Source organism: Pseudoalteromonas sp. NEC-BIFX-2020_015 (assembly GCF_012952265.1).
GTDB classification, from domain to species: Bacteria; Pseudomonadota; Gammaproteobacteria; order Enterobacterales; family Alteromonadaceae; genus Pseudoalteromonas; species Pseudoalteromonas neustonica.
Genome location: NZ_JABCJL010000008.1, coordinates 115,343 through 173,013 on the forward strand (window position 1 = coordinate 115,343; position 57,671 = coordinate 173,013).

General features: G+C 39.0%; 55 protein-coding genes, 1 tRNA gene, 1 other RNA gene and 1 pseudogene (1 of these 58 cut by a window edge). 35 read left to right on the plus strand and 23 right to left on the minus strand.

Going from position 1 to position 57,671, the window contains the following annotated elements; genetic code table 11:
• Positions 1 to 29 precede the first annotated feature (29 nt).
• Positions 30 to 470: a type II toxin-antitoxin system RatA family toxin gene (locus HH219_RS08150; protein WP_054203267.1), complete on the plus strand. Its 441-nt coding sequence runs from the start codon at positions 30 to 32 to the stop codon at positions 468 to 470.
• Positions 467 to 796, plus strand: a complete 330-nt coding sequence (locus tag HH219_RS08155) for an RnfH family protein (RefSeq protein WP_054453904.1) — start codon at positions 467 to 469, stop codon at positions 794 to 796. Before HH219_RS08150 ends, HH219_RS08155 begins: the two co-directional genes overlap by 4 nt.
• A gap of 62 nt (positions 797 to 858) precedes the next feature.
• On the opposite strand, the gene bamE is transcribed toward HH219_RS08155, so the two are convergent.
• Complete coding sequence (gene bamE, locus HH219_RS08160) at positions 859 to 1,218, minus strand: outer membrane protein assembly factor BamE (RefSeq protein WP_054203265.1); 360 nt, start codon at positions 1,216 to 1,218, stop codon at positions 859 to 861.
• A 119-nt stretch (positions 1,219 to 1,337) separates the two neighbouring features.
• On the opposite strand from bamE, the gene HH219_RS08165 reads away from it, so the two are divergent.
• On the plus strand, positions 1,338 to 1,679 hold the full coding sequence (locus HH219_RS08165; protein WP_169327123.1) for a GIY-YIG nuclease family protein: 342 nt from the start codon (positions 1,338 to 1,340) through the stop codon (positions 1,677 to 1,679).
• Here HH219_RS08165 and HH219_RS08170 read toward each other — a convergent pair.
• The 4 genes from HH219_RS08170 to ilvC form a co-directional block, all read right to left on the minus strand.
• Positions 1,648 to 2,511 (minus strand): M20/M25/M40 family metallo-hydrolase, encoded by an 864-nt coding sequence (locus HH219_RS08170; RefSeq protein ID WP_249118477.1) that lies wholly within the window; start codon positions 2,509 to 2,511, stop codon positions 1,648 to 1,650. The two genes, HH219_RS08165 and HH219_RS08170, sit on opposite strands and share 32 nt — an antisense overlap.
• 28 nt (positions 2,512 to 2,539) lie before the next feature.
• Complete coding sequence (locus HH219_RS08175; protein ID WP_169327124.1) at positions 2,540 to 3,733, minus strand: tetratricopeptide repeat protein; 1,194 nt, start codon at positions 3,731 to 3,733, stop codon at positions 2,540 to 2,542.
• A gap of 79 nt (positions 3,734 to 3,812) precedes the next feature.
• Positions 3,813 to 5,726, minus strand: a complete 1,914-nt coding sequence (locus HH219_RS08180; RefSeq protein WP_169327125.1) for a methyl-accepting chemotaxis protein — start codon at positions 5,724 to 5,726, stop codon at positions 3,813 to 3,815.
• Between the two features lie 180 nt (positions 5,727 to 5,906).
• On the minus strand, positions 5,907 to 7,379 hold the full coding sequence (gene ilvC / locus HH219_RS08185; protein ID WP_169327126.1) for a ketol-acid reductoisomerase: 1,473 nt from the start codon (positions 7,377 to 7,379) through the stop codon (positions 5,907 to 5,909).
• A gap of 159 nt (positions 7,380 to 7,538) precedes the next feature.
• On the opposite strand from ilvC, the gene ilvY reads away from it, so the two are divergent.
• The 5 genes from ilvY to HH219_RS08210 all read left to right on the plus strand — a co-directional run bounded on the left by ilvY (position 7,539) and on the right by HH219_RS08210 (position 11,774).
• Positions 7,539 to 8,441, plus strand: a complete 903-nt coding sequence (gene ilvY / locus HH219_RS08190; protein WP_169327127.1) for an HTH-type transcriptional activator IlvY — start codon at positions 7,539 to 7,541, stop codon at positions 8,439 to 8,441.
• Positions 8,442 to 8,570: 129 nt separating this feature from the next.
• Entirely contained in the window at positions 8,571 to 9,425 is an 855-nt protein-coding gene (locus HH219_RS08195; protein ID WP_169327128.1) for a MipA/OmpV family protein, read from the plus strand.
• A gap of 1 nt (position 9,426) precedes the next feature.
• A complete protein-coding gene (locus tag HH219_RS08200) occupies positions 9,427 to 9,813 on the plus strand; it encodes a DUF3019 domain-containing protein (RefSeq protein WP_054203259.1) in 387 nt (128 codons plus the stop codon).
• A gap of 14 nt (positions 9,814 to 9,827) precedes the next feature.
• Complete coding sequence (locus tag HH219_RS08205; RefSeq protein ID WP_054203258.1) at positions 9,828 to 10,520, plus strand: response regulator; 693 nt, start codon at positions 9,828 to 9,830, stop codon at positions 10,518 to 10,520.
• Positions 10,521 to 10,526: 6 nt separating this feature from the next.
• Positions 10,527 to 11,774 carry an ATP-binding protein gene (locus HH219_RS08210; protein ID WP_169327129.1) on the plus strand — a complete coding sequence of 416 codons (1,248 nt, stop codon included), beginning with the start codon at positions 10,527 to 10,529 and terminating at the stop codon, positions 11,772 to 11,774.
• Positions 11,775 to 12,059: 285 nt separating this feature from the next.
• On the opposite strand, the gene HH219_RS08215 is transcribed toward HH219_RS08210, so the two are convergent.
• The 3 genes from HH219_RS08215 to HH219_RS08225 form a co-directional block, all read right to left on the minus strand.
• Entirely contained in the window at positions 12,060 to 12,290 is a 231-nt protein-coding gene (locus HH219_RS08215; protein ID WP_054203256.1) for a DUF3820 family protein, read from the minus strand.
• Between the two features lie 114 nt (positions 12,291 to 12,404).
• Positions 12,405 to 12,686: a hypothetical protein gene (locus HH219_RS08220; protein ID WP_054203255.1), complete on the minus strand. Its 282-nt coding sequence runs from the start codon at positions 12,684 to 12,686 to the stop codon at positions 12,405 to 12,407.
• Between the two features lie 285 nt (positions 12,687 to 12,971).
• A complete protein-coding gene (locus HH219_RS08225) occupies positions 12,972 to 14,543 on the minus strand; it encodes a cation:proton antiporter family protein (protein WP_169327130.1) in 1,572 nt (523 codons plus the stop codon).
• A 261-nt stretch (positions 14,544 to 14,804) separates the two neighbouring features.
• On the opposite strand from HH219_RS08225, the gene HH219_RS08230 reads away from it, so the two are divergent.
• Both HH219_RS08230 and HH219_RS08235 read left to right on the plus strand, forming a co-directional pair.
• Positions 14,805 to 15,548, plus strand: coding sequence for a sporulation protein (locus tag HH219_RS08230; protein WP_054203254.1), 744 nt, complete (start codon positions 14,805 to 14,807; stop codon positions 15,546 to 15,548).
• 330 nt (positions 15,549 to 15,878) lie between these two features.
• The gene (locus tag HH219_RS08235) at positions 15,879 to 16,331 is read left to right on the plus strand and encodes a GNAT family N-acetyltransferase (RefSeq protein WP_169327131.1); all 453 of its coding nucleotides are present in this window, start codon (positions 15,879 to 15,881) and stop codon (positions 16,329 to 16,331) included.
• Positions 16,332 to 16,354: 23 nt separating this feature from the next.
• Here HH219_RS08235 and HH219_RS08240 read toward each other — a convergent pair whose 3' ends face one another.
• The 6 genes from HH219_RS08240 to HH219_RS08265 all read right to left on the minus strand — a co-directional run bounded on the left by HH219_RS08240 (position 16,355) and on the right by HH219_RS08265 (position 22,278).
• Entirely contained in the window at positions 16,355 to 17,707 is a 1,353-nt protein-coding gene (locus HH219_RS08240; protein WP_169327132.1) for a sodium-dependent transporter, read from the minus strand.
• A gap of 216 nt (positions 17,708 to 17,923) precedes the next feature.
• Positions 17,924 to 19,216: an ATP-binding protein gene (locus HH219_RS08245; protein ID WP_169327133.1), complete on the minus strand. Its 1,293-nt coding sequence runs from the start codon at positions 19,214 to 19,216 to the stop codon at positions 17,924 to 17,926.
• A gap of 36 nt (positions 19,217 to 19,252) precedes the next feature.
• Positions 19,253 to 19,957, minus strand: a complete 705-nt coding sequence (locus HH219_RS08250) for a response regulator transcription factor (RefSeq protein WP_054203250.1) — start codon at positions 19,955 to 19,957, stop codon at positions 19,253 to 19,255.
• Between the two features lie 12 nt (positions 19,958 to 19,969).
• Positions 19,970 to 20,362: a DUF3019 domain-containing protein gene (locus HH219_RS08255; protein WP_082355640.1), complete on the minus strand. Its 393-nt coding sequence runs from the start codon at positions 20,360 to 20,362 to the stop codon at positions 19,970 to 19,972.
• Positions 20,352 to 21,176 (minus strand): MipA/OmpV family protein, encoded by an 825-nt coding sequence (locus HH219_RS08260; protein ID WP_054203472.1) that lies wholly within the window; start codon positions 21,174 to 21,176, stop codon positions 20,352 to 20,354. The genes HH219_RS08255 and HH219_RS08260 overlap by 11 nt, the downstream gene beginning before the upstream one ends.
• Before the next feature lie 298 nt (positions 21,177 to 21,474).
• Positions 21,475 to 22,278, minus strand: a complete 804-nt coding sequence (locus HH219_RS08265; protein ID WP_054453944.1) for a hypothetical protein — start codon at positions 22,276 to 22,278, stop codon at positions 21,475 to 21,477.
• 115 nt (positions 22,279 to 22,393) lie between these two features.
• Between HH219_RS08265 and HH219_RS08270 the strand changes: the two genes are divergently transcribed.
• Together HH219_RS08270 and HH219_RS08275 are read left to right on the plus strand one after the other, a co-directional pair.
• A complete protein-coding gene (locus HH219_RS08270) occupies positions 22,394 to 23,557 on the plus strand; it encodes a serine hydrolase domain-containing protein (protein WP_054453909.1) in 1,164 nt (387 codons plus the stop codon).
• Between the two features lie 9 nt (positions 23,558 to 23,566).
• Entirely contained in the window at positions 23,567 to 24,043 is a 477-nt protein-coding gene (locus HH219_RS08275; RefSeq protein ID WP_054203248.1) for a histidine phosphatase family protein, read from the plus strand.
• Between the two features lie 93 nt (positions 24,044 to 24,136).
• On the opposite strand, the gene yhbY is transcribed toward HH219_RS08275, so the two are convergent.
• Positions 24,137 to 24,433 carry a ribosome assembly RNA-binding protein YhbY gene (gene yhbY, locus HH219_RS08280; protein ID WP_054203247.1) on the minus strand — a complete coding sequence of 99 codons (297 nt, stop codon included), beginning with the start codon at positions 24,431 to 24,433 and terminating at the stop codon, positions 24,137 to 24,139.
• Between the two features lie 88 nt (positions 24,434 to 24,521).
• Here yhbY and rlmE point away from each other — a divergent pair, with 88 nt between their 5' ends.
• From rlmE to HH219_RS08320, 8 genes are all read left to right on the plus strand, one after another.
• On the plus strand, positions 24,522 to 25,151 hold the full coding sequence (gene rlmE / locus HH219_RS08285) for a 23S rRNA (uridine(2552)-2'-O)-methyltransferase RlmE (protein WP_054203246.1): 630 nt from the start codon (positions 24,522 to 24,524) through the stop codon (positions 25,149 to 25,151).
• A gap of 66 nt (positions 25,152 to 25,217) precedes the next feature.
• Positions 25,218 to 27,161: an ATP-dependent zinc metalloprotease FtsH gene (ftsH, locus tag HH219_RS08290; protein WP_054203245.1), complete on the plus strand. Its 1,944-nt coding sequence runs from the start codon at positions 25,218 to 25,220 to the stop codon at positions 27,159 to 27,161.
• Positions 27,162 to 27,263: 102 nt separating this feature from the next.
• Positions 27,264 to 28,130, plus strand: coding sequence for a dihydropteroate synthase (gene folP, locus HH219_RS08295; RefSeq protein ID WP_169327134.1), 867 nt, complete (start codon positions 27,264 to 27,266; stop codon positions 28,128 to 28,130).
• Positions 28,120 to 29,469 carry a phosphoglucosamine mutase gene (gene glmM, locus HH219_RS08300; protein ID WP_054203243.1) on the plus strand — a complete coding sequence of 450 codons (1,350 nt, stop codon included), beginning with the start codon at positions 28,120 to 28,122 and terminating at the stop codon, positions 29,467 to 29,469. The genes folP and glmM overlap by 11 nt, the downstream gene beginning before the upstream one ends.
• A 72-nt stretch (positions 29,470 to 29,541) precedes the next feature.
• Positions 29,542 to 30,291 (plus strand): triose-phosphate isomerase, encoded by a 750-nt coding sequence (tpiA, locus tag HH219_RS08305; protein ID WP_054203242.1) that lies wholly within the window; start codon positions 29,542 to 29,544, stop codon positions 30,289 to 30,291.
• A gap of 1 nt (position 30,292) precedes the next feature.
• Positions 30,293 to 30,634 (plus strand): preprotein translocase subunit SecG, encoded by a 342-nt coding sequence (secG, locus tag HH219_RS08310; RefSeq protein ID WP_054203241.1) that lies wholly within the window; start codon positions 30,293 to 30,295, stop codon positions 30,632 to 30,634.
• Positions 30,635 to 30,725: 91 nt separating this feature from the next.
• A tRNA-Leu gene (locus HH219_RS08315) sits at positions 30,726 to 30,810 on the plus strand.
• Between the two features lie 888 nt (positions 30,811 to 31,698).
• Positions 31,699 to 33,324, plus strand: a complete 1,626-nt coding sequence (locus HH219_RS08320) for a methyl-accepting chemotaxis protein (RefSeq protein ID WP_054203240.1) — start codon at positions 31,699 to 31,701, stop codon at positions 33,322 to 33,324.
• A gap of 224 nt (positions 33,325 to 33,548) precedes the next feature.
• On the opposite strand, the gene HH219_RS08325 is transcribed toward HH219_RS08320, so the two are convergent.
• Positions 33,549 to 34,706 carry a chorismate mutase gene (locus HH219_RS08325; RefSeq protein ID WP_054203239.1) on the minus strand — a complete coding sequence of 386 codons (1,158 nt, stop codon included), beginning with the start codon at positions 34,704 to 34,706 and terminating at the stop codon, positions 33,549 to 33,551.
• A 371-nt stretch (positions 34,707 to 35,077) separates the two neighbouring features.
• On the opposite strand from HH219_RS08325, the gene HH219_RS08330 reads away from it, so the two are divergent.
• Complete coding sequence (locus HH219_RS08330) at positions 35,078 to 38,077, plus strand: EAL domain-containing protein (protein ID WP_169327135.1); 3,000 nt, start codon at positions 35,078 to 35,080, stop codon at positions 38,075 to 38,077.
• Positions 38,078 to 38,355: 278 nt separating this feature from the next.
• Here HH219_RS08330 and HH219_RS08335 read toward each other — a convergent pair whose 3' ends face one another.
• A complete protein-coding gene (locus HH219_RS08335; protein ID WP_169327136.1) occupies positions 38,356 to 39,561 on the minus strand; it encodes an aromatic amino acid transport family protein in 1,206 nt (401 codons plus the stop codon).
• Positions 39,562 to 40,248: 687 nt separating this feature from the next.
• Here HH219_RS08335 and HH219_RS08340 point away from each other — a divergent pair.
• Complete coding sequence (locus HH219_RS08340) at positions 40,249 to 41,151, plus strand: DMT family transporter (protein WP_054203237.1); 903 nt, start codon at positions 40,249 to 40,251, stop codon at positions 41,149 to 41,151.
• Positions 41,152 to 41,253: 102 nt separating this feature from the next.
• Here the strand turns inward: HH219_RS08340 and HH219_RS08345 are convergent, their stop codons facing one another.
• Entirely contained in the window at positions 41,254 to 42,132 is an 879-nt protein-coding gene (locus HH219_RS08345) for an OmpA family protein (RefSeq protein ID WP_169327137.1), read from the minus strand.
• A 206-nt stretch (positions 42,133 to 42,338) separates the two neighbouring features.
• On the opposite strand from HH219_RS08345, the gene rnt reads away from it, so the two are divergent.
• On the plus strand, positions 42,339 to 43,001 hold the full coding sequence (gene rnt / locus HH219_RS08350; RefSeq protein ID WP_054203468.1) for a ribonuclease T: 663 nt from the start codon (positions 42,339 to 42,341) through the stop codon (positions 42,999 to 43,001).
• 22 nt (positions 43,002 to 43,023) lie between these two features.
• Here the strand turns inward: rnt and HH219_RS08355 are convergent, their stop codons facing one another.
• Entirely contained in the window at positions 43,024 to 44,649 is a 1,626-nt protein-coding gene (locus HH219_RS08355; RefSeq protein WP_169327138.1) for a FapA family protein, read from the minus strand.
• Positions 44,650 to 44,932: 283 nt separating this feature from the next.
• Here HH219_RS08355 and ssrA point away from each other — a divergent pair.
• The 3 genes and pseudogenes from ssrA to HH219_RS08370 form a co-directional block, all read left to right on the plus strand.
• Positions 44,933 to 45,289, plus strand: a transfer-messenger RNA (tmRNA) gene (gene ssrA / locus HH219_RS08360).
• 389 nt (positions 45,290 to 45,678) lie between these two features.
• The gene (locus tag HH219_RS08365) at positions 45,679 to 46,467 is read left to right on the plus strand and encodes a Fic family protein (RefSeq protein WP_211842063.1); all 789 of its coding nucleotides are present in this window, start codon (positions 45,679 to 45,681) and stop codon (positions 46,465 to 46,467) included.
• A 47-nt stretch (positions 46,468 to 46,514) separates the two neighbouring features.
• A pseudogene (locus tag HH219_RS08370) lies at positions 46,515 to 46,700 on the plus strand (tyrosine-type recombinase/integrase); the annotation flags it as partial.
• A 702-nt stretch (positions 46,701 to 47,402) separates the two neighbouring features.
• Here the strand turns inward: HH219_RS08370 and HH219_RS08375 are convergent.
• The 4 genes from HH219_RS08375 to HH219_RS08390 all read right to left on the minus strand — a co-directional run bounded on the left by HH219_RS08375 (position 47,403) and on the right by HH219_RS08390 (position 50,960).
• Positions 47,403 to 47,789: an MmcQ/YjbR family DNA-binding protein gene (locus HH219_RS08375; RefSeq protein ID WP_054205182.1), complete on the minus strand. Its 387-nt coding sequence runs from the start codon at positions 47,787 to 47,789 to the stop codon at positions 47,403 to 47,405.
• Positions 47,790 to 48,330: 541 nt separating this feature from the next.
• A complete protein-coding gene (locus HH219_RS08380) occupies positions 48,331 to 49,128 on the minus strand; it encodes a hypothetical protein (RefSeq protein ID WP_169327139.1) in 798 nt (265 codons plus the stop codon).
• A 15-nt stretch (positions 49,129 to 49,143) separates the two neighbouring features.
• Positions 49,144 to 49,692, minus strand: a complete 549-nt coding sequence (locus HH219_RS08385; protein ID WP_169327140.1) for a hypothetical protein — start codon at positions 49,690 to 49,692, stop codon at positions 49,144 to 49,146.
• On the minus strand, positions 49,689 to 50,960 hold the full coding sequence (locus HH219_RS08390; protein WP_064435682.1) for a hypothetical protein: 1,272 nt from the start codon (positions 50,958 to 50,960) through the stop codon (positions 49,689 to 49,691). The genes HH219_RS08385 and HH219_RS08390 overlap by 4 nt, the downstream gene beginning before the upstream one ends.
• 137 nt (positions 50,961 to 51,097) lie before the next feature.
• On the opposite strand from HH219_RS08390, the gene HH219_RS08395 reads away from it, so the two are divergent.
• The 9 genes from HH219_RS08395 to HH219_RS08435 form a co-directional block, all read left to right on the plus strand.
• A complete protein-coding gene (locus tag HH219_RS08395; protein WP_169327141.1) occupies positions 51,098 to 52,156 on the plus strand; it encodes a phytanoyl-CoA dioxygenase family protein in 1,059 nt (352 codons plus the stop codon).
• Between the two features lie 489 nt (positions 52,157 to 52,645).
• Positions 52,646 to 53,305, plus strand: a complete 660-nt coding sequence (locus HH219_RS08400) for an aspartyl/asparaginyl beta-hydroxylase domain-containing protein (RefSeq protein WP_169327142.1) — start codon at positions 52,646 to 52,648, stop codon at positions 53,303 to 53,305.
• 20 nt (positions 53,306 to 53,325) lie between these two features.
• Positions 53,326 to 53,835, plus strand: coding sequence for an N-acetyltransferase (locus HH219_RS08405; protein ID WP_169327143.1), 510 nt, complete (start codon positions 53,326 to 53,328; stop codon positions 53,833 to 53,835).
• A gap of 29 nt (positions 53,836 to 53,864) precedes the next feature.
• Positions 53,865 to 54,146: a hypothetical protein gene (locus HH219_RS08410; RefSeq protein WP_169327144.1), complete on the plus strand. Its 282-nt coding sequence runs from the start codon at positions 53,865 to 53,867 to the stop codon at positions 54,144 to 54,146.
• Positions 54,147 to 54,210: 64 nt separating this feature from the next.
• Positions 54,211 to 54,759, plus strand: a complete 549-nt coding sequence (locus HH219_RS08415; protein WP_169327145.1) for a tail fiber protein — start codon at positions 54,211 to 54,213, stop codon at positions 54,757 to 54,759.
• A gap of 12 nt (positions 54,760 to 54,771) precedes the next feature.
• Positions 54,772 to 55,302, plus strand: coding sequence for a tail fiber protein (locus tag HH219_RS08420; RefSeq protein WP_169327146.1), 531 nt, complete (start codon positions 54,772 to 54,774; stop codon positions 55,300 to 55,302).
• 13 nt (positions 55,303 to 55,315) lie between these two features.
• Positions 55,316 to 55,852 carry a tail fiber protein gene (locus tag HH219_RS08425; protein WP_169327147.1) on the plus strand — a complete coding sequence of 179 codons (537 nt, stop codon included), beginning with the start codon at positions 55,316 to 55,318 and terminating at the stop codon, positions 55,850 to 55,852.
• A 122-nt stretch (positions 55,853 to 55,974) separates the two neighbouring features.
• Positions 55,975 to 57,222 (plus strand): S8/S53 family peptidase, encoded by a 1,248-nt coding sequence (locus HH219_RS08430; protein ID WP_169327148.1) that lies wholly within the window; start codon positions 55,975 to 55,977, stop codon positions 57,220 to 57,222.
• A protein-coding gene (locus HH219_RS08435) for a TIGR03032 family protein (protein WP_249118478.1) crosses the window boundary here: on the plus strand, positions 57,212 to 57,671 show its 5' end (the start). 689 nt of this gene lie beyond the right edge of the window; 460 of the gene's 1,149 nt are visible here — the first part of the coding sequence; the start codon lies at positions 57,212 to 57,214; its stop codon lies beyond the right edge, outside the window. The genes HH219_RS08430 and HH219_RS08435 overlap by 11 nt, the downstream gene beginning before the upstream one ends.

Sequence of the window (57,671 nt, forward strand, 5' to 3'; positions counted from 1 at the left end):
AAAATTCGCCCACACAGTTGGGAGTGAGTATGCCACAAATAGAAAAAAGTGCGCTAGTAATGTATAGCAGCAAAGAGATGTTTGATTTAGTCAATGATGTGGATGCCTATCCTGAGTTTTTACCGCATTGCTCTGATGCAAAAATTATTGCACAACAAGACAATACAATGACTGCAAGTTTAGAGATATCTAAAGCAGGTATAAAAAAATGGTTTACCACTGAAAACACGTTTACAGATGAAAATACAGTGACTTTACGTTTAGTCGATGGGCCATTTAAAGCTTTGCAGGGGCGTTGGCACTTTCAGGTATTAGATGATACCGCATGTAAGGTTCAGCTTCAGTTGGAGTTTGAATTTGCGAGTAAGCTAATTGAACTTGCATTCGGCCGGGTATTTAATGATGTGGCGAAAAATATGGTCAATGCATTTACTCAGCGTGCTAAACAGGTATATGGACCAAGATTATGATTACAGTTGATGTTGTTTTTGCGCTACCGACCAGCGCAATAAGTTTACAAGTTGAAGTGCCAGTAGGAACAACCGCTGAGCAAGCAGTCATAAAGTCAGGAATTATTGCAAAATGCCCTGAAATAGATGCTACAGCACTCACTCTAGGTGTCTGGAATCGTACCTGCAAATTAACGCAAGTACTAGAGGATGGCGATAGGGTTGAAATTTATCGACCGCTAATTGCAGATCCAAAAGACGCAAGACGTAAACGGGCTGAAAAAGCCAAAGATGAAGGTCGGGCTAATAAAGTGACGGGGGGACGCCCGCTAGATAGAACACAGTAGTGCGAAACTAAAAAGGTTAGCGTGTACTAACCTTTTTTAAATTTGCGAGTGGCAATTAAGTATTATTGCTCAAGTGGTGTATTAAACTCTTCAGGTTGCTCATAATCTCCACTTATCGATGTTAGCTTTTCATTATTAAATTTAACAGTAAGTAGTTTTCGTTGTTCACTGTCACGACCTAGGTTAAAGGTGTAAGAGTAATGCCATGTATTTTTATCAAAGGCATCTTTTGCAACAGGTTGGCCTAAAACATATACAACTTGCTCACGAGTCATGTTTATTCGAAGTTTATCAACATCAGTTTGCTCTAAAAAGTTACCTTGAGGGATATTGATACGATAAACCCAACTTGAACAACCTGCTGTTGCGCTTAGTGTAAGGGCAACGATAAACCAAAGAGAAAAAGTTTTTAACGACTGCATTGTTTGTTTGGATCCTTATTTTTTATAGACTGCATGATACCGATTAGTCACCTAAGGTAAAACCCTTTTGAGTAATTGTTTGTTACTTAATTCTTAGTATCTATGCTTGGAGCGCAATTTTGACCACAGAGTCCGATAAAAGTTTAACTATTCTTAAAGATAATGCTATAGCGAATAGCTCTATTTGGTCCCTTTATATCGTGCAAACACGTTTTGGGCATTGGTATACGGGCATATCTACAGATGTAAGTAAGCGCTTTGCAAGCCATCAAGCGGGAAAAGGCGCTAAAAACCTAAGAGGAAAAGGGCCGCTTACACTTATTTATCAGCAAGAGATCGGGGATCGCAGTGCCGCAACTAAATTAGAAATTAAAGTCAAAAAGTTATCTAAACAGCAAAAACAGCGTTTTATGCAAGTTGGCCATTTGCCTACAGCTGCGAGAAATCGAACTGGCGAATGAACCGTTCAATATATATTACGCTTTTTACATACAAAGCCTGATCAATATTTGCAAACGTATCAGTCTTTTTGTGATGATGAGGATCGTCCCCCATACCAAAGTAAACATAGGGTATACCGGCTTTTGCGAAGGAGTAATGATCGCTGGCTTTTCGCCAATCTATTTTATCGACTCTAAGCAGGCGGTTCATGTGCTTTGAGCTACTACTTACACGTACTCTGAGGTCATTCGATGAAATAGTCGCTAGTTGCGACTCAATCGTTTTTTTAAGTTTAGGCAGAGTAAATGCATATAAGGTTTTACTACGGGCACTCACAGCAAGCATATCCAAATTTATATTAAAAAGTACAGTGTCAGTCGGAAGTTGGCTTACAAAATACTTACTGCCGTGTAAACCGTTCTCTTCGGCGTCAGTAGCAACAAATATAATGTTAAACGCTGGCGTGTTTATTTTTAGCCGTTTAGCTAAATACAAAAGTGCACTCACACCACTGGCATTATCATTTGCGCCGGGGTAAAACTGTGTTCCTTTTTTTCCAAGATGATCATAATGGGCAGTAATGACAACCGTGAGGGACGTGCTATTTTGAGAGGTAAGAGTAGCGATAACATTATTGCCCGTACCACGCGAAAAAAAACTACTTTGGTAACTAAACGTTTGCAACTCACTTGAATATCCTAATAACTCAAATCTCTCTTTGAGATAAAGCGCACTTAACTCAGCGCCTGAGGTACTTGTTTTTCGACCATTAAATGCCGCAGAGCTTAAGTGCCTTAAATCATCAAGTAACTGTTGAGATGATGCGCTATTTACATCGCAAGGGAACAGCAAGACCGCAAGTAATATAAATATATGAGCTTTAATGATTATTCACCTTCGCTGTCATGTTGTTTAGAGCACGAAGTTTACCTTGATAGCGTTGTTTATCATGATCAAAATCTGCATATTTTCTAGCAAGGCCTAGTTGTTTATAAGCTTGCTTAAAATCACCTAGTTGGTAATAAGTACGGGCAAGGCCAAAATAGCTGTCATGAATTTTGTTATCTAAACGCTTAGCGGATAGAAAGTGCTTGATAGCATCTTGATAATTTTTAATATGATATGCAGTATTACCTAAAGACACATGATAATAAGGATTACTTTGGCGCTTTATATTAAGACGTGACAAGATCGTTTGCGCCTCAGCTTGGCGACCTGTGATTTGGTATAACAGTGCTAAATTACCTAGGGCAGTATTATTATTACTATCTAGGGAGAAGGCATAATTATAGGCAACCTCGGCATTATCATATTGTTTATTGAGTCTAAAGAGCACGGCTAAATTCCCCCACGAGCCAGAATGTTGGGTATCTGCTTTTATAGCCGCAATATAGTAGCTATAGGCAATATCATAACGCTGATTGAGCATTGCTGCTGCACCTTTATTGTTATAAAACATCGCAGTAATTCGAGCTTTAGTAATAGGGGTTGTTTTAAACTTTTCACCGCGAGAGTTTGGATCAAAATCAATAATTAATGAGTTCGCTAAATTGTAAACGTAGTGAATACTGGCTTCTTTATTGCGAGGTTGTGAAACCGCAAGATTAATGTGCCCAGTGAGTAAGTTGTAACCTTTATTTAATGACCAGTACTCAGGGATGTGAACTTGTTGAAACTGCCCATACATGCCTAAATACTCAGCCATACTAAAAGCTAAAATCGATAGCGATAAGCAATTTGCATTTAAGTCGCGAAAAGTGTGTTCTGCAATAAGGGTTGCGCCTGATTGGTATGAAAGTGAATCATCGCCGTTATCTAATAAAAACGTCAAGAGCTTACGTGTTGATTGTAAATTTCTTTTGTGTGGTGGAAACTGTATATCTAGCTGCTGCATCATGTCATCACTGAGTCTAAATATCTCATCGGGTGTTTCTACATCAGACAGAGTAAATGTTTGGTTTTTAAATATTTCATTTGGAGGAGAGGGGACATCGTTAGGAATACTTTGACAGGCAGTTAATAGTAAAGTAGCGAAGAAAGTGGCTGCAAAATATAAGTGATTAGAAATAGTCATACTACACCCCAACTAATAAACAACTTAATTAAGCTTAGTCTATTTTGTAGTTGGGGCTATGGATAAATTATAAACTATGTCAGTGTTTTTCGAACGTGGCGACAAGTCTATCCAAAATTTGCGCGCTATTTGCCAGATCTTTGATTGCCTGTTCAGTGGTTATTTGTTCATGCATTGCTTTATCGCTGATCTCACTGATTTGTTCGATATTACGTCCGACATCAGCAACCACATTACTTTGCTCTTCAGTCGCAGTGGCGATGAGTGTTGCCATATCGTTTATTTCATTGGCTGTATTAGTGATTGTGGTGAGTAACAATACCGAGCTTTGCATGGCTTCAACGCTATCTTGTGCTTTATGTTTAGACTGAGCAATATTGTTAACAACACTTGTTGAAGTTTGTGTCAATTCCTCAATCATACCTTGTATTTCGGTTGTTGATTGTGATGTACGATTTGCTAATGCTCTGACTTCATCGGCGACAACAGCAAAACCTCTGCCGTGTTCGCCTGCTCGTGCTGATTCAATCGCGGCATTAAGAGCCAGTAAGTTTGTCTGTTCAGAAATCCCTCGAATTGAGTCAACAATACTGGCGATTGCAACGGTTTTTTGTGATAACACATTAACTTGAGTAATAATGAGGTCAATATCATTAGCTAAAGCCGATATCATTACTTGGCTTTGCGCAACTTGCTGGTGGCTTTGCTGTGTATTTGCTTTACTATCTTCGGTCAATTTAGCGGCCATTGCTGCGCTACTTGCAATTTCTTGAACTGTCGCGCCCATTTGGTTAATTGCTGCTGCAACTGAGATAGTCTGATCTTTTTGATTATCTAATGCCAGCGAGTTACGTTGCGCTTGATCGAAAACATGTTGTGAGCTTTGGCGTATATCGTGACTTTCACTGGCAACGTTGGCTATTGCAGTTTCTATTTTAGTAATAAAAAGATTAAAGCCATTGGTTAAATCAGTTAATTCTGGCTGCGACGATTCAGGTAAGCGATAAGCAAGATTAGCGTCTCCAGAGCCTAAGCGAGTAAATAGCTCTGCCATGTTTGAAAGTGGGGAAGAGAGTGAACGAGCAAGGAGGTAACTAAATACGCTCGCTAGTAATCCAATAATGACCGAAAATGTAATTATTTGCCACTTAAGCTTATCAATACTGGCAAACACTTCGTTTTTGGGGACTTGGGCAATAACATATAGTTCAGTGTTTTTGATTGGGCTTGCTGCAAGGAGTATATTTTCACCTTGAAAGCTAATTTCTTGAATTGAGAATGGCAGATTGTTCAATAGTTGTGTAGAAATATTACCTTGATAAAGTTTATCGAGTGTTTCTTTCGCGACTTTACTTGCATCTTTATGTAATTGAATAAGGCCACTTTTATCAGCTACAAAAACAAAGCCAGATTTTTCAATTTTAAATTTTTGCAGTAGAGTTTGCATATCATCAATGCTTTTAGCTAAGCCAGCCAAACCAGTGCCATTGACTTGTTGATGATTAACAAACATTTTCACATCATTTGATGATTCTTGGAAAATACTAATAGAGTAGGGCTGCTTAGACTGTTTAAAAGCAAAAAACCAACCATCTTGTTGCTGTGTTAACTCTCTTAAAAAACCATCTTGATTCCAGTATTGCGCTGTTTCTCTGTTTGCCCAAGACGCGGTGGCTAAATCGTATTGTTTCACTAAACGGTTTAATTCTTTGAGTAACAGGCGATCATTCGTATCTGTAGATTGTGACCAATCAAGTATAAATTCATTACTTGAAAGCTGCTCTGCGGCACTAATTAATTCATTAATATCATGAGAGATATAATTATTAATGGCTTGTAATTTACTTGGTAATTCAGATTCGATCATTCGGTGTTCTATTATATTTTTCGCACTGTATATCGACGTTGCACCAATAAATGCCGCAACAACGAAAGTAATAGAAATACCGAGCAAGGTAATTTTTTTGGTAATTGATAAATGGTTTAGTGTCATCAATGAGTCTTAATTTACAACTAATATAAGGCTTTATTCTAGCACACCCTTTGATCATGGCTAATAGTTGCTTTAAATGAAATAAGTAGTGGTGGGGAAGTGTTTTTTATAAAGGAAAAAGCCCACAAACATAAGTATGTGGGCTTGGTTTCTAACAAGCGAAACGTTTATTGTCCAGGGTTAAACAATTTTTTTCATTGCTGACATGTAGCCACGTAATCGTGTGCCAACAATCTCAACAGGGTGCTCACGCAATGTTTTATTTATTTCAATCAGTGTTTGGTTATCAACATGGTTACTTTGCTCACCTAAACCTTTACCAATAACATCAGTGTTGATATTTTTCATAAAGTTTTGAAGTAGTGGCAAACACGCATGGTTATATAAATAACAACCGTATTCAGCTGTATCAGAAATAGTGCGATTCATTTCAAATAACTTTTTACGTGCAATAGTATTTGCGATTAATGGCGTCTCATGTAATGACTCATAGTACGCTGATTCTGCAATGATGCCCGCTGCAGTCATGGTTTCAAATGCAAGTTCAACACCCGCTTTAACCATCGCAACCATTAAGATACCGTTATCGAAAAACTCTTGCTCAGTGATTTCAATATCACCGGCAGGGGTTTTTTCAAAATTAGTTTCGGCGGTTTCTGCGCGCCATTTTAGTAGATTAGCGTCATCATTAGCCCAATCTTCCATCATCACGCGTGAAAAAGTACCGTCGATGATATCGTCTTGGTGTTTATTATAAAGCGGGCGCATAATGACTTTTAGCTCTTCACTCAATTCAAACGCTTTTACTTTTGCTGGGTTTGATAGACGGTCAAGCATGTTAGTAACGCCGCCGTATTTGAGTGCCTCGGTTACGACTTCCCAGCCGTATTGGATAAGTTTAGATGCGTAACCCGGCTCAATATCGTTTTCAATCATTTTATTAAAACATAAGATTGAACCCGTTTGCAACATGCCGCATAGGATCGTTTGCTCACCCATTAAGTCTGATTTTACTTCAGCGATAAATGATGATTTTAAAACGCCTGCACGATGGCCACCAGTACCCGCAGCATAAGCTTTAGCTTGTGCTAAACCATGACCTTGAGGGTCATTTTCAGGGTGTACAGCAATCAATGTTGGGACACCAAAACCACGTTTATACTCTTCACGTACTTCAGAACCAGGGCATTTAGGCGCAACCATAATAACGGTAATGTCGTCACGTACTTGCATGCCTTCTTCAACAATATTGAAACCATGTGAGTAAGCAAGGGTTGAGCCTTGTTTCATCATTGGCATGATAGCGCTAACTACAGCTGTATGCTGCTTATCTGGTGTTAAATTTAAAACAACGTCAGCGGTTGGGATTAGCTCTTCGTAAGTGCCAACAGTAAAGCCGTTTTCAGATGCGTTTAAAAATGATTGGCGACGTTCGCTAATTGCTGAATCACGTAATGTGTATGATACATCTAATCCAGAATCACGTAAGTTAAGACCTTGATTTAAACCTTGAGCACCACAACCAACAATTACTAGCTTTTTACCTTTAAGTGCATCAACACCATCGACAAATTCAGCTGGGTCCATAAATTCGCATTGTGCAAGCTGAGCTAGCTGCTCACGTAAAGGAAGAGTATTAAAATAATTCGCCATTGTTAGTATCCTATATTCATATTTGTTAGATGCAGGCGTTTATTGCCGTGCTTAAAACCACCATAATGAAACTTTCACCTTGCGTAAAATGATATATTTGAATTAAAGTATTTCAAAAAATGAAACGTGAAATGTGTACATCACTTACATGGAGAGAATATGGATCATAAACGGTTACATTACTTTTTAGCGCTTGCTAAAACCTTGCACTTTGCACGCGCTAGTGAGTTATGCCATATCAGTGCGCCTACATTAAGTCGTAATATTAAACAGTTAGAGGATGAAGTTGGGGTTGAGCTATTTATACGTGATAATCGCAGTGTTAAATTAACACGTGAAGGGGAGTCATTTATTGATTACGCAAATGCGACCTTAGCAAACTGGCAACGCTTTCGAACGAATGTACGAAATCCAGAGCAGACCATCTACGGTAAAGTCAGCATCTATTGCTCAGTAACTGCGTCGTATAGCTTTTTACACCAAATATTAGAGCAGTTACGGTTACAGCATCAACATATTGAAATAAAGTTAAACACGGGCGATCCTGCCGTTGCTATTAACCGAGTGTTAGATGGACAAGAGGCGATGGCTATTGCTGCTAAACCCGATAAATTGCCACCGCAAATAGCGTTTGCAAGTATAGGTTACTCATCTTTGGTTTTTATTGCCCCGCGCATTCCATCTTTGATTACCCAAAAGCTGTCTTTGTCTAGCGATAAAATAGCGTGGTCTGAATTAGAATTTATTGTTCCTGAGCAGGGTTTTACTCGCCAAAGGCTTGAGCAATGGTGGCGTAAACATGGTATTAATGCAAAGATTTATGCTCAGGTCGCGGGGCATGAGGCTATGGTATCAATGGTTAGTTTAGGACTTGGTATTGCGATGGTGCCAAAAATTGTATTGGATAACAGCCCGTTAAAAGACCGTGTACAGGTGATCAGTGATCAAAACGAAGCGCCAGCAGGGTTTGAGATTGGTTTAGCTGTATTACGAAAAGGGTTATCCGATGCTGCATTAAATGCACTGTGGGAGATTGCTCAAACTCTTGAAAATGTGAATTAGCTCGCTTGTTTCTACCCAAAATAAGTCCATATGTATCAAAAGTGTGAATGATTGTAATCAGCTAGGGATTAGTTTTTAATACCTTGCTATTATGGCCAGAATAAAGCATTTTTTGGCTTATAAACTGACATGAAGCTGATAGTTAAAACTTTTGCGTTAATATGTATCTATTGCCAACTTTCAGTAGCATCAGCGACTGAACAGCAGAGCGGGTATGATAAAAATATTGTAACGCAGCAATGGCATATTAGCCTTAACACAGGGTTAGGGGTTATCACTAATCCATTGCACTGCGGTGATAATTTACCTGTAGTATTAATCCCAGAAGTTGCCTTTTACGGTGAAAAATTCTTTTTCGATAATGGCAGATTAGGTTACACCCTTGAGGAAAGCTCTCGGCATATTTTTAATTTAATAACAGAGCTTAACCCCGAAACTCGTTTTTTTGTGAAATGGCACCCTACCAATGTCTTTGCATTAGCCTCAAAAAACTCAGTTGTATTTGAACAAAACCAATTAGAGAATCAGCAACCACGAGTGAAAATTACAGATCTTGATAAACGCAAGTGGGCGTTAGATGCAGGCTTGAGTTATCACTATGTTAAAGATAAGCATGTTTTTTCACTACAGGTATTAACTGATATCACGGGGGTTTATGATGGAAATAGAGCCGCAGTTCAGTGGCAAATGCATGAGACTATCGGCCGTTTAAAGCTAAAGCCGAGTTTAGGCGTTTGGTATAAATCAGCAAGCTTAAATACGTACTTTTATGGTGTAAGTGAACAAGAGCATAACTCAGCTTCGATAGAGGTAGGTCGTAGTTGGCAACCTTATGCTAAAATTGATGGCCGTTGGCCTTTAGGCAATAATAATTCATTGCGCTTTCATGTTGCGTATTATGATTATTCGGCTCTACATGAGAGTCCATTGTTTGAAAAAAAATATTCCATTACCGCCTTTATAGGATTTAATCATATTTTTTAATATGAAGTATTTTTCGTTTTCTTTGTACATCGTGATTTTTGCATTATGGTCTGAGTTAGCTTTTGCAAAACAAGACATTTTAACATTGTCACCAAAAGTCTGTGTGGTTTCCGAACAACAAGAATATTGCGATCTTGAGCTTAAGCTAACGCTAAATATGCCAAAGAAAATGGATGTATGTTTATATCAAGAAAGTAGTAAATTGCAATGTTGGCAACAAGTTAAAATAGCTAAATTAGATCATAAAGCCCGTGTTCAGGTAGCAACTATATACTCTTTGATCGACCCTCATACGGATGAACTATTAGCTACAGCACGTATCGAAGTACAGAGCACTCGTGCTAAAACCACTCGACGTAGATTACGTTCCCCGTGGAGTTTTTTTTAATTCTGGAGCTGCAAATGGCAAAGATTTTACTTGTTGAAGATGACTTAGGTTTACAACAATTAACACGAGATTATCTGGAAAATAATGGCCTTGAAGTTGCGGTACTCGATCGTGGCGATGAAGTATTTAGTTTTCTTGAGAATAACCCGATAGACTTAATTATTTTGGATGTGATGCTGCCAGGTAAAGATGGCTTTAGTGTTTGCCGTCAAGTACGTGATAAATTTAGTTTACCGATTTTGATGTTGACCGCAAAGGGTGAAGATTTCGATCAAGTATTAGGTTTAGAGCTCGGTGCGGATGACTATGTAATCAAACCTGCAGAGCCTAGAGTATTACTTGCGCGTATAAATGCGTTATTGCGCCGTGGCCAGGCCGTAGTTAAAGCCCCTGAAGAGCTACAATTTGGTGATTTAAGCATAGATAAAACTAGTCGTATTGTACGTTTAAAGAATAATGAAATCACACTCACTTCACATGAATTTGAGCTACTTTGGCTATTAGCCTCTAATGCTGGAGAAGTGCTTAGTCGTGAACATGTACATCAGCATATGATTGGTCGTCAGTATGACGGATTAGATCGTACAGTTGACGTAAGAGTGTCACGCATCCGTAAAAAATTAGGCGACAACAGTGATAAACCATACCGTATTAAAACCGTATGGGGACAAGGCTACCTATTCGTTTCAGATGCGTGGGGAATGTAATCGTTAATGGGGAAGTTATTTGTAAGTTTATATGCGTATATAATAGTTTCCTTATTTTTAGTGAGTGGGGTGATAGAGCAATTATGGCCTTATGAAGAAACACAGCAACAAGTGTCTCTTGATAAAGAGTTTGGCGAGTCACTTTGGTTATTAACTCAGACTCCAGAAGGCATTACCAATTTAGCGTCACGTTTTAATACCCACATCGTCGATAAAAAAGATTTAATGCTTCCCAAACCACAAGCTATTGAGCTTGCGCAGCACCACCATATTTATTTATTCGATGAAGAGCAGCGCGCAGTGTGGTACATAGAGCTCGAAAATGAGCAGTTACTGCAAGTAGGGCCTATTAGTGTATCCGCACCTGCTTTTCCATCAGTATGGCCTTACCTATTATTATTGTGCGTTGTAGGGATCCCCGTTGGGCTATGGAGTTTTTTATTATGGCGAGACTTTGCTAAATTACGGATGGCATGTGAAGCGGTCGGCGGGTCACAAGATTTTGAATTGAATGCAACGTCCAAATCATTTTTTTTGCCAATTACAGATACTTTACGTGCTATGCAACAACGCATTCAACACCTGTTGGCGGCTCAACAAGAACTTACTTCCTCAGTATCTCATGAGTTTAGAACGCCATTAGCACGTTTGAAATTTGCCTTAGCAATGCTCGAAGATAAAGTGACTGATGAAAAAGCATTTGATTACATTGATACAATGCAGCTCGATATCTTAGAGTTAGAGTCATTAGTGAAAGAAATGCTCGATTATGCGCGTCTAGATACTCAACAGCCAAATATAAGCGTTCAACAATGCGACCTAGTCCAGCTAATAAATAGTGTTGTTACCAAACTTGATTTTGCCACAAATATTAAAGTTGACGTACAGCTACCAACGACATGCGCTTATGGTTGTGATAGTCATTTTATTGCACGCACTGTCCAAAACTTAATAGGTAATGCTTTAAAACACGGACAGTCTCAAGTACTGGTTCGCTTAGTTGAAGAGACTGAGTTCGTTATTTTAAGCGTTGAAGACGATGGTGCTGGAATTGAGCAAGCGCAGTGGGAAACGGTATTTAAACCATTTACACGATTAGATAAAAGTCGCGATAAAAAAACAGGGGGATTTGGATTGGGTCTCGCTATTGTCGCTAAGATAGTTTCATGGCATCAAGGTAGATATGAAATATCACACTCCTCATTAGGCGGTGCTAAATTGACGATTTACCTACCTAGACGTGCAACAAATTGAACATCACTGATTTAAGTTAGAGATTTACTAATCGGCTGATTTAAGAATATATAAATTCATTTAACTCCTCAGCCTGAGTTTTTCAGGAGTAATAGCTTAGTTTTCGCCTCAAGAGCCGTTACAAAGAGAGTTATTATCCTCAACGTCGGTTATGTAATCCTAACTAATTTTGCACAAAAAAAAGCACCTTAGGCGGTGCTTTATCTTTAAAACCAAAAATCAACAAATAGCAAAGTAATAGACCTGCAATGAAACGTTAAGTTCAATATTCAATAATTTATTTCTCTATAAGGGGTCGTTTTTGTTTTTTATTAATAGAGGCATAAGGAGCTGCTCTAAACCATTTAGCTTCACTTCATACATCATTGCAAGTTGAGCCCCGAGGGTTCCATCAGGAAAGCCTTGTTGTTTAAACCAGACTAAATAAGGTTCAGGTAAAAGTAGTAGTGGTCTGCCTGCATATTTTCCGAAGGGCATTTTTGTGTTGATCGCTATTTTAAGCTGCTCAGAATCCATGGTTAACTTTTATTGAGTCGTTTTAACTAAAGTGTATTACAAAAAAGAGGAGGAAAATAGGCCATGACGGGCAAGAAATAGCCTATTTAATGAGGGAGTAGGCCCTCAGGGTTTTTAATGAATTTGGTGTTGTGGCTTTTTAGAAAATCCAAGCTTTTTAAGGCTACTTAACAATGATGGATCATCTATGCGATTAGGCGTCTCACTGTCACGCAAAAAATGATCACTTGGTACTTGATAGGCATCTAGCATCTTTTGGAAGAGTATGGTACGAATTGTCACCGCTGTCATTCCATTTCTCTGTAGTTCATCTAGACGATTTTGAAGTTCCATTAAACGTGGACTTTTGACATCATCAGCTACGGCTTGAAATTGTGAGGGAAACTTATTTTTCATCTAGAAACCTTATTAATAACGAAATAAAAAAAGCAAATTGAATACGTATGCAAACACATAAAAAAGCTTTTTATGTTAAAAATAGATACTTACGAATTAGTCAACGAATGCAGTTTACTCTGTTTTGATGAGTAAATGCCAATCTGCATGTAAAGCTTTGTAAATAAACTTGACCGATATTTGATGAGGTTTTTATTGAGACTTTGGCCATCTAGAAGTAAGTTAATGATATATAAATAAAAATAGTTCTCAGTACCTAAAGTGGTACTAAGAACCTAATTTATATTAAGAAAATAATTTTTGTTTCACATGTTCAGCAAAACCGCTACCGGCTTCTAAATAGAAGTTATAAGTTGAATCAACACCCATATCTTCCAGCTCTTTTTGTTGATCAGGGTAATTTGCAATCGCAGTAACCTGACCTTGATAGCCTGAGGCACGTAACTGTTCTAATGCAAATATGTTTTGCATATGTTTAGGCATTGCTAGCATAATCATTTCAACATTAGAGTGATTTACACGTTGCCAAAAGTCTGGATCTGTAGCGTCTGCAAGTAATGCCTTTCGATCACGACGAACGTGTTTATCAACAACCTCTGGTTTTATGTCAACGCCAGCCACAACACCTGGGTGTGTTAAATTGATTGTCTCATAAGCACCTGTGCCAATTCGACCCATACCAAATATAACTATTCTTGTATTATTTAGGTTAACAGGCAGCTCTTCAGCTAATCGAGTGTCACTTTCAAAACGCAATAGCCACTGCTCTATTTTTACGTAAATTTCATTAGAGCGTTTATTCAAAGGAGAGGCGATAATAAATGTTATAGATACCGCAATAGCCATAACAGCCAGCCATTCATTGGTTATTAAACCGCTTGTTGCAGCAACCATACATACAATTAAACCAAATTCACTGTAGTTGGTTAACGTAAATGCGCTTAAAAGCGAAGTACGTGCTCGCAATTTAAATGCATTAGTCAGTACATAATATAAAAGTACTTTGATCGGAAGTACCATAATGATAACAAGTGCTATCAATAATGAGTTAACGGTCAACTCAGCACCTAAACCAATCGTTAAGAAAAAGCCGACTAACAGTATTTCTTTCAAATTAAGTAGTGACTTAGCTAGTTCACCTGCTTTTTTGTGAGGCGCGAACATCATGCCTACAATTAATGCACCTAAATCACCTTTAAGCCCTGCAAATTCAAATGCGTTATACCCTAAGACTAAAGCAAAAAAGAAACCAAAAAGAGGTAAGAGCTCACCATGTTTAGAGCGATTTAAAATCCAAAACATAACAGGGCGAAGTAGTGGAAGAGCAACAAATAAAGCAAGTGCCCAGCCATTTGGTGTTTTCCCTGTACTTATAGCGAGAAATATTACGGCAAAAATATCTTGCATAACTAAAATACCAATAGCTATTTTACCATGCAAACTAGCCATTTCACCTCGCTCCTCAAGCACTTTCACTGCAAATACAGTACTTGAAAAACTAAAAGCAAAACCGACGAGTAAAGCACTTTGCCAGCTTAACTCATCAAACATTGGTAATGCTAAATAACCAAGGAACAACATTAATCCACAAAATAGAGCACTGCTCAATATTATATGTATTGAAGCTGGAGCCCATACTTGAGGTTTGAGTAAATTAGCAACACGTAATTTCAAACCAATGCTAAAAAGCAATAAAGTAACACCAAGGTCGGCTACTGAGTTTAGTAGTTCAGTGCTTTGAAAACCGCATAAGTTTAGCGCAAACCCTGCAATTAAAAAGCCGATTAACGGTGGGAGTTTTAGTTGATAAACGACAAACCCACAAACAAACGCTGTGGCAAAAAATATTATTTCCATAATTCTTAACATCACTTCATGTAGAGGGTCAGTGTAGCGAAAGATCACTATATTTGAAAATAATAAAGCCATATTTCGTATGTTAGTTGATCGAGTAGTGTATTAATTATGTTTAAAAATTATGCAATGATTGTTTTTTCGTGTAAAAACGGCATAAATAGCAACATTTTCGCTGACAGCAGCTTTTAAATGTGGTTAAGATGCAGTAACAAAGGAATTTAAGTGGCACTTTGTAGAAGTAGGCGGCTTAAGGAGAAATAGATGTTTAAAAAGATTCTTGCATCAATAGGTATTGGTGCTGCAAAAGTTGATACTGTTCTTGAAACAGAGCACCTGCAACCAGGGCAAATATTTAATGCTCAAATTGTTATTACAGCAGGTGACGTGAGCCAAGAAATTGCCGGTTTAGATTTAGCATTAGTCACCAAGGTAAAAGTAGAAGGTGAAGACGGTGCTTATTTTACGAATCATATAATAGATAAGTGGCGTATAACCGATATAGGCACATTGGAGCCGGGCGAGCAAAAACAGATACCTTTTGAAGCTCGCTTACACTCTGAAACCCCCATCACCGAAATTAATGCGGGTTCTAATCAATCACATGTGTGGTTAGAGACCGGGCTTGATATTGATTTAGCGCTTGATCCAACAGATAAGGATCATCTGCATATATACCCCAATGATGCAGTAAATACGTTTATGCAAGCGATGGATAAATTGGGCTTTAGTTTAGTTAAAGCTGACGTGGAAAAAGGCTTTTTACGTGCAAGTACATTTGCTTCAGTATCAGGGTGCTATCAAGAACTTGAATATAGACCCAATAGCCGCAGTTTATTTGGCCTTAAAGAAATTGAATTATCATTTGTGCCTGAAGCTCATAAAACGCATGTATTAATCGAATTAGATAGGGCGTTTAGAGGTGATGGCTACGTAGATTTAACAATCGAACATGACCACGTGAATTTATCACAATTATGTGATCAGTTAGAGCGCCTGCTTACATAAAGGTAGGTTAGGGCGTGTTGACCTTTCGTGATTGATTTTGCAGCAGCATGTTTGGTATTTAGGCAAGGCAGCGCCTATGGTGTGTGGTTGCTCCCTATAAATAGGCGATAACGCAGTATAAATGCCAAACATGCGCTGCCCAAAGGGTTCTTCCTAGGGGCGATTAACTCTTTGTTGCTCGGTTTTTACTTAGCCCACTAGGTTACAAACCTCGCGCCGCGATTAAATCGCCCCTAGATTGAAAAAATTTCAATCCACAAAGGTCAACACGCCCTAGTAATTTTAATGAATAGCCCAGCATCGTCTGGGCTTTTTTATAAGAGCACTTTGATGCAATTAGTAAGTAAGTTATTTTCACAGCTAAGTAGTACTGAATTATTTAATATAATGCGCGGCCGAGTTGATGTTTTTGTTGTTGAGCAGCAGTGCCCGTATCCAGAATTAGATGACGTAGACACTCAATCTGATACACAACACCTTTTTTGGAGTGAAGAGCCATGCTTGTACGCATATGCGCGTTGTTATGCCAAAAATGAGCAATACAGTGCTATTGGTCGTGTGTTAATTGAAAAGTCTCAGCGAGGTAAAGGGCTGGCTGCTATATTAGTCAAAGAGGCGATTCACTGTTGTTTAAAGCACTGGCCTTCGCGGGATATTTATATAGGCGCGCAGACATACTTACTCGACTTTTATAGTGAATTTGGCTTTGAAAAAACGGGTGGAGTGTATTTAGAAGATGGGATTGAACACCAAGATATGATTTTAAAAAACCGCTCAGTTTGATGAGCGGTTTTTATTACGTTGAATTAACCTAATAACGAACTTACAAACACTAAACCAATTGCTATTGGGCAAATGAATTTAATATACCATGGCCAAATTTTCCAAAATATACCATTAGCAACTTCTGGGCAGCCTTGTTGAATTTCAGTTAGTAAAGAGTTGCGATACCAAATCCAACCAACAAATAAGCAGCACATTAAACCTAGCAATGGTTGGCCAAATTTAGTTGTCAATGCGATAACAAAGCCGAATAAAGTGCCAAAGTTTAAAATAATAGTAAAACTGACCACTGCAATAATGGCGCCAATTAGCCAGGTAGCACTAAGGCGGTTTAATGAAAAGCGTTCAACGGCGTATGAAACCGGTGCTTCTAACATTGAGATAGAAGATGTTAGGGCAGCAATGCTCATCAAAGCAAAAAATGCAAAGCCGACGAATAAACCAATAGTGCCCATGCCATCAAATAAGGCAGGTAAAACCTGAAATACTAAGGTGTCTTCTGATAATAGCTCGCCTGTCGCAGAGAATATTTCAACACCTTGCGCTTGAGCTACATACATCGCAGGGATAATTAATAAGCCCGCAACAAAAGCAATAAATACATCAATAAGTGTCACGTATGCACCCAAAGAAACTAAGTTTTCTTTTTTACTGATATAAGAGCCGTAAATTATCATTACACTTGTACCGAGTGATAATGAGAAAAAGGCTTGCCCTAATGCACTTACGAGTAACTCAGGGTCTAATATAGAACTGAAATCAGGGACCAAGTAGGCTTTAAGACCTGTCATGGCGCCATCTTGCATCATTACATAAATAATTAAAGCAAATAAAATGGAAAGTAATGCAGGCATTAAGCGTTTTGACCACTTTTCTATGCCGTTTTCTACACCTTTACTAATAATTGCTACAGTTAAGATTATAAAACCTGCAGTAAACAGTAAATCACGAGAAAGTGATTGCTCACTTAGCCATGTTGAAGCTGTTTGACTTCCAGTGAGTGTAGCTACCGGTTCTAGTGTTGCACTGATCATCCAGCCGGCCACAATGGCATAAAAACTTAAAATTAAACCAGCGCAAATTATGCCACCAAAACCGACCACAAAAGCGAAGTGTTTTTGCCAGCCATCATTCGATATTTTACGTAAAGAAGTTACGGCATTTGCTTGACCATGACGGCCAATTGTTAATTCAGCCATTAGTGCAGGGTAGGCTAAACAAAAAGCCAGCACAAGGTAGGCAACTAAAAATGCGGCACCGCCATTACTTGCGGTTTGTGTGGGGAAGCCCCAAATATTTCCAAGCCCCACAGCAGAACCCGCGGCGGCCATTATAAATCCAAAACGGGAGCTAAACTCCCCTCTTACTGCGCTCATAATTATTATTACTTCTCTATTTTGTGACGGCGCTGACAATCTACTGTAAATGCAAAAAAATAAAAAGCTCTTATTTTAGTGAATAAACGCTAAAAACGTAACATTGGACTTTTTTGCATCAATCAGTGAGCTTGTCCCTTTATGTTTTACCTATTAAGTGTTTGTTGTATAGGTATATAAACAGAGATACGATGACTGTAAAGTGTAACATTTTAATTACATTTGCTCGTGGTTATGTATTTTCAAGGTAAAGCAAGCACCGCCGAGTCGTTCGCTTTTGCCAAGTTTAATAGTGCCGTGGTGCCAATCAGCGACTTTAGCAACAATCGCAAGCCCTAAGCCGTAACTTTGATCTGCTCTATTACGGTGATTTTGCTCTTGAAAAAAAGGGCTAAAGACTTTATGCCAATTTTGTTGGGCTATTCCCGGCCCATCATCTTCAACAATAAATGTGATTATGTGCCCTTGTCGTTTTGCCGTTAACACAATGCGGCTATGCGCAAAATCACAGGCATTGTTAAGTAAGTTAGTAATGGCACGCGCTAACCAATGCAGATCCGCTGTTAAATTTTCATTATCGCTGACTAATTCTAAATCAATAGTTTGATTGGCTAATTTAGGAGCTAATTGATTGATAATTGTTGCTAAATAATCATTCATTAATGTGTTTGAATAGGTAAGCTGATTTGCTTGTTGCTCTAAGGTTGCAAATGCTAAATAGCTTTTAAGCATGGATTCCATTTGATCTAAATCCGATTCCATGCGAGCTAAATAATGTTTTATTTTATCTTCATCATGACAATCAATCGCAGCATCTAAACCGAAGCGCAAACAGGCAATAGGAGTGCGTATATCATGAGATAAGCTAGACGCCATTAATTTGTTTTCATCAAGGAGTTTTTCAATTTGGCTCGCCATACGGTTAAATGTGCGCTCTACATCTTTTATATAAGTAAAGTGGGATACCTTAATACGTGCGCTTAAATCACCTACTGCAAACTTTTTAGCTGCGTCGTTCACAACACCTAAACGATTTGCTAATGGTGCAATAATAAACCCCATAAAAACACATAAACCAGCATAAAAAAGTAAGGTAAGTAACATGTCATTATGTTGTTCTTGTTGATGCAGCTTCTCTAGGCGTAGCTTTAAATGAAATGGTGAAAGTTGTGTATTTGTGTAGAGTAAATAAAAGCCTTGTTGATCTTCAAGGATGAGCCCACCAGGCGCACGCATTTGGGTAAGTAAGGAGGCCGGGAGTGCGAGTGACTGTGTAGCGCGATAGGTTAGCGGTAATGAAAATTGCTCTGCTAGATTTTGGGTAAAGCGAACACGTTTATCGAGAGGTTGAGCTATAATCTGCTGGCTAAACCCCATTAATATTTTACTTTGTAGAGCAAACTCATCTTCAGTGTGGTGAGTTTGCTGGCTAAATGCATCTATTAGCCAACCAAGTATCACAATAGATAACAAGGCGCTGGCAAGTAAAGAAAGATAAAACTTTTTCATGGGCTTGTTAAATACATAATAAAATTAACTGACGCATCACCATGCACTGGCGACGAGTAAATAGCCACGTCCCCAAATGGTTTTGATTTTTTCCGGGTGCTGCGGATCATCATTAAACTTTTTTCGTAACGCAGAGATAAGCACATCAACACTGCGATCCAACCCATCGTACTCTCGGCCTTTCGTTGCTTTAAATACAGCATCACGAGATACAACTTGGCCTGCATTACTGGCTAAGTATTGCAGTAGTAAATATTCAGCGCTAGAGATAGGGTGCTCAACATTATCGACGAAGACATTTCGTGACTGTGTGTCTATTTTTAATAAACCAACTTGGATAATCGAATCATCAACCTTATTCTCACTATTATCATTGCTTAGTCGCAATGCTGCTTTGATACGAGCCAATAGTGCTCGAGGTCTGACTGGCTTCATTATATAGTCACTGGCGCCTACTTCTAACCCGATCACTTCATCCATTTCATCATCTCTTGCAGTGAGCATAATGATAGGGGATTGATAAAACTGGCGTAGCTCTCGACAAACACTGATCCCATCTTGGCCCGGCAGCATAATATCGAGTAAGATTAAATCAGGTTTTAGCTCTTTAACATGACTGACGACCTGATCGCCGCGAACACAAATTTGTGTGGTATAGCCTTGCTCAGTTAAGTATTCAGCGACCCACTGAGCGAGTGACTGATCATCTTCAACAAGTAAGATTGTGCCGTAATTGTCCATAGTGTTCTCTTTTTAAAAAAGGCGCCAGCGTCGTTTCTTTTGGCGGTTTTGATAAACCCACTGCAGCTGCACTTGTGCTGATGCGATGATTTTGCCTGTATCACTATTAATTAGTTCAAATGAAATGCTTTCAATCGAGTCAAATGCATAATTGAACTTCCCATTACTTTGTCTTAACCAGCATTGCATAATGTGCTTAGATGTTGCATCACGTAAGCAATAATTACCGAGTGTACTGTGTTGCCAGTTTAGCTCAACATCAGCGTAGCATTTGCGTCCTTCGCGTAATGCTACGCAGGTATCGGGTAGGGCTACTAAGCTATTATCTAATGGCTTTGTGTCGCTTGCATATAACGGGTTAATACCCAGCAACAATAATAAAATTACTGAAGCTTTAGAATACATAACGCACGCCCATCATCGCTTTATGCTGATACCCCTGAGATACAATTGGACTATTAACTATTTCATTGGAAAACCACGTTGATAGCCAACCACCTAAAAATACCCAATGCTGATTAAGCGGATATTCGGCGTGGAATTCAAATATCATACTTGTTGATGTGCCCGTATGATAAACGGGACGAGTTGGGGTTGCTTCACTTGGGGTAATGCCAAAATAGTAATTTGTAAAATCAGCAGAATATGCGCTAAAGCCTAAGCCGGTTCGAAACTCCCAGTTTTGCCACGGTAAAATATGGCTAAAAAAAGTATTTACGACCCAGCCATTATGCGCGCTAGAAATATCATGTAAGTATTCAAACGAAATCTGTGAATTTTCAAATCGTCGGGTAAGGCGCAGGCCAGTATCAAAATCATATCGACGACTTTTAATACCATCGAGCTCTTTAATAGTGCCCTCAGCGTATAGATCTAGACCTGTTTCGTTAAAGCCCGCTTGTATATTGGTGCCAAGAATATCCAGCCCCCAATCAAATTTATCTATCAGGCTATAACCAATAATGACACCACCACTGAGTTGACTGTGATCAATGTCTAAATAAAAGCGTTCGTAAGATAGGGCTAGGTTAATATCAAGTAACACGCCGTGACTATATGAATCCATACCAACTAAGTAGGAATCTTCGATATAATAACCAGCGCCAGCGCTCCAGTCCCAGGCAAAACCTGCCGTCGGTTCTAGGGTATTGTCGGCATAATAACGATTACTTGCATAACTCGGGCTGTGCCATAAACACACACTGATCACAAATATCATCAGCTTTTGTAGTGGATTTTGTACCAATCGCATCCGTTATCCAAATAAATAAACAGTAATTAACTGTATTATATTGTCAAATAGTTATTTAAATCTGTAAAAAAATGTATTTGAGTGCAATAAATGTATTTATTTTTAAAGTAGGCGTTCCTCGGCGCTTTTGTAGTTGCCGAGGGGGATATACTCAAATCACCTCAAAAAACGCCCAAGGGTTTGGTTTAAAAAGATTTATACTGCGTTATTGATTTTAATAATAGAGCCATAATTAGAGGTTAAATAGTCCATTTATCACAGTGGTTTACTGAACTTTAATTTTATCAATTAAAATACTACTTAAATAGTAGTGCATCATAGGCGTTAAGGCGCTTACTTCTGTGCGATTACACGGCCCCTGAGTTTTAACTAAACTGGTTAGCTTTGAGATAGTTTGATAGCTAGGCACACTAATGTCTTGCTTTGCACGTGCAATTCGCGCTTGCTCTGTATTTTGTGCATGTATGAATGTTGCAATATCTAATTCATTGCTAATTATTTGTTCTTCGTTAAAAGTGTATATTAATGGCTCACGATGAAAACTTGCGCTGTCAATCGATGACTTACCAAACCATACAACATCACCAGATGCTTTATGTGTTAATCGCATGCTCACTTGTGCATTTATTGTTGCACATTGCTGAGAAGGGAATTGGGCTGCAATTTCATTAAATAAAGGGTAAGGGGTTTTAGGTGTTGACACCTGATATTGAGTATCATCAAGAAAGCTTAAATCTAATTGGTGAATTGAGAGTATATAGTCGCTATTATTTTGCTCTGTGACACGCAGATTAATCATCTCCAACGCATCGCTAATTTGTTTTTTTAGTGTATCTGTAACACTTGTTTTATCAGCAACTATTTTAATGCTTTGATTGCGTTTTAATTTATGGGCTGGTAGTTGTACTGATTTTACTTTGGGGGATGCGTGCTCTGTTACGTATTTAACCTGATAAGTTTGACTTTTTAGTTGCGGTTTTTCTGGCATTGCTAAAAGCGGGGCAGGGGTTGGTGAAGTAACGCAGCCCGTTGTAATTAAAATAAAAGAAACGATTGAAAAAAAACGAATTAGCACTGTAAAACCCTTATAAAATCAATTAATCGGCGCATTGTACGTGAGTCTAGTTAAAAGTTCATGGTATTATGAACTAAGAAACTTCCTAAATAGATTAAAATAATAAAAAATGAAGTACTCAGTCCCATTAATTTATTCTTTTATTTTACTGCTGTCGATGGTGTTTTTTCACCCCCGAGTGAACGCAGCCAACGAACAATGGCAAGCATTACTCAAAGACTATAACAAACATTTGCAGAACAAATTAAAAAGTAAAGGTATACCCGCCGGAGCGTTATCGATAGTTAATGGCCCAGATAATACATATGTTAAAGGTTTCGGTGTAACTAAATTAAAAAATGGCCAGCGAGTAAATGAATATACTCGATTTAGATTAGCCTCTGTATCAAAGACTTTTGCAGGCGCGTTGACAGCAAAACTAGTAGGACAAGGAAAGTTTTCATTAGATGACCCCGTAAGTAAGTTTATTCCAGAATTTGCGAATACTAGCTATAAAGATAACTTAAAAGTATTTCACTTGTTAAGTCACTCTAGCGGCTTAGTGCCAAACGCCTATGATAATTTAATAGAATCACGGATGAACTATCCAGACATAGTCGCGAAGCTGTTAAGCGTGCAACCAATTTGCCAACCTGGGCAATGCTATGGCTATCAAAATGTCATGTTCAGTTTGATTGATGAGGTGATTATAAGCAGTACTCAAATGAGTTACTCGCGCTGGTTAAATGAATTTATTTTTTCTCCGCTACAAATGAAAAATGCCAGCGTTGGTTATCAGTCAATGGTCGCTGATGGAAACTATGCACATCCTCATGTGCGTGGCCGTAAAAAGTGGCATACAGCAAAGCTTAAAAAGAATTACTATAAAGTTATTCCTGCGGCAGGTGTTAATGCAAGTGCTAGTGATATGGCTATTTGGTTAAAAGCACAACTAGGTTATTACCCAAGTGTGTTATCCAAAGATGAACTCGCCAGACAAACGCGTCCTTATACCCAAACGAAAAAAGAGCTGCGTCGTAGAGTATGGAAAAAACACCTAAAAGAAGCATATTATGGTTTAGGGTGGCGTGTATATAATTATGATAATGAAACAATTTACTATCATAGTGGGTGGGTACAAGGCTATCGAAGTGATTTAGTTGTGATCCCACATATGAATATTGGTTTCAGCTTAGTTTTAAATGCTGAAACAGGGTTAATTAACGAGCTTACAACAGACTTTATTAATCGTGTATTAGCTTATAAACAAGCGCAGTTAACTCCTAAACTTTAAAGGTATACGATGAAAATTTTATTAAGTGTATTGATAGTGTTTTTCAGTGCTTATATAAATGCACAACCAGAGCAAATATATTTGTTTCGTCATAGTGAAAAGCTAACAGATAAAGATCCACATTTATCAGCACGCGGAGAAATTAGAGCACAGCAATTACATTCTTTAATTAACACGCCAAAGACCGTTACGCTGTATAGCACCCACTATAACCGTACACTTGAAACAGCGGCACCATTAGCTGATCACTTTAAAGTAAAAATAGCTACATACGATCCAAGCAAGTTGGTTGCTCTACAACAAGACATACTCACTAAAAGTGGCACAGTTATTATTATTGGCCATAGCAATACAACCGTAGAATTAGCGCAATTATTTAATTCAGTAGAGTTGGAAAAAATGCCTGAAAGTGAATTTGACCGCTATTTTTTATTAAATAAGGAGTCACAGGGCTATACGTTAAATGATCTAAAGATGGGGTTTTAAGCAAAGTCATACAATTTAGAAAATTATTTAACTGTGTTTTTCAGGCATAAAAAAACCAGCGAGCGCTGGTTTTTTTTACAAAGAAGGAAAAGCCTAATTACGCGGTAATTGAATTTTCTTTTCTTCACTCTGGCGGTAAAGCACAATAACATGACCAATTGACTGTAACTTTTCAGCGCCAGTTTCACGAATAATTGCTTCAAAAATCAATGCTTTAGTTTCTCTGTCATCAGTAGGTACTTTTACCTTGATAAGCTCATGAATTTCTAATGCACTTTGAATTTCTACTAAAACACCTTCCGTTAAACCGTTTGAACCGAGTAAAACGACTGGTTTAAGAGAGTGTGCTTGACCTTTTAAAAACTGCTTTTGTTTGTTCGATAATTTCATGTTGTTACAAATTTTGCTGAATATGGCTTGAATTAAGGGTATTCTAACGCCATCTAGAGAATATTACTAATTAGTTGCGTGTTAATTTATGACGAATAAAAAACTTTCGGCCAGTTCACAGCGATGGTTGAAGGAACATTTTGATGATCCTTATGTTCACGAGGCACAAAAGAAAGGTTGGCGTTCTCGTGCGATTTTTAAACTCGACGAGATCCAAAATAAAGATAAATTATTACGCCCAGCTATGACCGTTGTTGACTTGGGCGCTGCGCCAGGTAGTTGGTCACAGTACTTAGTTGAAAAAATTGGCATGAAAGGGCAAGTGATCGCTTGCGATATTTTGCCGATGGATTCACTTGCAGGCGTTGACTTTTTACAAGGAGACTTTCGAGAAGAAGCTGTTTTAGATGCGTTATTAAATCGTATTGGCGGAAAAAATGTTGATGTAGTGCTCTCAGACATGGCACCTAACATGAGCGGTAATAGCTCCGTTGACCAAGCTGGAAGCATGTATTTAGTTGAGCTTGCGCTTGATATGTGTCACCAAGTATTAAAGAAAAATGGTGCATTTATTGTAAAAGTATTCCAAGGTGAAGGCTTTGATGAATACCTACAAAATGTACGAAGCAGCTTTAAAGCTGTAAAAATCCGTAAACCCGACGCTTCTCGTGCTCGTTCTCGTGAAGTATTTATAGTAGCGACAGGCTATAAACTGTAGTACAGTTGTCAGGCGTTTAGTTGAATTTAAATTAATTGGATACAAGAGGTTAACCCCTTGAGCGATATGGCGAAAAATCTAATACTCTGGCTGGTCATTGCAGTTGTGCTAATGTCAGTATTTCAGAGCTTTAATGGCGGCGATCAAATAGATCGTCAAACTAGTTACAGTCAATTTGTAAAAGATGCTAGAAATGGCTCTATACAAGAAGTGGCTATTGAAAGTACCAGTGGCACAATAACTGGTATTAAGTCTAATGGTGAGAAATTTCAAACCATTATGCCTATTTACGATAAAGATATTTTAAATGATCTACTAAAAAGTGATGTGAATGTAAAAGGCGTTAAGCCTGAAGAGCAATCATTTTTAGTAAGTATCTTGATTTCATGGTTCCCGATGTTACTACTGCTTGGTGTATGGATATTCTTCATGCGTCAAATGCAAGGTGGTGGCGGTAAAGGCGCAATGTCGTTTGGTAAAAGCAAAGCGCGCTTAATGAGTGAAGATCAAATTAAAACGACCTTCGCTGATGTTGCAGGTTGCGATGAAGCAAAAGATGATGTGACTGAGTTAGTGGACTTTTTACGAGATCCTTCTAAATTCCAAAAGTTAGGCGGTAGTATTCCTAAAGGCGTACTTATGGTCGGACCTCCAGGTACGGGTAAAACGTTATTAGCGAAAGCTGTTGCCGGTGAAGCCAAAGTACCATTTTTTACTATATCAGGTTCTGATTTCGTTGAGATGTTTGTTGGTGTTGGTGCTTCTCGTGTTCGTGATATGTTTGAACAAGCGAAAAAAGCAGCTCCTTGCATTATTTTCATCGATGAGATTGATGCCGTAGGTCGCAAACGTGGTGCAGGTATGGGCGGTGGTCACGACGAGCGTGAGCAAACGCTAAACCAAATGCTTGTAGAAATGGATGGTTTTGAGGGCAATGAAGGTATTATTGTTATTGCAGCGACTAACCGTCCTGACGTATTAGACCCCGCTTTACTTCGTCCAGGTCGTTTTGACCGTCAAGTGGTGGTTGGTTTACCTGATATACGTGGCCGTGAGCAAATACTTAAAGTACATATGCGTAAAGTGCCATTAGGTGATAACGTTGAGGCATCTGTTATCGCACGTGGTACTCCGGGCTTTTCTGGCGCTGACTTAGCAAACCTTGTAAATGAAGCTGCTTTATATGCAGCACGTAGTAATAAACGTGTTGTTAGCATGGCTGAATTTGACGCTGCTAAAGATAAAATCATGATGGGCGCAGAGCGCAAAACCATGGTGATGAGCGAGAAAGAAAAAGAAATGACGGCTTACCATGAGGCGGGACACGCAATTGTTGGCCGCATGGTACCTGAGCATGATCCAGTTTATAAAGTATCGATAATACCTCGTGGCCGTGCCCTTGGTGTAACTATGTACTTACCTGAACAAGATCGTGTTAGTCATTCTAAAGAGTTGCTTGAGTCAATGATTTCAAGTCTCTACGGTGGCCGTATTGCCGAAGCGCTTATTTATGGTGAAGATAAAGTAACTACGGGTGCAAGTAATGACATTGAGCGTGCAACGGATATTGCCCGTAAAATGGTTACACAGTGGGGCCTAAGTGAAAAGTTAGGGCCACTATTGTACGCTGAAGATCAAAACGAGATGTACATGGGTGGCGGCGGTGGTCGTTCTATGAGCATGTCGGATGAAACAGCAAAAGTGATTGATACTGAAGTTCGTTTACTCTCAGATCGTAACTATCAACGCGCCGAAGCAATCTTAAAAGATCATATTGATATATTGCACTCAATGAAAGATGCATTAATGAAGTATGAAACAATTGATGCGAAGCAGATTGATGATTTAATGGCGCGTCAGCCAGTGCGTGAACCACGTGATGCACATGATCGTCGTGACACGGCTGATAAAAAACCAGCTCCAGCTGAGACAAAAGCAGAGCCTGTTATTGAAAAAGATGAAAAACCAGCACAAAAAGATGAAACAAATCTTGATGATAAAGCTGAATAACAGTTAAAATAGCTAAACCAAAAGCCCCGATTGTCGGGGCTTTTTTGTAACTTATAAAATAAAGTACAAATATCAATGCAATGGATGTATTGAAGGTGATAGATGACCACAGTTAATTTACCTAGAGGTCGCAGTTTACACCTCGACACCCCCGTAATTATGGGGATTCTGAATGTCACCCCTGATTCTTTTTCAGACGGCGGATGCTACTACCAAACTGACAGCGCTGTCATTAAAGCCCAAGATTTATTAGCCGATGGGGCCACTATTTTAGATATTGGTGGTGAGTCAACACGCCCTGGCGCGCCAGATGTCAGTCTCGAAGATGAATTAGCCCGCGTGATCCCCGCCATAGAAGCCATTCGAGCTCACAGTGATAATGCAGTAAATCGTAGCGTCATTTCAATAGACACCAGTAAAAGTGAAGTAATGCGCCAAGCTATTTTAGCGGGGGCAGATATTGTCAATGACGTGCGCGCTCTACAAGAGCCTCTTGCATTGGAAACGGTGGCACAGTTTCCTGATGTTGCAGTGTGCTTAATGCATATGCAAGGTCAGCCGCGAACAATGCAAACTAATCCGCAGTATGGCGATTTATTTGCAGATATAAATGACTTTTTCAAACAACGTATTAATGCATGTGAAACAGCGGGTGTTCAGCGTGAGCGACTTATTCTCGATCCCGGATTTGGGTTTGGTAAAAGCCTTAATCATAACTATGAATTACTCGCACGGTTTGATGAATTTAATTGCTTTGGCCTACCTGTTTTAGCTGGGCTATCGCGTAAGTCGATGATTGGCAACTTATTAAATAGAGAAACCAGTGAACGCCTAGCTGGCAGTTTGGCTGGTGCACTAATTTCAGCGCAAAATGGCGCAAAAATAATACGCGTACACGATGTAAAAGAAACCGCAGATGTACTTGCTGTATGGCAGGCCTGTAAAAAAGGAACACACAATGAAAACTAGAAAATATTTTGGCACTGATGGTGTCCGTGGCATGGTGGGTGAGTACCCGATTACGCCAGAATTTGCCCTTAAACTTGGGTGGGCAGCAGGAAAAGTACTATCAAAAAATGGCACAAAAAAAGTCATAATTGGTAAAGATACACGTATATCAGGTTACATGTTAGAAACCTCTCTTGAGGCGGGGCTAATTGCTGCGGGTATCGATGTGGTCTTACTTGGCCCAATGCCTACACCTGCCGTTGCTTATTTAGCTCAGACCTTTCGTGCAGAAGCAGGTATTGTGATCAGTGCATCGCATAATCCTTATCATGATAATGGTATTAAATTTTTCTGCGGTCGTGGTTTAAAATTGGGTGATGAGGTTGAGCTACAAATTGAGGCGATGCTCGATGAGCCAATGACGTGTGTGGCATCAGATAAGCTTGGTAAAGCGCGCCGCCTAGAAAGTGCTGATGGTCGTTATATTGAGTTTTGCAAAAGCCAATTTCCCCAAGGATTATCGCTTGAGGGACTAAAAATAGTACTCGATTGTGCTAATGGCGCAACCTACCATATTGCACCATCTGTCATGCGCGAGTTAGGCGCAGAGATCATTTGCCATGCATGTGAACCCAATGGTGTAAATATCAACTTAGAGTGCGGTGCAACGCATGTTGATGCATTAAAACGTAAAGTGCTTGAACATAATGCCGATGTTGGTATTGCTTACGATGGTGATGGCGATCGTGTGATGATGGTTGATCATAACGGCCGTGTATTTGATGGCGATGACATTGTCTATATTATTGCTTGCCAAGCTGCACAAGATGATATGTTAGGTGGCGGTGTTGTCGGCACTGTTATGTCTAATATGGGGCTTGAAAATGCGCTTAAAGCTAAAGGTATTGATTTTGCTCGAAGTAAAGTCGGGGATCGTTATGTTATGGAGCTTTTACAAGAAAAAGGCTGGAAAATTGGCGGTGAAAGCTCAGGACATGTACTAAACCTTGATCTGATCAGCACCGGTGATGGTATTGTTTCAAGCTTACAAGTGTTGGCAGCAATGGTTGCACAAAACCGCACTCTTAAAGACTTAGGGGCTGGCTTTACTAAGTACCCAATGAAAATGATCAACGTACGCTACAAGGCAGGAACAGATCCAACGCAAGCACCAGAAGTCATCGCTGCGGTTGCGCAAGTTGAAGAGCAACTTGGTGGTAAAGGTCGTGTTCTATTACGAAAATCAGGTACGGAACCTGTTATTCGCGTTATGGTTGAAGCTGAGCAAGAAAAAATAGTGCTGGATAGCGCACAAAAAATTGCCGCAGTTGTTGAATCTATGAGCAAACAAACTGATTAAGAACAATAACCTCTTGTAACTTTGGGCGAGTCGAGTTACTATCTCGCCCGCTTTCTTATGTGGAGTGGAAAAATGGCAATACGCAAGCCAATGGTCGCAGGCAATTGGAAAATGAACGGCTCGAAAGAGTTAGTACAGCAATTATCTGACGCAATCAACAACGTAAAATCAGATAAGATCGACGTTGTGATCTTTCCACCTTATCCATTGTTACCAATGCTAACAGCAGCGGGTGTAACAACTGGGGCGCAAACAGTTTCAGAAAATGAAGCTGGTGCATTTACTGGTGAAGTTGATGCGCAATTAATTAAAGATTTAGGTGGCGAATATACGTTAGTTGGTCACTCTGAACGCCGTAATATTTATGGCGAAAGCAATGACACTGTAGCGGCTAAATTTTCTCGCGCCCAACAAGTGGGCTTAACACCTATTTTATGTGTTGGAGAAAGCGAAGAGCAACGCGAACAAGGTCAAACTGAATTAGTCGTTGCTGCACAAATTGATGCGGTAATTGATAAATTAGGTCTAGCAGCACTGAAAGATTCTGTGATAGCATATGAGCCCGTTTGGGCCATTGGCACAGGTAAGACTGCATCGCCTGAACAAGCACAAAATGTGCACAAATTTATCCGTGATAAAATTGCTGATAAAAACAGTGATTTAGCACAAGGGTTGACCATCCTTTATGGTGGCAGCGTAAATGAAAAAAATAGCGAATTATTATTTGCACAACCAGATATAGACGGTGGCCTAATTGGTGGCGCTAGTCTAAAAGCAGGCTTATTCACTGCTATCTGCGAAAGTGCAAAAGGGACCGTGTAAGATGTACGAAATTTTATTAGTAGTTTATTTAGTTGTGGCTTTAGCGCTTGTTGGAATGGTATTAATTCAGCAGGGCAAAGGCGCAGACATGGGTTCATCATTTGGTGCTGGCGCTTCTGCAACCGTTTTTGGTTCGTCAGGTGCTGGTAACTTCATGACTAAAACAACAACAATCTTAGCTACAATATTTTTTGTACTAAGTATTGTGCTGGGTAACTTAACCGCAGGTCAAATAAAAAGTGGTGACCAGTGGGATGACCTATCACAAGAAGAGACGGTTGTACCTGTTAGTGTTGATGCGCCTAAAGCTGAAACAAAAGAAGAGACTCACGTACCTAATTAATTCTTTAGTTAATAATTAGTTACTTGTTAAACGATTTACAGACCTCGCGTAAATCACTAAGTTTAACACATAAAGCAAAAGCTTTAAAAATGCGGTTGTGGTGGAATTGGTAGACACGCTACCTTGAGGGGGTAGTGCTTTAGGGCGTGGGGGTTCAAGTCCCCCCAACCGCACCATATTATAAAACCCAGTAACAGTAATGTTACTGGGTTTTTTTGTCAGTAGGCTATGCACAGCTCTGTATAATACCAATCAGCATAAATATTTGAACAATTTAACGAATTAAATCACGCTATAACGTCGTTAAAAATTTTTTATTTAGGACAACTAGGGCGTGTTGACCTTTGTGGATTGAAATTTGTTCAATCTAGGGGCGATTTAATCGCGGCGCGAGGTTTGTAACCTAGCGGGCTAAGTCAAAACCGAGCAAAGCTTCCGCGTCCTGCTCACGCCCCTTACCTACATCCGTGTAGGTAACAAAGAGTCAATCGCCCCTAGGAAGAACCCTTTGGGCAGCGCATGTTTGGCATTTATACTGCGTTATCGCCTATTTATGGGGAACAACCACACTGCATAGGCGCTGCCTTGCCTAAATACCAAACAGTCTGCTGCAAAATTAATCACGAAAGGTCAACACGCCCTAGATATAAAAATTTTTGCCTAGTTTTCTTGTCATTAAATAGACCCCATATCTACCCAGATTGGTATAATCCTAATAGCATTAAATAAGTATTTTGCTATAGCGATAAAAAATAACTAATTAAGCAATACAAATAAATTATGGCGTAACGTTGTTCTCGCGATTGCTTTTGGATTTCCCTACTTTGAGTATATAAGTGATTTTAACGCAGTTAATTTGTGAGCGGATTACTCGCTAGAAAAATCACGATTTTAATAAAGTAGCTATAATAAGTCACATAATTAAGATTATAACGCCAAAATAGTATTTATTTTCCTTAAATTCAGCAAAATCACATTAAAAAGCTAGAAAAATTACAAATATAGTTAACACTTATAGTTAATAGGCCGATAATACGTATAGCTAAAATAATAGGGTAAATAGTATGGCTTCAAGCTTATCTTTTCAAAATATCAGTATCACTAAAAAAATTCATGCGATCACTAGTATTGCCGTGATTGCATTTGTGGTGATAGTGTTGAATAACTATATTGCCATGGATGACAATCGTGTTTCATTAGATGAATTAGAAAAAACATCTTATCAGGTCGTTAAACTAACATCTGCTAATGTAGGGCTTCTTGAAAAACTTGATGAGCTTTACACACAGGCGGTTACTTTTGGCGAACAAGATCTCGTTGATAAAGCCACCAAAACATATTCAAATTTAACAGAGAATCTGGATTCAATTAGTTCTCTCAGTTCAAACTATATTGATAATCAGGCTCGTAATCAGTTGTCTAATTACTCAAAAATATCATCTCAAATTGCAAATGATATGATCAACGGGACTGCTGACTTTGAGAAAATTCAGCAACAGGCAAAATCAAAAACAACGATGTATAACTCGGTACTACAAAGTTTTAAATCTGCGCAGCAACGTGCAGATGATCGCTTCTTTGAATTAGTACAAAGCACTAAGTTGCGCTCAGATAATGCATTAACGTTAATGTTAGTTGTTTCGTTTGTTTCTCTATTACTATTACTTTTTATGGCAATTTTAATTGCGAGAGGAATAGGTTCAGCTGCAAGTGATGCTGCAGATAATTTACGTCTCCTTGGAGAAGGTAAAGGGTCATTAAGCACTCAGCTCGCAGTACGTTCAGAAGATGAGATAGGCCAAGTTGCAATTAATTTCAATATTTTTATAGCGCTATTGAAAAAATCAGTTCTCGATGTAATGTCAGTGTGTGAACCCCTCATGGAAAACTCAACACGCTTAGTGCAAGGTATGGAACAAGCTGAAAAAGCAACCGCTAAACAAACTACAGAGGCTGAAGTTGTAAAGCAATCTATGGAAGAAATGAAGCAAAGTGTTGGAGATATCTCTCAATCTGCTGCGAATGCATCGAGGGCTGCGCAAACGGCGGAAAAAGAAGTAGAGCAAAGCCGCTCTCAAATAGAAACGGCTGTTTCAGAGTCTAAAACATTAAGTAATGAGATAAACCATGCAGCCACAACGATCAATAAATTGGCTGACGATACGAAGAATGTAACGCAAATTTTAAATGTGATTACAGCGATAGCAGAGCAGACTAATCTTCTTGCGCTTAACGCTGCGATAGAGGCGGCTCGTGCGGGTGAACAAGGGCGTGGTTTTGCTGTGGTAGCTGATGAAGTTCGTGAGCTTGCCTCACGTACAGCAAAATCAACAAATGAAATTCGTGAGCTACTAAACACTTTAACAAGTGCTGCTAATGAATCAGTAAGTGCAATGACATCAGCGCGAGATATGGCAACAAACAATGCAATTGCGGCAGAGAGTACAGGTATATCGATTGAAAAAATTGCCGAGCAAATGCTTGAAATCAATGGAATGAACTCGCAAATTGCCGCTGCAACAGAAGAGCAAACATCTGTGGCTGCAATGGTTGTTGAGAACGTTTCGAACATGCATATGTCATTTGAAGATACAATGCAGTCACTTGCTGCAGTAAGAGATGTGGCTAAAAATCTACATTATTTATCTGATAACTTATTAGATGCTACTGCTAAATTTAAAGTTGAGTAATCTACTTAAGTATTAAAACTTTAATAGGTTAGGGCGTGTTGACCTTTCATGATTGATTTTGCAGCAGTCTATTTAGTATTTAGGCAATGGTGTGCGGTTGTTCCCCATAAATAGGCGATAACGCAGTATAAATGCCTTTAAAATCCAATACCTGAGGGTATTGGATTTTTTACGTCTATAGACTGAAAGAGCGGTTTATTTTATTTAACCTGAACTTAGGTTATTTAGCTCTCAACACTGACAGCTTGTAGTGATTCACTTTGATAACAACCTAATATACGCACATACTGGGTGTGCTTTTTGAGTTCTTCAAAGGCTTGTTTTACTTGGCTGTCGACTAAATTTGCTTCTAGATCTACATAAAATACCTCTTCCCATGGATTACCAGGAACAGGGCGGGATTCTAACTTCACCAAATTAATATTGTGGTGTTTAAAAATCATTAAGGCATCAGCAAGTGAGCCTGCTTGCTGCTTTGTTGCCATAATCAAGCTTGTTTTTGTTGGGATCTGTTTTGATACTTGTAACGGTTTACGTGCAACAACGATGAAGCGGCTATGGTTTTCACGCTGATTAGCAAGGCCAGACTTTATGACTTCTAAACCTACGTTTTTGCCTGCCTGAGCTGAACCAATCGCTGCGCTATTTGGTGTATCTAAAGCTAACTGTAGAGCACTGGAAGTTGAATCACAGGTTTCGTGTTGAATATCACCTAGCCCTTGTAAAAAACGGCTACACTGCGCAAATGGCTGTGGGTGAGCAAAAATTTTAGTGAGTTGACTAAGTTCAGTCTCAGGGGTCACTAATAAACAGTGTTCTACGCTATGTGTGACTTCACCAACAATCGACACTTGGGCGTGCTGTAATAAGTCAAACACTTCATTGATACTACCTGAACTGGTATTTTCAATGGGCAGTAGACCGTAATCAGCTTGACCACTCTCAACTTTTCCAGTTATCTGCTCAAAGCTAGAACACCCCATTTCGACTAGTTTACCTGGGCGACGACTAAAGTATTTATGACACGCTAATTGGCTATAAGAACCTTGCCCACCTAAATAAGCCACGCGATGAGTTTCATTCATCACCCCAGGGTTAAGGTTTTTTTGTAACATAGCTTGTTGATTTAAAACTGAATCTTCAAGAATTGTTTGAAAAACGTTATTTACATAATACGCATCTAAACCAAGAGACTTACCATAACCTATAAGCTTCTCAAGTAAGGCGTGTTCACGGGCTTCGTCACGGATAGGTTTATTATTGGCAATTTTATATTCAACAACACCATGACTAATACGACGGCGCTTTGCCAATAAAACGAGCAGATCAGAGTCAATTTCATTGATATCATGTCTGAGTGAATTAAGTACTTCATTTGTCATTTTGGGTTCCTCATTCCAAAAGTTACCTTTGCAGGTAATACAAATAAAAAAGCCTCCCAGTTGGGAGGCTTTGCTATTCGGTTGATTAAATCTCGCAAACAGGTAAGCCTCTTCTATTCAATAAAGAAAAAGAAGCTAAAAAATGAAAAGGTAGTGTGCGAGAATTTTCTGTTCATGGCTTTAATGTATGGAGAGTAGGCTATAAAGTCAACACTCTATCGGACTTTTATCAATAACTATGAATGTTTATTTTTTTACTTGGTTTTTTTTAGCTATATTCACAAAAAATTTATAAATCTAAATAGGGATCTGGTATATTTCTTCTTGTTGATTCAAATAATAACAATTATTAATAAAAATAAGGTTGGCCTGTGGTATATCGACGCCCACCATCACGTTTTGGTGTGAATTCATTAAGTATGAAGTTATCACTACTTATCTCAGCAATTTGTTTGATTGCTGGTATTTGTGCTGCCGCTTTGATGCTTAAATCAGAAGAAAAGCAATTAGTGTTTGAAGAGCATGAAATGCTCAAACACTCTAGTGAACGTTTGATTCGTCAATTTAATAACTTAGTCAAAACAAAAGTTAATATAGCGGAGCAGGCAAATAACGTTGTCACCAATCAATTATTTTATGATTCATCTCAGTTGGTCAGCAATCAAAATGCTAAACTAAGCTTTGATACCGACGGCACTATTCGAAGCGCCGCTGAAGATGGTTTATCGGCGGCTTTTATGCCGCAGTCTAAATTTACTCCTTTTTATAAAAAGCTAATTAACGACTCTGAATCACTTTGGAAGATCGTATCACCAACATTAACTCAAGATTTTTTTAACTTTTATCTTGTTACCAAAGATAACTTTATTCGCATAGCCCCACCAAATTGGGCATTGAATGTCACAGGGAGTCATCAATTTACAAGCCGCACTAGCTTTAATTATGCACAAGAAGCACTCAATCCAACACGTGAGGCTGTCTGGTCAAAGGTTTACTACGATGAAATTTGGCATAAATGGGTTATCAGCGTACTTGTGCCAATTTATTTGGAAAATAATTTTTTAGGTGTTACCGGCAGCGATTTGGCATTAAATACGCTGATCTCTCAGTTACCAATAGGTGACAATGAGCAGCACTTATTTGTGTTTGATGGGCAAGGGCAATTATTGGCACACCCAAAGTTAAATGAAAGTATTTATGAACAATATGGTCAGGCTGGGAGATCGTTATTAACGAATGATTTTGTTAATGGGTCATTACAGGAGCTAATTAATCAAACGATCAAAATGCGCCTACCAGAGTATGCTGATTCGTTTATTCAAGACAATGAAACACATATTATCAATATTAGAAAAGTTGAGCATTTAGATTGGTATATAGGTATTTATAAAAAACGTTCATCTGCACTGTCAGCATTAGAAGAATTGAAAGTGAAGTTTTTTGGATTGTTTATTCTCTATGCAATACTTGTCGCTTTATTATTACATCAAGCACTTTACCAGCTTGTGCTGCGTCGTATTCATTCACTGGTAAATGCTGTAACAAGTTTTGGTAAAGGTCATTTACAAATAGAGTTTCCAAAAGCGAATAAAGATGAAATTGGCACGCTTAATGGCTCGTTTCGTGATATGGCGGTTGAGATCCGTAAATTAATAGACGGTTTAAACCAACGTATCACAGAGAAGGAAATTGCAGAAAAAGCCGCTAACAAGTTATCCAAAGCGGTAGCATTCTCTGGTACGGGGGTAGTGATAACAGATCAAAATTTTGTCATTGAATATGTAAATCCAAAAATGCTAGAAATGAGTGGCTTTGATGAAAGTCACTTTATGCAATCACCTTTACTAAGTATTATTGCCACTGAAATGGCTATTTTGGTTGATGATATAGATGTTGATTTACGCAGCCGAAATTATTGGCGTGGCGACACCTTGATCCAAGGGCAAGGGAAAAAGCCAATTTGGGTATCCTTGAGCATTTCCCCAATTAGAGAAGAGGGTGGGTTAATCTCAAGCTATGTTGCATCTGCTCAAGATATTTCATTTGTAAAAGAAAGCCAGCGAAAAATGGAGCAGTTGGCATACTTTGATACGTTAACAGGGTTAGCTAATCGTACTTTTTTCAGAATGCAGCTTCGTAAATCAATGGCATTAGCAGAACGAGGGCATTATGCTTTTGCTTTATTTTATTTTGATTTAGATGAGTTTAAACGCATTAATGACACGCTAGGGCATGATGCGGGAGATCAGCTACTTGTTGAAGTTGCAAATCGCTTAAAGACACGACTTCGAGCTGAAGATACCATTGCGCGTTTAGGTGGCGATGAATTTGCCGTGCTACTAAGTGGTATTGAACGCCAAGAGCATGCAATGGATGTAGCCAACACGATTCAAAAAACCCTTAATGTACCAATAATGCTTGGAAATAATGAAGTAATTATTAGTGCCAGTATTGGTATTACAATGGCGCCATATGATAGCCAAGAAGAAGATCAATTATTAAAGCATGCTGATCTGGCAATGTATGAGGCAAAAGCAAAAGGGCGAAATACTTACCACTTTTATAGCCAAGAACTCAATGCAGCAGCTAATGAAAGGCTATTCATTGAAAATGAACTACGTTTAGCCCTTAAAGAGAAGCAGTTTGTGCTTTACTATCAACCTCAAGTTGACAGCAAAACACAACATGTAGTCGGTTATGAGGCACTTATACGTTGGTTCCATCCAACACAGGGCATGATCCCACCAACAAAATTTATACCAATAGCAGAAGCGACGGGCTTAATTGTAGAGTTAGGTGCCTGGGTATTGCAGGAGTCATGCGAGTTTGCTGCAAGATTAGCTGCACAAGGGCGAGAGAATAATATTTCAATAAACCTGTCAGCTCGTCAGTTTAAAGACGCTAATTTAGTGCCCTTGCTAGCATCAATGATAAGACAAACAAATGTACCAGCTAGGCGATTGCACTTAGAGCTGACTGAAAGCATGTTGATGGGGAATGTTGAAGCGGCAATTACGCAATTACATCAATTAAAAGCGTTAGGGGTGTCAATTTCTATTGATGATTTTGGGACAGGTTATTCGTCACTGAGTTATTTAAAGCGTTTCCCGGTTGATATTCTAAAAGTAGACCGTTCGTTTGTAAAAGATATACCCGAAGATACAAACGATATGGAAATTACCGCAGCAATCATCGCAATGGCGCAAAAGTTAAAACTAAATGTTGTAGCTGAAGGCGTAGAGACAATAGAGCAAGTGGCGTTTTTACAGAACAACAATTGCTTCATAGTTCAAGGGTATTATTACAGCCCGCCAATTCCTGAAAGTGAGCTTCCTAAGTTATTTGAAAAGCTCAATGACACAATAAAGTAAGCACTTTAAAAGGCACCATGCAAGGTGCCTTTTTCATAGATATACCCAAACCACCTTAGGATGTAGACTTCAGCGTTTCACTGGTGTTTATAATATCAAGGCGTTACTTTGCAACAATGGCAGTCCCTTTTAAGAAGTAACAACGATGAGAGTAAGCGCCGGTGAAATGCCCAAAGGATTGGTTTAAAAGCGATTTATTTGCAATCAATGCCTTACCTAAATCGCTTTTAATTCCAACTGAAACTTGTATATTGAGGTGGTTTGGGTATAAAGCAGGTTTACCCAATTGCTGGAATAAGTCCCGCCATTTGCAACCCCTGAGCACTAATTATGAGCACTCCACATAGGCCCGCTACCATTAGCCCTATGTTACCGCCTCGAACTGTGTAGCCTTTACGGTTGTTGTTGCTATTACGTTGCTTATAAACCATCGTAACAGGCAAAAAAACAGCCAATACAACAAGTGCAATAGCAGCATAGCCCAATGCCATTATAAACCCTTGAGGATAGAAAAGTGCAAAGCCAAGAGGTGGAATAAACGTGATTAAAGCGGTTTTTATTCTGTCTCTGCTGCCATCACCTTTTTTAAACGCATCAGCAAAAAAGTCAAACAACCCTAAGCTCACACCCAAGAATGAAGTTGCCAACGCTAAATCGGCAAATAAATTAACGGCGGTTGCCACGGCTGAATTATTTGCAATATTTGCCATGCTAGCAACAAAACCGGGTAACCCTGTACTTTTTAGTAACTCTGCTTGGCTCATCATACCTTGGCTAATTAGCTGCCAAAATATATAAATCACTAAAGGCAGCGCAGCGCCTGTTATCATTACACGACGAAGTGTTTTAATATCAAGGCCTACATATTTTACGATAGACGGAATAGAGCCATGAAAACCAAAAGAGGTAAATATAACAGGAATAGCGGATAGAATAAGCCCTTGTTCAATTGGCATTTCGAGTAAATGCTGACCATGAACGTAAGGGGTTAGCATGTAAAATAGGCTAGCAAGTACAACTATTTTAATGCTAAACAGCACACGGTTTAGCTTATCAACCTTGCTTGTGCCCATTGTAACAACTGTGCCGATAACAATTGCGAGAATGATAGAACCTATTTGTGGGGCAATATCAAAATTGAAAGTATTGTTTATTTTTTCTTGCAGTTGCGCGCCGCCACCGGCGATATAAGCTGCACAGAGCGCGTAAAACAAAAACATGACAGAAAAGTTAGCCACGTATTGCCCACGCTTGCCAAGCCAAGATTTAGCTAACGTATTGAGCGTAGCATCACGATCGGCATGTTGATGTAATTCCAGCATGAGTAGTGCCGTATAGGTCATTAGTACCCATGTAGCAATGATTAAACTTAATGCAGTTGTAAACCCTAATCCTGCGGATGCGATAGGAAGCGCGAGCATCCCTGCGCCTATAGTGGTACCTGCAACAATTAACATGCTGCCTATTGTTTTATTTTTAAGCACTTTTTGCCCCTAAAACTACGTGAGAGGCAGGCAAGATATAACTAGTTGAAGCAAACTTAAATAGTTTTGTTATAAATCAAAGAAATTAACTGTAACTTATGATTTACAAGCATATACCCAAGCCACCTCAAGATGCAGAATTCAGCGTTTCACAGGGGCTTAATATCAAGGCGTTACTTTGCAAGAATGGCCATCCATTTTAAGAAGTAACAACGATGAGAGTAAGTGCCTGTGAAACGCCCAAGGGGTTGGTTTAAAAGCGATTTATACTGCGTTACTTTTATAAGAGATTGATTTTATCAATAGAACAACTATTACTTGCAATCAATGCCTTGCCTAAATCGCTTTTAATTCCAACTGAAACTCGCATCTTGAGGTGGTTTGGGTATAGTATCTAGTACGCGTTTTTAGCGACTGCGTGGCATAATAAAAAGCAGTAAAGAGTGTTGACTTATTAACCAGTTCTGGTATTTCTATTAGTTCAAAATAATATTTGTTTAAGATAACTATAAACATGCATCAAACTAACCGACTACTAACTCTATCATGTTCATGGCTGGCTTCATCAGTCATGTATGTGCGTATGGGTAGCGGTCTGGTATAGTTTTTATATTTTAGCCGCGATTTCAAAGCGGTTAGAATTATCCTCCTTTCCTCTTTTACATCGCTCTTTAAAGGAATTATCGTGTGAACGTAAAAGCGTCGTATTTGTTGATGGTGTTGATTTGGTCAACAACGCCTTTAGGCATTGTTTTTAGTAGTGAAACTGTTGCGCCGACTTTAGCTGTGCTCATGCGCATGCTAATAGGCTTAGTTTTAGCCGCTTTTGTTGTTGCTATAGCAAATATTCGTGTGCCATGGCATCGCCGCGCATGCTTTTTATATGGTTATTCTAGTATTGGCATCTACGGCGGCATGTTACTCAGTTATATGGCTGCCAAAACAGTACCATCAGGCATTATTTCTTTGATGTTTGGTTTAGCCCCCATATTGTCGGGCTTATTGGCACAGCGCCTTTTAAACGAGCCAAAATTTAGTCTTATAAAAATTATCGCTCTTGGTTTTGCTCTACTTGGGTTGTTTTTAGTGAGTGCAAAGCATATTCAAGGTTCTTTAATGCAGCTACAAGGTTTACTGTATGTGTTTATGGCAGTATGCTTTTTTAGCCTCAGTGGCGTGATGATTAAGCGCGTAAAAATAGCAATTCATCCGATGGCAACAACCTTTGGCGCATTAGTATTTGTAACCCCTTTATTTTTTATTACATGGTGGATTGTTGATGGGCAATTACAAAGCCATTTATGGAGCGCAAAATCGCTCTGGTCAATAGTCTATTTAGGTGTGTTTGGCTCTCTTATTGGCGCTTTGGCATATTTTCATGTGCTGCAAAAGTTGCCAGCAAGCACGGTGGCCTTAACAACATTGATCACACCAAGCTTCGCGATTGGTTTAGGTGCATGGTTAAATGATGAATCAGTTGATCAACAGCTCATTATAGGTGCGGTGATCATATTAATGAGCTTGGCGGTGTTCCAATTTGGTGAAAATTGGATGAAAAAAAGAGTTAAGTTTAGAAAACTTAACTCTTAAATATTATTGAAAGTATAGTTAGGGCGTGTCTTCAGCGCGATTTAATCACCTCTAGATTGAACAAGCTTTAATCATTGAAGGTTAGCACGTCCTAATTTTTAACTACATTTTTGCTATTTGAATAACTAAGCGTCGGTTTTTGTCTCGACCTAAAATATTATCGTTAGTGGCTACGTGGCGCTTTTCGCCAAAACCTTGGGTTTCGACCTTGGCTTCATCAATACCTAAACTGACCATATAATCTTTTATAGCTTTAGCGCGTTTTTTTGAAAGCTCTAAGTTGTTCCAGCGTCCACCGTAGCTGTCGGTATAGGATGCAATAGAAATAGACGCAATCCCCGTATCGTACTTTAAATACTCAGCAATTTTGTCTAAGCGCTGTTGAGATGATTTTGTCAGCTTACTTGTGTTTGGTTGGTAATTCATTACGGTAAATGAAATGTCCTCAAAGCTATAAGGTAATAACTCGTCGCGACATTGTAAAAAAGCCCAATAGGCTTGTTTGAAATTGATGCTTGATAAACCAACGGCAATTTTATCGGCACTGTTTTGCCAGTCTTGGTAATAAAAAGTTGGATAATAGCCTTTCTCAAGTTCTGTGAGCATTTCCCACGCTATTTTATTTCCAAGTTCACCATCGAACTTTCTAAGTAGTTTCATATTAGCTAAGTCGCGAGCGGGTAATCCTGCTCGCCAAGTTGGCGGCACTGCTTTTAATCCCGCAATAGCGTAATTATCTGGGCGCACAACCATATCAAGATTGAAAGTAACATTTTTGTTTTTACTGGCATCAGCACTGAAAATTGCCTCACCATAGTAAGGAACCTCATGATTTAACTGACATTGTAAACGAGTGGTTTTAACGACTTCCCATTGTGAGTTATCTGCCGTCGCAGTGTATTGGCGCATCGCAGCGCTCGCCGTATTTGACAGGCATACAGTTGCAATGCTTAGACTGATAAACAGCATTGAAAGCTTCATCGCGGGATCTCCAACAATTTATTTACGCCAATATCTTGGCAAAGACTGCATTTACAAAGGCACTAAGCCATCATAATGTCGTTAGCTAGTTAAATAAAGCAAGTTATATGCCTAAATGTAAGCGTTAAATTAATCGGTAAAGCCCTAGCACAGGAGCTATGATTTTTGACATAATAGCCAGCTTACTCTGGCAAACCAAGAATACTATGGCAAATACTGAACAAACTCTTTTCGCAAAACGCTTTCGTGGCTTTTTCCCGGTGGTTATTGATGTTGAAACTGCGGGCTTTAATAAAGTAACCGATGCACTGCTAGAAATTGCGGTGTCAGTATTAAAAATGGACGATGATGGGCTGCTAAGCATTGATCACACGGTTCATTTTCATGTAGAACCATTTGAAGGGGCTAATATTGAACAAGCCGCAATTGACTTCAACGGTATAGACCCATTTTCGCCATTACGCGGTGCAGTACCTGAAGAAGAAGCAATTAAAGAAATTTGTAAAGTTGTGCGCAAAGCTCAAAAAGCCGCAGGCTGTCAGCGATCAGTGATTGTGGCCCATAATGCTGCATTTGATCATGGTTTTTTAAATGCATCAATTGAGCGTAACAATATTAAACGTACGCCTTTTCATCCTTTTGTAAGTTTTGATACTACTTCACTGGCAGGCTTAGCACTTGGTCAAACAGTATTAGCAAAAGCATGCAGAGCGGCAGGTATTGAGTTTGATAACCAACAAGCTCATTCAGCACTTTATGATACAGAGCGTACTGCTGAACTTTATTGCTTCATTGTTAATCGTTGGCAAGAACTCGGTGGCTGGCCGCTAGCAGAAGAAGTGCTAGATGATTCAGAGGGAAGTATTTAAAGTGATGAGCAAAACTCAGTCGTTAAAACGACTGAGTAATTTTTCCTTCAGTCATTTTGACTAAGTGTGGTGGGTAAATTCGCGAAAAGTGCTTTGAATCTTTCGCAATTTTAAGCTCCACACCAGGGTGCATTAACTCATTAATTTTTAACCGACTGGTTGCTAATAAACGCGTTATTTTTTGTTTTATCAAATGTTTTTTACGTTTGGTATTCGCGATACGAATATCAATTTGTTGCTCGCTGGCTGATATTTTATCTAAAAATAGTTGTCGCTTAACGGGTAGTGGAATTTTAACTGCTTTTTTACGCGCTTGCTTAAGTGCGACAGATTTAGTGGCGAGCAGTTTTTCAAAATCGGCAATTTGTTGTTGTTTTTGACGTAAGTCATGCCAATATTGCGCAAGATAAACGCGGGTTTTAGTACCTGATGGCGCACCTAATTCGCCGGTTTCAATCCGCATTGCGTCTAGTATATTGCCACCAATTATTTTACCTCTCGGATTATTAGCTTTTCCTACACGAATTAACCGCCGCGCACTTAAATCACAATGCAATGCCTGACGTTCTATAAATAAATCTTGCTCAGTATGAATATGACAATATTGCGCATAGCCAATTGAAATAGTACGAGCTGCTTTAATTTTACAGGTAAAGGCTTCGCTACCTTCACGCTTTCTGCCTATCGCGCCCAACATGATAGTAACGGCACTCGCACTTTCGATTTTTCCGGATTCAACAAACCCGAGTACAGTGATATCACCACTTGCACGAACACGCATACCATCTTTAATATCACCGCTAATGATTACACTGCCATCAAAATCAACATGGCCAGTGCCAATATCAACATTATCAAAACAGAGAACATCATCAACCCGCATACCTCGCGGCAGAGCAACGGGTACGCCTTTACAGTCTGCTATGAGAATATTGGGGTTTTCCGGGTCTATTTTAGTCCCTTCAAAAGGTTGTAATGCTAAATCTTTTCCTGGGTTGGCGGGAAGAATATCACCAAAAACAGTGTAACCATCTTCACCTAGCGTTGCAGCAACACGCTGCATTAGAGGGGTGCCCGGTTTTACCGTAATAATGGCGCCTAAATCACGCATGTCGACCTTACCGCCTTCTTTTGCTTGCGGGCTTAAAACGCGGTCTTGGGCTGTAGAACACAAACGCACAAATTTAGCATCACTGCCTTCTTTAGGCCTGCGCCCGTGAGCAACAATCGCCTTATAAGAAACACCAGCAGGCTTTTCAAACTGTTGGCCTAAAAAATTATCCAGTGCGCGAGTGCTAACACCTTGTAATACACCAGCGTCAGCTAACACCTCGCGCGCCAGTTCCATAGACATCAACGTGCCGCCCTTAGCGGTGGTCAATGTTGCCTCTGCTACCATATTTTTTTCATCAACTTGAATGAGTAATGATGCATCAAGTGCACGGGCTATAATGAGAGGATCAGCTTGATAGTTTTTGCTAGGAGAGAACAACTTACCGATATTTGCACTGACTATTTCAAAATCAGCATATGCAGATTCTTCTATTAACTCCATAAGTTGAGAGCTAGTGGCTGGAAAACCACTGTTTTTTGGGTGCTCAAGCAATGAAACAAAGCCTGTTTGCATATCATGGGTAAACAACGACATTTAGAATACTTCCTATTTAATATGCCTGTTTTTATTATTTTTTATCCCCAAACCAAATAACTAAAATGAGTTTGGTGGTTTAGCCAAGCATTTGAGCATAACTTTGAATGTATGTTAAGCAATTGTTCTGTTTTATTTCGTTTCTCGGCATTTTGTTAACATGTTTATGTGTATTAAATGAGCAGTTGAATAAAATGCTTAAAATAAAGCGCAGAAGGGCCTTGAGTATCAGTGCGTTACTCAGTTATACTGCCTGCACGCTCTGAATGAGTTTACTAATTCAGGGGCTGATTAGGATTCGACGGAATTCAAGAAGCCCAAGGTGCATGTCGAGGTGCGGTTTGCCTCGTTAAAAAGCCGCAATCTAAAGTAATCGCAAACGACGATAACTACTCTCTAGCAGCTTAGGCTGGCTAGCGCTCCTTCCATGTATTCTTGTGGACTGGATTTTGGAGTGTCACCCTAACACCTGATCGCGACGGAAACCCTGGCCGGGGTTGAAGCGCTAAAACTAAGCGGCCTCGCCTTTATCTACCGTGTTTGTCCGGGATTTAAAGGTTAATTAAATGACAATACTAAACATGTAGTACCGACGGTCGAGGCTTTTCGGACGGGGGTTCAAATCCCCCCAGCTCCACCAATATAGGTTTTTAAATTCGTTGATTTAAAAACCCTAAAAAACCCGCAAATTTGAGCAATCAAGTTTGCGGGTTTTTTTATGCAATTCATTTATATAAACAATGGGCTGACTGTACAAATAAAGTTTGAAAGTGTTACTTTATCAACCACTGCTCAATTTAATAACCTAATTAATGAACTTACAAAATGGCCAAATACGCACCGCCTTTTACACTATCAAATAAAACACTCACGTTAGTTGCCAAAATTAGTGAGTCTATTGGTCGACTCACAGTGTAACAAGAGCAAGCCAAGTTACTGCGCTTACGTAAGGTTAACCGCATGCGAACCGTGTAAGGCTCACTTGCGATTGAGGGAAGTACCTTAACGCAGCAGCAGATAACTGCTATTTTGGATGGCAAACGTATTATAGCCCCACCTAAAGAGGTGCAAGAAGCGCATAACGCGATTAATAGTTATGACGCGCTAACTCAGTGGCAGCCAACAAACCCTTCAAATCTTTTAAGTGCGCATTTATTGATGATGACAGGCTTAGTTAACGATGCAGGCATGTACCGTCAAGAAGGTGTAGGTGTAATGTCGGGTGAGCAAGTTGTACACATGGCACCGCAAGCTGAACGTGTACCAAAATTAATGGCTGAACTATTAGAATGGCTAGAAAGTAGTGATGTTCATCCACTTGTTGCCAGTTGTGTATTTCATTATGAGTTTGAATTTATTTACCCGTTTTCAGATGGCAACGGCCGAGTCGGGCGTTTATGGCAAGCGTTGATACTGTCTAAATGGCATGACGTGTTTATTAATATTCCTGTTGAAAGTATGGTGCATCAACATCAAGACGACTACTACCTCGCTATTCGCCAAAGCACCCAGCAAACCGATAGCGCTCCATTTATTGAGTTCATGTTACAAATGATTTTTGATGCAATAACTGAGGCTAAAACGTCAGAATCTGAGGGTTTAAATGCGGGTTTAAGTGAGGGTTTAAAACTATCTGACGTTGATAAAGTCATTTTGGCGTTTATCGAACAAGGCCACTATATGACCAATGCACAGCTTGCTGAGAAATGTGGTAAGTCGCAAAGTACCATTGAAAGGCGCATAAAATTTTTAAAAGGTGCGAGATTAATAACACGCATAGGCGCAAAGAAAACAGGCTATTGGCAAGTAAAGCAGTAGCAGAGAGTTAAAATAACTGCTGTAAATAAAATGGATGTTAATTCACAAAAGGGCAATGTAGTCATGTTTTATGGCATACTTTTGCGAGTCATTTTATGATGCACGGAGGTAATATTTTGGTACTACAGCAAATACTGGGTCATGCAAAGACTGAGCAAACTATGGTTTACGCGCACTTTACATCAAGTCATTTAGAGGATGCTATTAAGTTTGGGCCCCAAATTAGCATCTAAAAAATCATGGCTAGTTTGTTGTGTAACTCACTCTGATACTTAGGGGAAGTCTTTTAAAGATACTTCGACACCAATAATTCGAGCTATACCTGTGACTAAATTCTCTTTTGCTGAGTTACTTAAACTTGACTTAGCTTCATCAGATGAAAACATCCATAGCATTACTGCAAAGAAAGCAGCAGTAAAAATATTACCAAAAGACCACTAAAACTACCTGAGCAATGTCTACGTAGCCAGCTTCTTTTATCATGATTAATTAACAATGATTTCAATAGTGCTTGAAATTGCTTTTCCATTTCAATTTCTTGAGCTGAATATAAAAATAGTTCATTGACTAGTATGGTTAAATATTTAAGCCGATTGGTATTAAACGGATATTAATTTACCAAAGGGCTGTGTTGCCATATTTTAAGGCATATTTTAGTGAGTCATATTATGATGAACGGAGGCAATATTTTAGTTTTACAGCAATGGCTGGGGCATGCAAATATTGAGCAAACGTAGAGTTTAAACTTCTTCCAATCACTCACTTCGCAGTGGTTAGATATATAAATGGTGGTCACGCAAGAAAATACTTACTGTGAGTCGGTATTAACTCGAAATAGTGTTTTAGCGTGTGTTAGAGGGAATGTTTAGTGTCAATCATTATAGATTACTCTGCACTGAGCAAATAAATTGAACAGTGCAGTTTATATCAATTTTTTATAGATGTATTTCAATTGCTTTACGGTCTTTTTCAGGCATGTTTGCGACCACTAAATTAAAAGAATTATCTATCATGCGTTCAATTTCCCCATTAGGGATTGAGCCATCAAGAATAACAGTATTCCATAACCGTTTATTCATGTGATAACCCGGTATTACAGACGGAAAAATATCACGCAGTGCTTGGGCTTCGTCTGGATCGCATTTTAAATTCATCCACCAGATTAAATTGCCATTTTCATCTGTTTGCCCTTCGTTTCCGACGGATAGTGTTGCAAACATTTTATGGTTCACTTTATATACATCAACTTCTTGGCCGAAAGGTTGGGTAACCATGACCAGAGGTTTATTTTTTAGGTACTCATGTGCTGTGTGTTGATTCATGATCCAGTCCTTGAAGTCATTTTAAGATAAATTAACAATAGCAGCTTTTTTATCGTTTAGTCATGAAAAAGAGATTAATAAAGCAAATTTATTAGCAATAACAACCTCTAGAAGTTAAATTTTAAAAATGCGTGCTGTTGTTCGGGATGTATGATGTTTAAGTATACTTGGTTAATAAAAATGTCTGCTAGGGCGTGTTGACCTTTGTGGGTTGAAATTTGTTCAACCTAGGGGCGATTTAATCGCGGCGCGAGGTTTGTAACCTAGCGGGCTCGATAACTGCTCCTGCGTTATTCTACTGGCTCACATCCATGTGAGAATAAGTAAAAATCGAGCAACAAAGAGTCAATCGCCCCTAGGAAGAACCCTTTGGGCAGCGCATGTTTGGAATTTATACTGCGTTATCGCCTATTTATGGGGAACAACCACACACCGTAGGCTCTGCCTTGCCTAAATACCAAACATACTGCTGCAAAATCAATCACGAAAGGTCAACAAGCCCTAGTGATTCATTAAGCAGCTTGCGCTTTTAAACTTTTTATTACACTGATTTAGGTAAAGATGAATAGGCTATAACGGCTGCATCGCGCTTTACTAGATCGGGTTTAGATGAGCTTTTAGCATAAACATCACAATATTTGATGGGATCACCTTCGTGTACTAACAAATGATCATTACTAAAACCAGCTAATACATTTTTCCAGCGCTTTACAATATGTACGGGAGCACGTGGTAAAGAGTTCAAAATAAGCCTTGATTCTTTAAAGTTGCTATTAATTGCAATATTTAGCATGTCGTCGTTCGCAGCCCCAAGCCAGCTAGCCCCATTAGTGCCCACACATAGTAGTGGCATGTAGGGAGCAAGTGCGGGGCAAACATCATTCCTATAAATATCTACTTTCCAATAGGACCGTGCTATTTTTATAAACTGAGTAAAATCTTTGATGGGCGTAAAGTTTGATGTTGCTAAAGGCAAAATTTCTATTCTGGGTTTGTTGGCATTTACGGTGTCGTTAGAAACATCAATATACCAAGGGCCCAAAATAAATGCGTTTTGAAAATACTCATCCCGTAAAGAGCCCCACGCTTTTTGCAATGGGGAGCCTTGTGCAATAAGCTCTTTTAACAAGCTAAGCCCAGGTTTATTTGTTGTTGGTATTTGCGTTTGTAATAATGTGAATACTTCATCTCTTATCTCTCTGCAACGGCCAATAGGATAAGGTTTTTCGGCAAAGTAAGGGATTGTAGGTGCTAGTTTTAAATCGGCTATTAATCTTAGATGGGCTAGATCAGCACATACTATTGTAAGTTGCTCTGGAGTGAGGTTTTTATCAAGCACGTATATTCCTTATAGTTATAATCGTAATTTTTTTAGTTGAGCTTGGGTATAGGCGTCATCTCTTAGCCACTTTAACATGTTTGGATAACCGTTAGGGTGATTCGGCTGTTCACACATAAACCATGAATATAAAAGGGGATAACCAAACCCTGTGTTAGTGCTAAAGGCTTCTATAAGACTCGCCGATGCACCCTTATAACCCTCTTTATGAAATAAAACATCGGGTGCAATATCCAAATAACAGGCAGCGGCCCAAGACCATGCAATTGCAGTCATTTCCTCGGCCGCTTGATGATCATGGTGTTTCATATCCCCAGTTAAACAGGTTCTTGTTGTTTCAGAGGTAACCGCAATATGACCTGCTTCATGGAGAATGTCACCAGGATAAAATCCCTTTTCAAAATCAAGTAATAAAGTACCATTATTTACTTTAAGGCCAGGCAAAAAAGTTTTTTCATCTAGTGTTTCATATCGGTGCTTTATGCCAATATTAGTAAGAAAGGCTAAAATTTTATTAACGTCTGTTAACTGTTTATCTGTGTTGTGTTTAGAGTTAATCATCATGATGGTGTTAGATTACTATTAATGTTTAACCAATGTTCGAATTCTTCAATACGTTGGCTTTGGTAAAGTGCAGCTGTCGTTTCATGGTATGGTAGTGCTAATGAATCTAATAGCTTGGTCCATAATGCCCATTCATCGTCGGCTATGCTGAAGGAGTGACCGCATTTAGCTGCCTGTGCACGCTCAAACATACGCTTTACGCCTGGTAAACCTAAATTATTAAGATCTGTAAATTTAGCTAATTTAGTCTCTGTTTTAATTGTATTTTTTATGGGGAATTTAAATATAAAGTCTGCGCATTTGGGCATTATATATTCATAATGAATAGCTTCACCGCCACGAAGCTGCGCATCATGAGGTAAAAAGGTCAGCGGTATATTCAAACTACATTGGTTTTCGGTCAATTTAAGGTGTTTGTATACTTGAATATCGGTTGTTAGTTTTAGTCTGTAATTAGTTTCAACGCCATTTGGGATCAGCATACTGCCTTTAAAGGCGGATGTATCTCCCGTATTTAAACGCTTAGCTTCGTCTATATTTAAGCAATAAAACTCTTTTAAGAGTATGTCAGTGCTCGGTTTATCTTCTGTCTGCATTAAAGAGTTAAAAGGTGTTAGCCATGCCTTTAAAGAAATTTTTTGTGGGATCAAGGTGCCAGATTCACTCAGGTATTGACATAAATGAGCAAAAATAAAAACTTGGGGTTCTCGCTTTAAAAGAGCCGTCATGGTTTCAGAAATAATAATGTCAAATTGCTGGGAGTCTGGTGCTTGCCAACGCGTTGCGTCATCACACGTGATTGCAACAATGTTTTGGGTGATTGAAAAGTGCTTTACTAGCTTTTTAATTGCACTGATGTTTTCTGGATGAATGTCAATGAGAGTGACTTTTATGCGCGGGTTTGTGGCAACACTTAAATAAGGAATAAGTAACGTACCATAAGGGCCTGTACCGGCATAAAGAATATGAATATCATCAGTCGTTGCTTTTAAACGTACTTCAATAGCGAATTTAACACCTTGCATAAAGATTTGCGTACGAAGAGTCTCTTCAGTGCATTTAGCGGCTTGTACGGGAGAAATTGCAACGCCTTGGGATGTATTTTCATCATTCCAGTCATTCATATCTAAATCAGTTGATATAGACGTAATATTCCCTAAGTAATTTTTTAAATCGTTGATAAAAGGCTTCATCAACCCAGCATCACCTGGCTCATTTAGCAAATGTGTAACCGCATTACGGTATCTGTTCAGTAACTCAGTATCCATATCATTCCCTGTATTTAGCTACAAAAATAGTTGCTTGCAATAATATAGCACTCTATTCTAATTAAGTTTAGTCAGTGTTAATAAATCAATTTAAGGTGTTTTACTTATCTGAAATCAGGGAAGGAAAAGGAGTTGTTATGCAAAATGAGTTGATAGCAAAAGTGCCACCCCCGCACACAATAGCGCTGAGCACACTTCCTTGTTATAAAGAAACTGGAGGCTTAGGTCTATTTCAATTAAAGCGAATGTGGCACAAAGTACAGTTACAAAAACAAGGCTGTGCGGATAAAACAACAATAGAAGACGAATGGTCGCTTGATGTCATGATAATGGACACCTTAGGCTTAGGGCTCACACCGACTATAGAGTCTATTTTTGCGAGTGATAGTTTTTTCGAATTTGAAAATTGGGTAGAAAAATCGCATGGCAGAGCTATTTCAAACGCAAAAAGAAATCAGCTTAATAAAAACATTGTTTCATTTTTTGAGGAAACAGACATAAAAAATGAAACAGCATCAGTAGAGACGCCTCGTTACTTTATTTTAACGCCATTGCAGTGGCAAAGCTGGGATAATAATGGTTATGTTATTATTCCAGCGTTGGTGCCAAAAAAATTATGTGAAGACGTTTGTAATATGCTTTATGAACGTTTGAAAATGGATAAAAACAACCCCGCTTCATGGTATAGCTGTCATGCGCTTAAACAGGGGGTTATGGTACAAATATTTAATGATATAACCATGCAAGTTATACGCTCTCTTCCTCAAGTTCGAGATGTTTTTGAGCAACTTTGGGGGAGAAAAAGCTTAATAGTAAGCACTGACAGACTTAGTTTTAATCCACCACAGACAGAAAGTTGGCAGTTTCCTGGGCCAAATCTTCACTGGGATATAAACTTTAATAAACCGCTCACCTTTGCAACGCAAGGGTTACTGTACCTTACTGACGTTACCGCTGAGCAAGGTGCATTCAGTTGTGTACCTGGCTTTCATAAAAAAATAGACAACTGGCTGGCTAACCTACCTAAAAATACCAATCCACATTCTTTTAATTTCGGTAAGTCTCACAGTACTCCATTGGCTGCAAAGGCAGGTAGCTTAATTGTTTGGCGGCATACATTACCGCACGGTAGTTGTCCAAATAAGGGGAATACACCTCGTATTGTACAATATATAAACATGACTCCATTAAAATAAGTAGCTAAGACTCGCCATGAATAAAAAAGAATGCCGTGTAATAGGGTGTAATATTTTTTATTTTTAACTTATGCCAAACTTATACGTAACTTATTGTTAAAAATAAGTTGATAGACTTTTCAAGTTAGTGATTATTAAAAATAATAGAACTAAAAAAGTTGCACTCTACACCTTCTGGGCTATTATATTTTCTGAATGTAGCATTAATTTGCGATAGAATTTTATATTGTAATAAAAGCTCAAAGGAATGTTTAAGTATGGAAAAACATAGTCCGCAGCGTTTACGGCGTGCAAAACCAATAATTTGTTATTTAAAGTCTTTACTTAAAATGCAATTAGAGTCATGTGCTAAAGCCGTTATAGTGAGTGAAAGTAGCTCAACATACTGCAACAATATACATACAGAAATCGATCTTGTCCCCACCCTGTATACGCTTTGTTTTAAGATTAAATACTTACTCATTCATTCTCTTCGTTTGAGAATAAATAATGAATGATGACATACTTATTCCTGAAGTTGTTAATGCTGGTGAAAATATAGCCTCTCCAGTCATTTCGTTTGCCAAGCTTGAAATTTTTTATAATGTAAAAAAGATGTCTGCCGATTTGGTTGTAGCAAAAAAATTGGAATGGGTTAGACATGTTAATACCCAGTGTTATCAGGGCGGTTGGGATGTATTGCCTTTAAGAGTGCCTGTTGAGCATGCTGATAAGCATGTGATTCTGCAATCTTTCGCAATTGAATCTAGCTCAAGTTTTATTGATGGCGATCACCTTCAATATTTACCTTCTATTAGTGAGTTATTGTCTCAATTTAAATGTAATATTTTATCTGCACGGCTTATGCGCCTTTCCCCCAACTCTTTGATTAAACGCCACCGAGACCTTGGATTGAGTATTGAGCTATCAGCCCAGGCACGTATTCATATTTCTTTAGAGACATCTGAACATGTTGAATTTTTAGTGGATGATTTAAAAGTTCCAATGAATCAGAGCAATTGTTGGTATATAAATGCGGATGCGGAACATTCTGTAATAAATACCGGTGATACACCAAGAATCAACCTAGTCATAGACTGTAATGTTAATGAGTGGTTGTTGGATTTAATTATGAACTCTAAAGAAAAAACATATTGCAGTAAAAAATAAGCTAAGGAGCTAAAGAGGTAATGAAACTTAATATTCCTAAGGGCTTAAATATAAGACCGTCAAATGCAAACGATAAGCCTTTTTTAGAAAAGCTGCATAGTTCAATGCGCCAAGATTTACAGTTAATTGATGGCGAAAAAGATTTTGTTGAGTCAATTGTAGAAATGCAATTTAAAGCACAAACACAAGGGTATGGTGAAAAATTTCCTAACGCAATGTACTTCATTATTGAAAAGCATCATGAAGCAATCGGTAAGGCAACAATTGATTTTGGTCCAAATGAAATTCGCATCGTCGATATTGGCTTTTTACCAAGTGCGAGAGGGCATGGTTTTGGCTCAGCGATAATTCAATCATTTCAAAGTGCCGCATCTCAATCAGGTGCACCTTTAACGCTCTCAGTTGAACAAAATAATGTGGCAGCAAAGCAGTTATATTGTCGTTTAGGGTTTCAAGTTGAATCAATAAGCCCGCCATATGAATTTATGGTGTGGTACCCGCACTCAGCGAAGTTAATGAGCGGTGTGTAACTAAATCAAAAAAAGCATAGGGGTTTAATATGGAAAAATTTACGTTTGAAAATGTTGAAAGTGCACAGGGGGCAACAGTCAAAGTTGTTGGTCAAAACGGCGACGTCGAATTAGAAATTTCATCGGTTGAAAGAACGAAACTAAATGGGGATGAGTGGAACGCATTTTGTGTACGATTAAAGGGTAAAGCCGATGAGCCTCTAAGCCAAGGCACCTATAAGCTTGAGCATGAAGCATTTGGTGAAGCTGAGTTATTTCTATCGCCAAATAGTGAAACAGAATACGAGATCCACATTGCTCAACAAAGGTAGTTGGTGTGTTTAGAAATTAGTAAAGTAAATTATCTGTCTAATAAAAGTGAGTAAGGAGATTTTTATGTCTGAACCGTTTACGTCTGAAATACGACCATTTGCGTTCAATTTTGCTCCAAAAGACTGGGCATTATGTAATGGTCAAGTGATTTCAATTTCTCAAAATGGCGCTTTGTACGCGTTAATTGGAACGCAATTTGGAGGGGATGGAAGGAGCAGTTTTGGATTCCCAGATCTACGAGGGCGAACGCCAATTGGTCAAGGCACCTTGAAAAGTGAGCCAAATAGACTATTCAGGGCTGGTGGGCAGTATGGCGTGGAAAATGTCACGCTCAGTATTGCTGAAATGGCCGCTCATTCTCATGGTGTGCAAGCGACCATTACCGAGGCAGTAAATAGCCCAGCTTTTACAGATAGAGTGTTTGCAAGTTCTAAAGATCTCACAGGTACTGCTACTGAACCATTTATGTATAACTCAGCGTCAAATCTGACTGGGCTGGCGCAAGACGTTGTTTCTAGCGCGGGTGGTGGTCAGTCGCACACTAATATACAGCCTTTGTTAGCACTGAATTTTTGTATTGCGCTTGACGGTATTTTCCCAGCAAGAAATTAATAAGGAGAAAGCATGTCTGAATCATTTATTGGTGAAATAAAAATGATGGCCACGACCTTTGCACCGCGGCAATGGGCAATGTGTAATGGCACCATTATGGCGGTAAATCAAAACCAGCCTTTGTTTGCCCTTATAGGGGCCCAATACGGGGGCGACGCACGTTCATCGTTTGCACTGCCAGATATGAGAAGTCGTATCCCCATTCATTTTGGTCAAGGGCCGGGTTTACAAAACTATCCACTCGCAGCTAAAGCGGGTGTAGAAGAGGTTACCTTACAAAAGAGTCAAATCCCTGCACATACTCATAGCTTACAGGCAAGCAATAACAGTGCAAACACATCAACTGCGATTAGTAATGTGCTTGCAACAAGCCCTCAAGGTGAATTGGCGTACTTAAGTGGAACAGTAACAGGTGAAGTACAAAAAATGAGCGATCTGGCTGTTAGATCTACTGGGGGTAATGCGTCGCATAATAATATGATGCCTTATTTGGCCATTAACTTCATTATTTGCCTTCATGGCATTTTTCCATCAAGAAACTAGAGGAGAATAAGATATGGCAGATCCATTTATTGGAGAAATTCGTATTTTTGGCGCAACGTTCAGTCCTCGAGATTGGTCAATTTGCAATGGCCAAATTGTAGGAATTGCGCAGATGACAGCAGTATTTAGCTTATTAGGGACTAATTTTGGAGGTGATGGTAGAACAACATTTGGCCTTCCTGATTTAGCGGGGCGTGCACCTATGCACGCAGGGCAGGGGCCTGGATTATCTCTTCGCCCATTCTCGTTTTTTGGTGGGTTCACGCAAGAGGCATTGGTCGCATCTCAGTTACCTGAGCACACACACAGTATTTCTGGAGTACGTCAGTCAGGTGACACCGCAGTGCCAACTAACAATAAGCTGTCAATTGACACTGGGGCAACAGGTGGCGCACTGAGATATACCGCCCCCCTAGATAGTGAAACAGGCTTAATGGATAACTCAAGTTTTGCTACCGCTGGTGCTGGGCAGCCACATCAGAATATGCAACCGGCATTAGCCCTCAATTTTTGTATTGCTTTGGATGGCATTTATCCACCAAGAAATTGATGTGTGAGAATACAGATTTTAGTTTGAAATCTGTATTCTACATATGATGAAAAAACGATTATGTTTGTGCAGGAAATAAGTTATATGTTGTTTGAAAGAGCTCTGTTGGTTGTTATTTACTTATGTTGAAATACCTTAATTGGCATATTGTTTTCAGCTGTTTAATTATAGTTGTGTGCTTATTTGCAAGAGATGTATCTGCTCAGGCGAGTTTAGACAAGCTGCAATTTAAAAGCTCTAAAGGTAGTGTTGTATTTGCCAAGCATGACAGTAATTTTTTGATTGATGATGTAGGGAAGATGTACGCTTTTAACAAAAAAATAATAATACTCTCTTTGCTATCAGTCGATGAGATCTCACAGCTACATGATGAAATAAAACAAGTTCAAGTAATCGCTAATATAGGAAGTGAATTGGTTTACTGGGTAACACCTAGATCCGAATATTTTTTTGATGTTTATTTAGCGTTAAGCAAACATCAAGATGTGCTAGAGATCGAACCAGATATTGCACCTGTAACAAAGTTAGTTACGTCAGGAACAAGCACGCAGACTAGCAGCGTGCTTGTGTCACAAAATGCTCCTTTATGCGATAAACCAGAGAATACTGTGCGGGTTGCAATTATTGATGACGGCTTTGATTTTGCTCACCCAGAGTTTGATGATTTAACAGTATTGTTTGAATATGATCCTGATGAAAAAACACTGGCAACCAGTGCTAAAAACCCAACTGATTATCATGGTACACGTGTTGTTGGAGTTATTGCTGCAAAGCAAGATAATGTAGGGGTTGAGGGTTTCGCACCGACTAGTGAAATAATAGCTATCAGGCAAGTTTCAACATGGTCATCTTCTATAATATTGGCATTTCAGGTCGCTAAGTTGATGAAAGCGGATGTTATCAACTGTAGTTGGGTTTTACCGTTATTATCGGGTATTACGTCACTGGTAATTGAGAATATTGCATCTGCATCAAATGCACCTATTATCGTTGTTTCAGCAGGGAATTCGGGTAAGAAAGCTTGTGAAGTCAATCATCTATCGACATTAAGTTCAGTGGTTGTTATAGGAGCAATAAATAAAAATGGGAATGTTGCTGAGTTTTCTAATTATGGGCAATGTGTTGATTATTACGCCCCTTCTTCAATTGAATCAACGTCACTTAATGGGTATGTAAATTTTGGTGGCACCTCATCATCAGCCGCTATTGTTTCAGGCGTTGTGGCACAGCTAAAAGCATGCGGAGTTGAATACCCGTTAACAAAATTAACGATGGTTGAAAATATTTTGCCTGCACATGTAGTTAATAAAAATAATATAAAGAGTGTAACTTTGATTAGATCAAAAGGTAGTGAAATTAATGAGCACTGAAATGGAACCGTTAGATTTTAGTAGCACCCACAGTGACAACTTCCCAAAAATATTGGCTCAGTTGGGCATATCGTTGATTGCGACAAGTTATCAATCACAACGTGTTATTTTAGTGCGTTCCAATAATGGCAAGCTAGAAACAAAATTAAAGGCATTTCCAAGACCAATGGGACTTTATGCCGACGAAAATAGGGTCACGCTTGGAACACTAAATCAAGTAATCGACTTTCAAAAAACACCAAGTGGTTATGCTGATGTTATTAATGGGAACCTTGATCGTTATGAAGAGTTGCCAAAAAAATTACAAGATAATGAACTGCGAGATAGCCCCAAATTTCGTGAAGAGTGGGATGAACAAGTCAAAAGTGTAAAGGCAGCCGACAGTTTGTTTATAGAAAGAGCGACTTTATCAACAGGTATGATCAACATCCATGATATTTGTTGGGGTA

What these genes read in the sequence shown, in the direction of transcription:
- HH219_RS08150 (WP_054203267.1), top strand. Translation starts at nt 30, where the DNA reads ATGCCACAAATAGAAAAAAGTGCGCTAGTAATGTATAGCAGCAAAGAG.
- HH219_RS08155 (WP_054453904.1), top strand. Translation starts at nt 467, where the DNA reads ATGATTACAGTTGATGTTGTTTTTGCGCTACCGACCAGCGCAATAAGT.
- bamE (WP_054203265.1), bottom strand. Translation starts at nt 1,218, where the DNA reads ATGCAGTCGTTAAAAACTTTTTCTCTTTGGTTTATCGTTGCCCTTACA.
- HH219_RS08175 (WP_169327124.1), bottom strand. Translation starts at nt 3,733, where the DNA reads ATGACTATTTCTAATCACTTATATTTTGCAGCCACTTTCTTCGCTACT.
- HH219_RS08180 (WP_169327125.1), bottom strand. Translation starts at nt 5,726, where the DNA reads ATGACACTAAACCATTTATCAATTACCAAAAAAATTACCTTGCTCGGT.
- ilvC (WP_169327126.1), bottom strand. Translation starts at nt 7,379, where the DNA reads ATGGCGAATTATTTTAATACTCTTCCTTTACGTGAGCAGCTAGCTCAG.
- ilvY (WP_169327127.1), top strand. Translation starts at nt 7,539, where the DNA reads ATGGATCATAAACGGTTACATTACTTTTTAGCGCTTGCTAAAACCTTG.
- HH219_RS08195 (WP_169327128.1), top strand. Translation starts at nt 8,571, where the DNA reads ATGAAGCTGATAGTTAAAACTTTTGCGTTAATATGTATCTATTGCCAA.
- HH219_RS08200 (WP_054203259.1), top strand. Translation starts at nt 9,427, where the DNA reads ATGAAGTATTTTTCGTTTTCTTTGTACATCGTGATTTTTGCATTATGG.
- HH219_RS08205 (WP_054203258.1), top strand. Translation starts at nt 9,828, where the DNA reads ATGGCAAAGATTTTACTTGTTGAAGATGACTTAGGTTTACAACAATTA.
- HH219_RS08210 (WP_169327129.1), top strand. Translation starts at nt 10,527, where the DNA reads ATGGGGAAGTTATTTGTAAGTTTATATGCGTATATAATAGTTTCCTTA.
- HH219_RS08215 (WP_054203256.1), bottom strand. Translation starts at nt 12,290, where the DNA reads ATGGATTCTGAGCAGCTTAAAATAGCGATCAACACAAAAATGCCCTTC.
- HH219_RS08220 (WP_054203255.1), bottom strand. Translation starts at nt 12,686, where the DNA reads ATGAAAAATAAGTTTCCCTCACAATTTCAAGCCGTAGCTGATGATGTC.
- HH219_RS08225 (WP_169327130.1), bottom strand. Translation starts at nt 14,543, where the DNA reads ATGGAAATAATATTTTTTGCCACAGCGTTTGTTTGTGGGTTTGTCGTT.
- HH219_RS08230 (WP_054203254.1), top strand. Translation starts at nt 14,805, where the DNA reads ATGTTTAAAAAGATTCTTGCATCAATAGGTATTGGTGCTGCAAAAGTT.
- HH219_RS08235 (WP_169327131.1), top strand. Translation starts at nt 15,879, where the DNA reads ATGCAATTAGTAAGTAAGTTATTTTCACAGCTAAGTAGTACTGAATTA.
- HH219_RS08240 (WP_169327132.1), bottom strand. Translation starts at nt 17,707, where the DNA reads ATGAGCGCAGTAAGAGGGGAGTTTAGCTCCCGTTTTGGATTTATAATG.
- HH219_RS08245 (WP_169327133.1), bottom strand. Translation starts at nt 19,216, where the DNA reads ATGAAAAAGTTTTATCTTTCTTTACTTGCCAGCGCCTTGTTATCTATT.
- HH219_RS08250 (WP_054203250.1), bottom strand. Translation starts at nt 19,957, where the DNA reads ATGGACAATTACGGCACAATCTTACTTGTTGAAGATGATCAGTCACTC.
- HH219_RS08255 (WP_082355640.1), bottom strand. Translation starts at nt 20,362, where the DNA reads ATGTATTCTAAAGCTTCAGTAATTTTATTATTGTTGCTGGGTATTAAC.
- HH219_RS08260 (WP_054203472.1), bottom strand. Translation starts at nt 21,176, where the DNA reads ATGATATTTGTGATCAGTGTGTGTTTATGGCACAGCCCGAGTTATGCA.
- HH219_RS08270 (WP_054453909.1), top strand. Translation starts at nt 22,394, where the DNA reads ATGAAGTACTCAGTCCCATTAATTTATTCTTTTATTTTACTGCTGTCG.
- HH219_RS08275 (WP_054203248.1), top strand. Translation starts at nt 23,567, where the DNA reads ATGAAAATTTTATTAAGTGTATTGATAGTGTTTTTCAGTGCTTATATA.
- yhbY (WP_054203247.1), bottom strand. Translation starts at nt 24,433, where the DNA reads ATGAAATTATCGAACAAACAAAAGCAGTTTTTAAAAGGTCAAGCACAC.
- rlmE (WP_054203246.1), top strand. Translation starts at nt 24,522, where the DNA reads ATGACGAATAAAAAACTTTCGGCCAGTTCACAGCGATGGTTGAAGGAA.
- ftsH (WP_054203245.1), top strand. Translation starts at nt 25,218, where the DNA reads ATGGCGAAAAATCTAATACTCTGGCTGGTCATTGCAGTTGTGCTAATG.
- folP (WP_169327134.1), top strand. Translation starts at nt 27,264, where the DNA reads ATGACCACAGTTAATTTACCTAGAGGTCGCAGTTTACACCTCGACACC.
- glmM (WP_054203243.1), top strand. Translation starts at nt 28,120, where the DNA reads ATGAAAACTAGAAAATATTTTGGCACTGATGGTGTCCGTGGCATGGTG.
- tpiA (WP_054203242.1), top strand. Translation starts at nt 29,542, where the DNA reads ATGGCAATACGCAAGCCAATGGTCGCAGGCAATTGGAAAATGAACGGC.
- secG (WP_054203241.1), top strand. Translation starts at nt 30,293, where the DNA reads ATGTACGAAATTTTATTAGTAGTTTATTTAGTTGTGGCTTTAGCGCTT.
- HH219_RS08320 (WP_054203240.1), top strand. Translation starts at nt 31,699, where the DNA reads ATGGCTTCAAGCTTATCTTTTCAAAATATCAGTATCACTAAAAAAATT.
- HH219_RS08325 (WP_054203239.1), bottom strand. Translation starts at nt 34,706, where the DNA reads ATGACAAATGAAGTACTTAATTCACTCAGACATGATATCAATGAAATT.
- HH219_RS08345 (WP_169327137.1), bottom strand. Translation starts at nt 42,132, where the DNA reads ATGAAGCTTTCAATGCTGTTTATCAGTCTAAGCATTGCAACTGTATGC.
- rnt (WP_054203468.1), top strand. Translation starts at nt 42,339, where the DNA reads ATGGCAAATACTGAACAAACTCTTTTCGCAAAACGCTTTCGTGGCTTT.
- HH219_RS08355 (WP_169327138.1), bottom strand. Translation starts at nt 44,649, where the DNA reads ATGTCGTTGTTTACCCATGATATGCAAACAGGCTTTGTTTCATTGCTT.
- HH219_RS08375 (WP_054205182.1), bottom strand. Translation starts at nt 47,789, where the DNA reads ATGAATCAACACACAGCACATGAGTACCTAAAAAATAAACCTCTGGTC.
- HH219_RS08385 (WP_169327140.1), bottom strand. Translation starts at nt 49,692, where the DNA reads ATGATGATTAACTCTAAACACAACACAGATAAACAGTTAACAGACGTT.
- HH219_RS08390 (WP_064435682.1), bottom strand. Translation starts at nt 50,960, where the DNA reads ATGGATACTGAGTTACTGAACAGATACCGTAATGCGGTTACACATTTG.
- HH219_RS08395 (WP_169327141.1), top strand. Translation starts at nt 51,098, where the DNA reads ATGCAAAATGAGTTGATAGCAAAAGTGCCACCCCCGCACACAATAGCG.
- HH219_RS08400 (WP_169327142.1), top strand. Translation starts at nt 52,646, where the DNA reads ATGAATGATGACATACTTATTCCTGAAGTTGTTAATGCTGGTGAAAAT.
- HH219_RS08405 (WP_169327143.1), top strand. Translation starts at nt 53,326, where the DNA reads ATGAAACTTAATATTCCTAAGGGCTTAAATATAAGACCGTCAAATGCA.
- HH219_RS08410 (WP_169327144.1), top strand. Translation starts at nt 53,865, where the DNA reads ATGGAAAAATTTACGTTTGAAAATGTTGAAAGTGCACAGGGGGCAACA.
- HH219_RS08415 (WP_169327145.1), top strand. Translation starts at nt 54,211, where the DNA reads ATGTCTGAACCGTTTACGTCTGAAATACGACCATTTGCGTTCAATTTT.
- HH219_RS08420 (WP_169327146.1), top strand. Translation starts at nt 54,772, where the DNA reads ATGTCTGAATCATTTATTGGTGAAATAAAAATGATGGCCACGACCTTT.
- HH219_RS08425 (WP_169327147.1), top strand. Translation starts at nt 55,316, where the DNA reads ATGGCAGATCCATTTATTGGAGAAATTCGTATTTTTGGCGCAACGTTC.
- HH219_RS08430 (WP_169327148.1), top strand. Translation starts at nt 55,975, where the DNA reads ATGTTGAAATACCTTAATTGGCATATTGTTTTCAGCTGTTTAATTATA.